Source organism: Vibrio sp. 1S139 (assembly GCF_041439475.1).
Classification (GTDB): domain Bacteria; phylum Pseudomonadota; class Gammaproteobacteria; order Enterobacterales; family Vibrionaceae; genus Vibrio; species Vibrio crassostreae_C.
The window spans coordinates 57672-110262 of the sequence record NZ_JBGOOD010000007.1 but is presented as its reverse complement, the minus strand read 5'-3'; the positions used below and the strand labels follow the sequence as shown (position 1 = coordinate 110262).

Sequence of the window (52591 nt, the reverse complement as noted above, 5' to 3'; positions counted from 1 at the left end):
AACATTACGTTAGACGGAATTTACGCTGAGCTTAGTGCTTAAGGTTCTGTCTATGTACCGCCCCAAAAACCTGTCCATGCCAATCCAGACAGAATAAACAACAACAGAACGAGCGATAACACACCTCCAATGTTCGCATGCAGATCACGCATTAAAATACGCGTTCCTGAACCAAATCGAAGCTTAAGAAAACCAGCGCGGCTCGCGTTATCTCTAGGTAACCATAAGTAAATACCACTGATGAGCAACAGAATAGACAAGCTTATTGCGACTTCAATTAGATAATCACCCCAATCACCAATCAACAAAGTGCCGTGAATGTCATTCGCGAGTTGGTACAGGCTGTCGCTACGCGGAATCTCTCCGACCACTTCGCCCGTATATTGATTTACCGTGGCGAAGACCGATGTGCCGTCTACAAGTGCTACCGAAAAGCGGTTAGCCAGATCAGGAGCTTTGCTCGGAACAAACTGGGTAACCGAACCTTGTGGGTATTGAAGTTGTACTGCAGCTAACTGTTGTGACACTTTAATCGGCTCGCCCGATGCAACAATCTCTAGGGCTTCGTGGTGGAAAGTCAATTCGATTTCATCATCAAACAGCATCACCAAACCTGTAATGCTCAGCATTAACATAAACGGGATAACAAATAGCCCAGCATAGAAGTGCCAGCGCCATGTGAGGAAATAGAGGGTTTTATTGCGGTCTTTGCTTTTTATATTGGTTTCCGAACCGGTTGTTGCACTGCTTTTAGACTGCGAAGTTGCTTGTGCTTTCGCAGGGGTTTGAGATTCATTTCTCAACATTATAATTTCCTTTGACACACGCAAACATACCTTCTGAAAAATCAGAAAGTAATCTGAGCATGTTTAACTTTACTTAATACTTTATTTTTTAATTATTTTAATGGGTTAGGTTTAAGCAATAACAAAGGGAGGGCCGCGCGGGGCTTGCCTCGTGTAGCGTTCGCTTAGAGCCAAAAAAGCGTAGCTGTCGGAGACAATAGAACTCAGTCGAGTTGTCAGTAGTGTAGTGGGAAGTTCATCTTGGTGAAACGTGGAAAAATGGCTAAACGGACACGGCTTTCCTTTATGAGTATTAGGTTCGCCTTCTTCGATTTGAACCAATTCAAAGCCATTGACCGTACATAACGACGCCCATACTCCCGCACTATTACCATGAGCATTGATAACAGGCATTAATGTCACTAGCGCCCAGCTTAATGCTGTTGCAAGTAACATGAAGAAGTTGAACGAGGTTCGGCGCATTATTCCAAGTCTTTATAAATTTCCCTTATTATGAGGGACTTGGAATATAGGTAAACGTAAAGATTAACAGCAAGTTAAAAAATTGAAGCTAACGCACACTCTTTTTCGTTAAATACTGGTTACAACACTAAAGCTAAGAAAGTAATACTCATCTCTTTGCAGCAGGCTTTCGATAAAAGAGACAATAAAAACGCCGCCTTACACCTTCCTCGAAAGAGGGTAATGTAAGGCGGCGTTTTAGAAATCGAATCTTGAGGTTTGCTCTTTGTTACCTATCTAGCAAACGTTCATGATTAACGAATTAACCGAAGATCTTGCTCCAGATGCTTGGGTTACGCTTCTCATGGTACTCTTCACGAAGGCAATCAATAGTACGAAGTTCTTGCTGTGTCGACGCTAAGTCACCTTGGTCTAGCTTCTGCTCAATGCTATCCAGTGATGCACTGATCTTTTTGAAGCCTTCCATGAAGTTGTCTTCTTTCTCGACTGGGTAAACACCCGTTTTCAGCTCTGCCACTAGCGTATCTAAACGAACGATAGGCTTTTGCATCTCTTCAATGCTTTGAGCTTCTGCCGCTTGTTTGAACGCAAGCTTCATTTCTTGCATGTTTTTCTTAAGGTCTACATTAGCAAATGCGTTGCCAGACAATACTGAAGCAGCGATTAAGCCAGATAAAAGGATTGAGCGAGTTTTCATTGTTTCTCCAAGTGAAGCGGTGTCTTTGAAGTTAGAGCCGTCATTACTGTGGCACTTCGACTTTATTATTTTCGGCTAGTGTATACAAAAATCTTTCAGGCACAAAAATTGATTGTGTCGAAATGCAAACCCGCCGACATTCTCTTAAACAAGATCTGAATATTCTGGGATTTCATTACGACCGCGCAAGGCCAAAAAGGCTAGGAACTGCTTTGGCGAATGGGTAATCACTTTACTCGAATCTACGCCCACTTCATCTAACAATGCGGCGACTAAGTCTAAGCCACCGACATCTAAACAGAAATGCGCATCGCTGCCTGTTGTAATAAATGCACCCTTCGCTTTCGCTATTCTTGCAATCTCATAGCAGCGGTCAACACTGCCAACTCGGCTATTGCCTTTGAGTGTGGTGTTGTTGATCTCAATCGCCACGTTGTTCTCAACCGCACATTGAATAACGGCTTCGAAATCGAAATCAAAATTAGGATTGCCTAAGTGACCAAGCGCATCAATTCGACCGCCCTTAATCACATTCAACAATGCTTCTGTATGGGTAGCGACATCCGATGGGCGAAATACTGGCTCATGAAAACTCGCGATCACCCAATCCAAGTTCTTATCCACACTCGGATGAATGTCGATTTCACCCTGTGTGTTCATGATGTTTGACTCAACACCTCGAATAATTGCGACATCTTCAATAAAACGAGGGAGCACACGCTGATTGCTGAAGAACCAATAGTGTGGCGCGCCCGGCATTGATTCTGAATGATCAGTAGTACAAAACATGGCTAAACCATTTTGCTTTGCCGACTTGGCGTTTTCGATCAATGTGCTGTAAGCATGACCACTTGCGTATGTGTGGGTGTGAGTATCTACTTTGAGTTCCATGAATCAATGCCCTCTTCGCTCGGTCAAAATACGTTTTTCAGAAAGTAACTCTGAATCTCTTTCAGGAAAAGAATACTTCAGAAAATGAATGCCTAATGGCAACAATTCGGCCAGTTTATCAGCTGAAAGTGACAATTAGCACCCTAACATAAAGGTTTATTACTGGTTCATTTACACGACACGGGAATACGTGGCTAACCAGAGCCAGCCAGCGCTTGGCCTTATCTAAGTCGAACCGCACACACTCGGTAATTGCGCCAATTTTTTGCAACCTACCCAAGTTCGTCAATACTTAAACCAGTCTACAAACCAGAGTGTTAGATGAGAAGAAGACGATATCCGCTGAGTATCCACATCACTAGCCTTTTCCTAATTTTGACAACACTTGTCGGTGCGGTATTGATTTCGATAAGTTATCGGCACTCCCAAGAGCTGCTGCTAGGCACAGTGCGCGAGATCAGTAATGAGCACCGCGACAAACTGGAATCAGTATTTAAACAAGCCATTGCCCCTGTTATCACAACCTTAAATGTGATGGCGGTGAGCCCGTTTGTTGCTCATCAAACTTCCGCTGTCGAAAAAGACTCTTGGCTTGCTTCGGTCGATATCATCTTCAAGCAAAACACCAATTTGGTCGCTCTATTTTATGGTTCTGAAGATGGTGACTTCAGAATCTTTCGTCCATTAAGCACCAATAAACAGAGAGCCGAAAACAGCGCGCCCGCTAAAGCGACCATGATGGTCAGCAGCACCAATCTAGACGGTGAAAACTTTATTACCTATCTTGATGGCGCACATCAAGTGATCAGTACTCGACAAGCAGAGAGTAAGTTCAACCCCACCACTCGTCCTTGGTTTCGTAACGCAAAGCCTGATGGCTCAATACAACTCTCTGAGCCCTATCTATTCTATTTCCTGCAAACCAATGGCATTACACTCTCTAGGCGTTCTGCCGATGGCAAGCATGTGGTTGGTGCCGACTTTACGTTGAGTTCCCTCTCTTCTCAGATCAGTGAATTAGCTTATTCTCCGCAAACCCGACTCGCCTTGTTCGATCAACATTTTAATCTTCTCGGTCAGCATCAACTTGAGCTATCAGTACCCAAGCCTGACTCCCAATCTGATGACACAAGTAAAACTGAGCAAACGAACAACCAAACGACGGGGAATCTCTCTGGCAGTGAGCAAGACCAAAGCTTCTTTAATGTGCCCAAACGTGAACAGATGGAAGCATTGAAAGCGTCCGTTATTGCGCCGCTTATCTCTGATGAAGAGAAGTTTAACCTCAATCTAAAAAACGTTGAGTACAACTTAAACACTTGGGCACTAACGCTAACGCCGGTTCAACTGACTCAAAATGTCACCTTATACTTGGCAGAAGCGACGCCACACAATGAGCTGCTCGCTGATCTTATCTCGATGCGAGACAAGCAAGTTGCGGTCGCGATTGGGATGTTGTTCATCTGCTTCGCTATCGTATGGTTTGTTGCTAATCGACTGTCTCAGCCGCTCAATACGCTGATGCAACTCACCGACAACATCGCTCGGTTCGACTTCAGGCGTACTCATTATCCCAAAAGCATGATTCAAGAAGTGGCTAACCTCGCCCACTCGATTGAGCTAATGGAACACACGCTTCATGATCTGATTACCCTACTTCGAGACACCGCCGGGAATCAGGAGTTTTCGATCTTAGCCAAGAACATTGCTCATCAAAGCTATTTAATTACCAAAGCAGAAACCATTGTCCTTTTCACTCAATCCAAAGAGAAAGACGTGTTTGATACGGCAGCCAACCTTGCCATTCTTCCTTTTAAGGCCGACATCAATGACTTCATCAAACACACGCCTTGGTTGCTGTGTCAGCTTAAATCTGGTGAGACGATCCATTTGAACAGAGAAGACAATGTTCTCAACTATTACCAAGATTCGATCTTCAATTCAGACCTGTACCTATTTCCACTATTAAACCGAGAGAAACTGTTGGTAGGGATTGTGGCAATTGGCTATGAGAGACCAATTACCGAGATGCAGGCAGACAAGCACGCCTTTTTAAGAGAGTTGCTCAGCTTTGCGGAAATAGCGAAAGACAACATCGACCAAATGCAGCAACAAAAAGACATGCTTAATGCCTTTATTGAGCTGATTGCATCGGCGATTGATACCAAGTCACCTTATACGGGCGGGCATTGCCAACGAGTGCCTGAGCTCACCAAATGGCTAACTCAAGCAACCATAGATGATGACCGCTATTACCCGCAATTCTCATTGGACAGTAAACAGTGGGAAGAGTTGATGCTCGCCGCTTGGCTTCATGACTGCGGCAAGGTGACCACGCCTGAATATGTGGTAGATAAGGCAACAAAACTGGAAACCATTTACGACCGAATCCACGAAGTGCGAATGCGTTTTGAGTTGTTGAAACAGCAAGCGGAAACCGATTACTGGAAAGCGATGGCGAACGGTGCACTACAAGAAGAACAACTCAAAATACTCGAACAAAGCCTGTCTGAACTGGATGAGGAGTTTGCCTTCGTTGCTGAGTGTAATCTTGGCGGCGAATCTATGACGGAAGAGCAGCTAGAACGCTTAGATCAAATAGCCAAACGCCAATGGAAACGTACACTGGATGATCAATTGGGTTTGTCTTGGTCTGAAAAAGAGAGATTTAATACCCAAAAAGAGTCGGTTGAGAAAGAGAGAACTGAGCCAACAAGTCAGGAAAAGGGTTTGCCTGTCATGGAGCCTCTGCTTGCAGACAAACCGGAGCATAAAATACCTTGGGACAATGGCTTTAACCCTGCCGATGTATGGCAAGAAGCGTTTGTACTTAAGCCCGGAGAAGTTAAATACAACCAAGGTGAACTGCACAATTTGAAAGTACGCCGTGGTACGCTAAACGATGAAGAACGTTTCATGATCAACGATCATATTATCCAAACCTTCACCATGCTCAACAAGTTGCCTTACCCGCCTTACCTTCAAAACATTCCGGATATCGCCAGCGGACACCACGAACGTATCGACGGTAAGGGATACCCAAGAGGCTTAAACGAAGACCAGTTACCTCTGCCGTCCAGAGCAATGGCAATTGCTGATGTCTTTGAAGCGCTCACCTCTAGTGATCGCCCTTATAAGAAAGGTAAACTCTTAAGCGAATCACTCAACATCATGACCGACATGGCCACCAGCGGTCATATCGATCCCAAGTTGTATTTACTGTTTTTGGAAAACAAAATCTACGATAAATACGCTGAGCGATTCCTAGAAATGAACCAACGCTGCGAGATTGACCCGCACGAACACATCGACCGAGTAAAAGAATACATACGCTCATTGTTCTAAGTTTTAAATTAACCATTCAGAGGATAAGCCATAACTCAATGGTTAGCTTTTAGCTGCCGACTCCAATACCGCAACGTCCACTACAGTCGCTACAGCCACTGTGGTGTGCGGTTTTTGTTTGGCTTTCGCCTTGCTGTGTCTTTTTACCAGCAATGTATTGGTGATGCTCGCCACGACAATCAGGTTAATGCCAATCATCTGCTGTGTAGAAAACACATCATCAAAGAACAAGCCCTGCCAAAGCGCGCTAAACAGCATGTTAGTAAAAATCAGAGGTGCCAACTGGGAGCCACTGTCTGCAAGCTTATACGCCTTGGAACGGAAGATTTGGGTATTGATGGTAAACAGTGCAAGACCAAGTGATCCGAGAACAATCCAGCGTAAATCGTCAAAAGACAGCAACGCCGACAAGGTTCCTTTCTCTGCACTTTCAAGTACATCAGGCACCGCAGAAACAGAAGTAAACACCACCATTGGTATCACAATAATTGCCGCAACTAAAAAGGTCCACGCGTTAAGCTCTGCCGGAGTCAGGCTGGTTTTAGACGCTCGGTACAAACTCACTTGCGAGCCAGAATTAAATACCCCCGCGAGAAGCCCAAGCAGAAGCGCAGGTCTAAAGAACTCCGAACCCAACTCAAACTGCGACCAATCCCCCGCCATCATCACTACGCCAACAAAGGTGACAGCTAAACACACTATCGTCGTTGTATGAATCTTGGTTCTAAATATTAACTTTTCTAACAATGGAATAAACAGAGGCCCCGTACTGAACAACACAACCCCTTCAACAAGCGTTAAGGTTTGCAGTGAAGTAAGGAAACACCACTGACACGCCACCATAAAGATCGCCCGCATCACCAAAGGTTTCCACATTTCTCGTGTCGGCTTGCTGATTTTGTAAAAGGTCAGGAAAAGAAATAAAAACAGACTGGGTAACAAAAAACGCACAAAACTGAGTAACGAAGTGGGCATCACTTCAGATAGATACTTGGCCATCAAGCCACTTAAAGACAAACTGAACGTCGACAACAACATGAAAGTCGTTGCCTTGGTAATATCAGACATAATTATCACCTCCTATGACATCTATTTTAGAGGCGTGACGTAATGAAAAATAGCGAGTAATATTAACTATAACTGTAAGGAAAACTTACCAATGAAAAAACTCGTTCCGCTTAAATCCGTTTATGCTTTCATTGCTGTTGCTGAGACTGGCAGCATGACCGACGCCGCGCGGGTATTGTACGTCAGTCACTCTGCGGTAAGCCAAGCTATCAAGTCACTGGAGCAACTGGTCAACAAACCGCTGTTTCAACGTGTAGGTCGCCGTGTTGTGCTAAATGCCGCAGGTAAGCGATATTACCGCAAAGTTGCTCCCGCACTTGAGCAAGTGATAGAGGCGACCGAAGAGCTTGCCAGAACGCCTAACGACCACCGCATTACCCTCAACATGGTCAATTCGCTAGCGATGCACTGGTGGATCCCACGAGTTCCCGACTTCCAAGCCTTCGCTCCCTCACTCGATATTCGTATTTCCACCTTAACTGGCCCTTTCGATATCGAGCAGGAAGGGGTCGATGTTGCGCTTGTACATGGCAAACCCAACGAGTGGGAACAATATTACAGCGAGAAACTGGGCGACGATGACCTAATCTTGGTGTGTAGCCCTACGATATTAAAAAACCAGACCGGATTGAGCGTCGAACAACTCGTCAAACAAAACCCGACCATTGGCGTTTTTAACCTCAGGCGACAACACGACTGGCAAGTGTGGTGCGACAATTACCAAATCCCAATGCCCACATTCCATAGCAACCTGACATTCGATGTCTCCATTCAAGCAGTACAAGCTGCGATTCGTTCACTAGGCGTATTGGTTACACATCGCTTGTTTGTGAAGGATGACATCAGCCACGGGATGCTTGTCGAACTGGGTAAACCGGTTGCTAACCCGCACCAAGATTTTTACTTTGTTTGCCCAAAAAACAAATTAAAACAAGAAAGTGTGCTAAAACTGAGAACATGGTTAAGACATGAATTCACACGCTCAGAGACAGCACTGAACGATGACATTCAAGACCAAGACCAAACTATCAACCAATAAGCGAGTAACAGCTCAGCAAGCTTACAAGAGGCCATTATGATTATTACCACCACACAATCAGTCGAAGGCAAACGCATTGTCGATTACAAAGGGGTTATTGCCGGAGAAGCCATTCTAGGGGTGAACGTTTTCAAAGATATGTTTTCAGGAATTCGTGACTTTGTGGGTGGGCGTTCTGGCACCTACGAGAAAGAACTGGAAAAAGCACGTAACTACGCGTTCAAAGAGTTAGAACAGAAAGCGATTGAAGCGGGTGCCAACGCGGTGGTAGGCGTAGATATTGATTACGAAGTATTGGGTACAGGCAATGGCATGCTGATGGTGTCTGCTAGTGGCACTGCGGTGGTGGTTGCTTAACTGAATCACTCGCTAAATCATGCGATTACCTAGAAAAACGCCCCTTAGCTAAATCGCTAACTAAGGGGCGTTATTGTATTCGCTGCCAAACTAGGCTTGAATATCTCTAACTCGCACGATCTGCGGGCTCAGAGAGCATGGCATCAAAAGAGGCAATTCGAGCCAAAAACTCTTTTCTATCTTTAGGCATAATTGAGCTTGCCATTGGTAAGTTCGCCTTCATCGCATCGACGGCGCGACCACGAACCAATACCTCAAAGTGCAAGTGCGGGCCAGTAATACGACCAGTAGCACCCGATAGCGCAATTTTCTGACCTCGCTTAATTTGCTGACCTTTCTTAACTAAGAAGCGGCTCAAGTGAAGATAACGCGTCGTATATACGCTGTTGTGTTCAATCACCAAATATTTACCAGCATACGGGTGGTCACGAAGTGCCACCACTCGACCATCACCAGTTGAGTAGATAGGTGAACCAACAGGTGTCGCAAAGTCGGTACCATTGTGCGGTGAGATTCGCCCAGTTACTGGGTGTCTTCGTGTCGGATTGAACGAAGAAGTGATTCTTCGGAATTTTCTGTCGACTGGGTATCTATCAAAGGCTTGCTCTAGACTATTTCCCTCTCTGTCATAAAAAAGACCATCTGGTGCTAGAAAAGCTGCGACTTCTCGGTTTCTTAATTGAATTGAGATACCTTGAATTTCTGTTTTACCCGTTAGGTGATCATCCGTGTACTGCTCTTTGACCAGTACATTAAAGCTGTCACCTGCTCTTAGTTCACGAGCGAAGTTAACTTTATCTTTCAACGTGCGGGTGATATTGGCTATCTGGTTAGTAGTTAACCCCGCTTTGTAGGCTGACGTTGAAAAGCTACCGTGAACACTACCCGCATAGAGTTTTTCTTTCCATTCGCCTGGGATCTCGTGGAATTTATAGGTGAAGCTACCATCATCGCTTCGAGTAAAGGCTGCTTGCTCAACCAAACTCTCGTGATAAATCAGCTCCACAAGCTGTTTTGAGTCACTATCCAAAAGCAACTCTAGATGGTCACCAGGTTTTATCGTATCGAGTTTCAAAGATTCAAGATCCGCTTCCATGATCTTATGAACCGTTTCATAAGGCAGATTCCATGACTCGAATATGTTACTGAGGGTATCGCCAACTTTCACAAAATAATGGACCTTAACCAAAGAGTTGGGAGTCGCTTGCGAGTCGATGACTTCCTTATCATTAGGTTGAGAACCTTGGTAAGGTGTTATTTTGATAGAGATTTCTGGTGCTGGTTTGGAGTGAAAAGAGAGCAAAGCAGCAAGGGAAAATGCGCTGATCGCAGTAACGATCAGACCAATACGGAGGAACTTCATAAAATACTTAGCGGTTATAACGAGGAACTTAGAAAGTGTTATAACATAACAATTAAATCAAAAAAATAAATGAAATGTAAGAAACCATAGCGCGATAGGTGTGAAAGTATGGTGAGCATGCAAAGCCCACCACCTTAGTTAACACGGATCTTTACCTCATATTACTCTTCACGAAGTACTTCGAAGCGTTCTAAGCCTCGCAGCATCTCAAAGTCCGGCTCTTCAGTTAGCAGCTCTCTCATGGACCCACTGGCTTCAATAGCGCGCTCTAAGTCATCGATAGCTTGACCTTCTGCCCCTAATCGAGCATAGGCGCAAGCACGTTGATACAGGGCATGAGCATTTTGGTCATCGACTTCTAATACACGGTTACAAAGACTCATTGCCCAGTGGTATTCCTGTATATCCATAGCAGCGTCAGCTTTGGCAGTAAGTGCTTCTAAATCTCCAGGACGAACCTTCAGTATTTCATCGTAGATTTCAATTTTTTGCTCTGCCGTTTGTGCGTTCTGTGCTCTCAACCATAGGTTATGAATCTCATTGATAATTTCAATTTCGCGGTTGTTGTCGGAAATGATTCTGGTCTTGCGCTTAAGATCCCGTTCAAGAACATTAAACTTCTTCTCATAGTCTTGAGCGATAGAATTAAGTCGCTTATCAGCCATGTCTTGAGTTGTGTGTTTAAGCTCTTTGATGGATTGCCAACCCACCAGCGCGATAAGAGAGGCCACACCAGCAATAATGTAGAAGAAGTAGGTTACGGTTACATTGGCGTAATTCAGAGACTTGTCTGCCACAGTCAGTTCCCGGTCAGTCATCTGAATGGTCAAGCGTCTTTCAAGATCCTGCTGTTCCATTCGAAGCTGCTTCAACTCATCCAAGATATAGCGTTCCATCAGCGGTCTATCCAAATACTCTTGTTCCGAGTACTTAACATCTTCGCTTGCAAAACTCATCGTGCTGAACACCGAGATAACTGCAACCAATAAGATTCGAAGCATTATACATTCCTTATATGTTTATATTTAGACTAACTGTATCTCGTAATAGGCATACAAGCTAGGAAGTCGACAAGTTTGCTATGTCCATATTGGAATTAACACTCTAAAACATCATTGATAATTATAAAACACCTGAAGCAACATCATTAATTTCTAAATTATAAAAATACCGCGTAATACTGTTCTATATGATTAATTCGCGATGCGAATATACCGAAAAATGGTTTATTGCATCGAGATGAATCTTATATTAATAACGATCAGAACGAGGTTAATTTGAATAATCCACGATACGATTTAGTAAGCCGTGTACTGCACTGGGTAATGGCTTATGTAATCATCTATGCAACGATCGCAGGGTATGTGATGCACTATGTCACCAGTCATCCAGAGCTGTTTTCTTTTCTGTCAGTGCTCAACATGTCATTGGCGACCGTTGCGACACCATTGCTTGTGGTTCGTTATATCTGGAGCCACTTTCGCTCGTCGCCAAGCATGCCAACCTCTGTGCCTGAAGGGCAAAAATGCGTTGCCAAGCTTGCACACTCTTTGATGTATCTTGTGATGTTTATGGTTTTCAGCACCGGCTACTTAATGCTAAAAGAACCGTACTCTTTATTTTGGTTAGTGAGCGTAAATAATCTAATTACCGACTCTGCAATCAACGGCTTCTTTTTCTATTTCCATCGTGCCAGTTGTATTGCCCTAGCCTGTTTAATTGTGCTGCATATCAGTGCCGCACTTAAACATCACTTTGTCTCTAGGAACTATGTATTGAAGATGATGCTCTAGATTCAAAGAATTCAAGACAATTTGCACAAACAACAAAAAAGCCATAGCATGTTCGCTATGGCTTTCTTATTTCTATTTGATTACTTGGTTTGAGTATCAAGCATCACTTGCCAGTATTCACACTTGGCCAAGAACTCTTTTAAATAAAGCTCTGGGTTAGCAAGCTTCTCACCGCCTTTAACATCAGCTCCAGTCACACGCCAAAAGCCACGAGTGACCAAGTTTCGATGATAAATAAAATCGTTGAGTTCATTAGCCTTCAAAGGAAGTTGTTCACCAAACGTATTTTCGTAGCGGCTCAGAGTCGAGGCTTGTTCACTTGGCTTCTCCCTTAAAAAGGTATCCAAATCCAAACCTAATGACTGTTGCTGCTCTTTTGATAGGGCTTTAGCTAATTTAGAGATCACACTGAACAGAGCCAACTCAACTTTTTGAGACGCTAATAACGATGCGCCTAAAAGCGCATGTTCGTTGGAAATATGTTGTTCTGTTGATGAAACGGTTGCTGTTGTCACTGTGTTAACCTCAAATAATCATAACGGGTGTTACTGAACTGGATAGAGTCTTTTCACTAAGCTGAATCTTATTCTTGTCATTAAGAAGAATCTTGCAGCTAAGCAGAGCCTTTCAACTAAGCAGAATCTTTTAGCAGAACGCGGTCAGTATCAATAATGGTGAAGCCCGATGCATCTTCATTCTTTTCGACTTGCACTAAACCTTTAAAACCAATCTGCGACAGCTTCTTCGCAAGTTGATCTGGTGCTGTTTCAAAAACAACATTCATAAAAGGTAAAGACTCAGTATCAACAAAACCATGCTCGTTAAACAGTTCCATTGCTTGAGATAAATGGTCTGAGTCGGTTAATTCAATAATTTCTACAACTTCTTCCAACAACATTTTCGATTCCATATTCGCCAGAAAGTGACTGACACAAGCCGGTTCTTTTTGCTTGCATACATCCCGATGCCCTAAGACACCCCTTTAGTAGTAGGGAGATCATAACATATTAATAATCGTAAAATATGTTTTATTTTTCCTAAGCTACTGGGAATACTAGAAAAGAATAGAAATTGGTGAAACATAAGCAACACCAATTCATAGTATCGATAACGGTAAACCTGATTTGAGGTGATCAAGCAACCGTTACTTGAGAATCGCCCGTTTCTACAATCGATTCTTGTAACAAGCCAGCATAAATACCATTGTGTGCCACCAACTGTTGATGATTACCTTGCTCAACAATTTCACCCTTTTCCAACACCAAAATCGTATCTGAGTGACGAACGGTACTCAAACGGTGTGCAATCGCAATCACAGTTTTTTCCTTGAAAAGGCGCTGCATTGCTTTTTGAATCAGGTCTTCGGTGATTGAATCTACCGAACTGGTCGCCTCGTCAAGCATCATCAATTGACCACCCTGTGCAACCGCTCTAGCGAACGAGATAAGCTGCGTTTGCCCTACAGACAAGTTGGAACCGTTCTTTTCCAAGTGGAAGTCATAACCTTGTGGCAATTGTTCAATAAACTTATCGGCATAAACATAGCGCGCCGCCTGTTCAACCTTAGTTCTAGATAGATGCGTTTTGCCCAGCGCGATATTGAATTGAATGGTCTCTTCAAATAAGTGCACGTCTTGCATCATCATTGAGAACAAATGAGCAGAGTCTTCACTTGAGATCTGTGACAGCTCTATTCCATTCAACAAAATGCTGCCTTCATAATCTTGGTAGGTTTTAGAGATCAGACGCAGAATCGTCGACTTGCCCGAACCCGTCGAACCCACAAGGGCGATTTGATGCCCTTTCTCCAATACAAACGAGACATTCTTTAGAACGTAGGGAGAGTCGTCTTTGTAGCGGAAGCTTACGTTCTTAAACTCTAGGCTCACAAACTGTTCAAGCTGTTTCTCAACCTTGTTAGATGGCAGCAGGTTACGCCCTTCCTCTTCAGTCGGCTCAACAAACAGTTCTTCGATATGGTCAAACGCTGCAAATGAACTCTGAATCGAAGCGATCTGCGAAGTAAAGTCTCGGATCGGAACAAACACTTTCTCTAAAGTATTGATGAACGCAATCAGCACACCCAAGGTGAGCGCTCCTTCTATCACTTGCTCAGAGCCATACCAGATCATAATCGCGATAGTGATTGAAGTGATGCCGGAGATAAACGAGAACAAAATCGCATCGTATTTATTGATCTTCTTCTGCGCTCTTAAAAACTCATCGGTATAGCCTTGGTAGCGTTGCTCGACTTGCTCTTCCGCTCGGTACATCTGAACGGTTTTCATGCCAAATAAGACTTCTTGTAAAAAGCCAATACCGCGAGCGAGAGAAGAACGAGTCACCTTATAGAGAGCACGAAGTCGGTTTCTCACATACACCGTCAAATACATCACTGGCGGCATAATGATCAATACAATCATCGTTAACTGCCAATCAATGAAGAACATCATCACCAACAGAGCAATGGTATTGATGCTGTCTTTAACTAGCCCTACAACCGACTGAACAAACGTCTCGCCGATGGTTTCCAAGTCACTGGTTAATCGTGAAAGCGTTACCCCAATCGGTGTGTTATCAAAATAGCTGCGCGGTAGTTTGAGCACGCGAGCAAACAATACTGAGCGCATGTCAGTTATCGTGTATTGACCAGTTTTACGCAGATTGTACGAATAGGTGGTATCCACCACATAACTCGCCACCAGCACGGCAACGAGATAGAAGACGTATTCGAGCAGACCATCCATATCCCCGTGACTCAGGTGAACATCGATCACTTGAATGATCAGCCAAGGGAACAACAAGCTCGTGATGACAGAAAGAGGAAGCATAGCGATGCCCAGAATCGCAGAGCCTTTGTATTTCTTAGCAAACTTAAAAAAGTGCTTGAGGTACTTGAGATCAACACGTTTTAACATGCTGCTGCCTCCGTTTCATTCTGCTGTAGTTGCCATGTATCGTAATAGTAATCACAGGTTTTCAATAACGTGGCGTGGTCGCCCTTCGCGATCACTTTACCTTCGTTCAACACGATGACTTCATCCATATATTCAAGGGCATTAACGCGGTGTGAAACCACAAGAACCGATTGATTTTCCAAACGTTTAAACAAACCTTCCAAGATCTTACGTTCTGTTTCATAGTCGACAGCCGATAGAACGTTATCCATGATGATCAGGTCGGTGGGTTGCAATAAAGCACGCGCAATACTTAAGCGCTGCTTCTGACCACCTGACAACATGATCCCTTTCTCACCGACTAAGGTTTGATCGCCGTGTTCAAAACGTGTCACATCACTAGCCAACTGGCTGAGCTCTAGCACTTCATCAACCTGACTCTTTGCCAAATCGGTATCTAGGCTACCAAAGCGGATATTGTCTTCGACGGTTGCTGAAAACAGGTAAGGGTCTTGAGTCACGGTTTTCACGTAACGGCGTAAGTCACTGCGTGAGAAGCTAGTGACATCTCTTTCACCAAGGAAAACAGAACCTTGTGGTACATCCAAGTGGTGGTTTAAGCAGTTCACTAATGTCGTTTTACCCGCTCCGATCCCGCCTAACACACCCACTTTCTTACCTGTTGGAATATCAAAGCTGATGTCATCGAGAATCACGCGTTCTTCACCTGAATAGCTGAAGCTGAGATTGCGAACGGAAAACGTTTTTCCCTTCAGCGATTCAACATCTAATTCAGTAAGCTTATCTTCATCTAGCTCTGGGACTTTGGCATTAAGAATGGTTTGTGCACTTTGGATACCGACCATGCCTCGCTGATAAATGGTCGCGATTCTGCCAAGTTGCATCAATGGCATAGCAAGCAAAACTGAGTAAGTCAGAAAGGCGGTAATCTCACCAAGTGTGAGTTCCTGTCTCATTAACATGTAGCCACCAAGCCCAAGAATGATGATTTTCATCAGGTCATTGGCGTAGTCGAGTACCGGCATAAAGAAGACTTGAATGCGTGTAATTTTAAGGCGGCATTCAAGCAATAACTGGTTCAGTTTTTCAGTTTCAGCTTTCACCCAAGGTGACATCTGCTGGCTCTTAATGAGATCAATCCCAGACAGGTAACTCATTAGCTGAGCAGACAGATTTTGTAGGCGCTTCATGTGCTCTAAATGCAGCGCTTTCATACGCTTGAAGCCCACACGGAAAATCACAAAAGCGATTGAGATAGGAATGATCGAATACAGTGTGAGTTCTGGCGATATGCGCCACATGTAAAGAGGCGTCAACGACAACGCAAGCAAGGCATTGAAGAACTGCAAGAAGCCGACACCAAACAGCAGTCGAATGCCACTAAGGTCATTGTTGATAATCGAGATCAGTCGACCCGAAGCAAAGCGTTCGTGAAAGCTGCTCGGTAAGCGATTCAACTTTTGTAGAAGTGTACTTTTAAGTGCGGCCTCTGTAATTCGCCCCGGATTAAGCGCATAGATACGAGACAGAATTCTCACCACCACCATGGCAACCGACATCCCGACCACAATCCAAACATAGGTTTGAAGCTGTTGGTGGCCAGTTGAAGAGGCATCATCAATCAAATCTATCGCCAATTGGATATAGCGAGGGATCTCTACTTGTAACCAGTTGACGAGAAAGATGAACACAATCGCCAATAAGTACGAGGTGCGATTCATGCGCAGATAATGGGCAATAAACTGTCTTTTATTCATAGTATTCTTTGTTTAGGGCAGGCTCACAGCGAGATTTAACGATATAACCGGGCAGTTAAGCTAGATAGGTTCATCGCTGAGGTAAAGATACATCAAAAACACTTAGTTGACAATATCAACCATATTCAATAATTAGTTTCGGGTATTAAGTTTTAGCATTGCTAGAAACAACTTTGCCGCCAAAAGTGGCGGCAAATAAATAGCTTAGCAGGCTAGTATTGATAACGGCTAAAGCATCTCTTTGGCAATCAAATGCAGCAAAAAGGTTTCACGTTCAATACTCATGCCCTTTTTAGGGCTCTCGGCCATAGTCTTCTCGTTATGAGCAATTGCGTCATGAATGTTAATCCACACCGGTTTCATCCCGTTTTTCACTTCATAATCTTCGTAAGCCGTTTCACCAAGCTCACGATCGATCTTGCATGAGTAGCAGTAAGAAATCATGTGCATCATGTCTGCATCATCTTTGTACCAAGGACGAAACTCTTCAAAAATGCCGAACGGCTTGATGCTATGGATATTCTTCGCGCCAGTCTCTTCTTCGAGTTCACGAACCATACCTGCGATCACATCTTCCCCTTCATCCAAACCACCACCAGGAATGGTGTAGTCGTGATAACGCTCTGTATACAGCATCAGAATGTCTTCACCATCTAACACAATGGCACGGGCAGCGTTGCGCTTATAGACCGTTTTATTGTCTAGATGGTCGATATCAGGATGGATGGTTGTTTTTAGGTGTCTCATGATTCTGACTGCTCTACTGAATTTGGCGGCATCATATCATAATCATCAATAGATTCGAGGTTCACAACCGCTAACCAGAACGGATCGGACGGGGATATTCCTACGGTAACTTGAATCCACTTAGCTTGATCTAACACTCAAAAAGTCGTTAAACATGAAGAAATATCAACCTATTTCAATATCTTGACCAAATTAGGACAACCTTTTCTGAAATCTAAAATATACTAATTTCATAGAGCTTCTCATTTGGTTCTGTAGAACTTAACGCATTCGATTATAGAGTTATCACGTAGGAGATAGACATGAAGAAAATTGGTTTGATGGCTGTATGTGCCGTTGTATTAGGCGGTTGTGCAAACGACTATGCAGAATATAGCGAGGGCCAACGTGTTTCAGTCGCTAACCCAGCAGCGGTTTATTGTGTTCAACAAGACGGTGAATTAGACACGGTTACTGAAAACAATCAGCGTACAACTTACTGTGTATTCGATGACGGTGAACGCATTGAGCAGTGGGAATACTACCGCAACCACCACGAGCAAGATTCAGAAACCCAAAGTTAATCACTGTAATACAACACATGAGCCTTTTGGCCAATGTGACGGGCGGTGATTACGTTCGCGTGAGCAGAAGAAGGCACAAAGCTTCGAGCTTACTGTCTGATTGCCTTTGCGAGTTTAAAGGCCGTTATTGGCATCACGAGAAAGAAATAATCACCTATCGCCACCAGCGATGTGTGAGATCCGATTCCGGATCTAAATAACGGTTCAATAAAGTCAGGTTAGTATCTAGCAGTGCTAGATATTCCCTGACTTTTTTTATGTCAGTATCGACAGGAGTTTGCTGGATACAGCGCTCCAATATTGGGAGTAAACTGTCCACAATTTCAAAGTGAGATGAACGCCCAACGAGTTCCTTTGCGGCTATCAGTGCTTCCAAGGACAACCTTTCAGGCTCACGCCTTACGGACTCCAAGTCTCTCTCAAATGCGCCCGCAGAGACACCTTCAAGATAGACTCGGTAGGTCGTCAGTACATCCATCAATAGAAACAATTGCCCTTGAGTACTTTGATGAGGATATGGCACCGCAACATGAGCCTCTAGCTGACGATCTATTTGCAGCTCTACCCCAAGTGCAGAACACTTCTCGACTAGAACCTTAAGCAAACCTTGCTCGTCCATCAACATCTGGATGTCAAAAATACGTTGCAAGTGATAGTCATTAGAAATGAATGTTACCCGTACACTCTGCCCACGAGTAAACAATCCACTGTCAATCATTTCCGAAGCTAGGTTTTGAATATTCTCTACTGTATTTGTCGAAAGCTGTTCTAGTAAAACTGCACTCAGCATAAACGGAACTTCACATTGACTTTCCAGATTTCGAAAATACGCGTGCATTGCATCAGCTTCGGAGATTGTCTGGCCCTTTGTCACTCCACCACAAAATGCAACCGCAGTTTGCTGATTCGACTCTTCTACCAAAAGCTCAGCAAGATATTCAACCAGAGCATCAACTCGACTGATTCCTTCATCAGTCAATTTATTCTCATTAAGTCGCTTACCCAGCACAATAAGGAGGTGATTAATGCTCATTTTATGTTCAAGTCTCGTTTTGGGGATTAGATGGAGTGAATTATGTATACAATACTTGTTAACAAAAGTATTTTGAAATTCTTATATGTTGCTCGCAATAATGCTCACTATTGATAGCGACATCTTAGGTAATACAAGAATAAACGTGTCGCTTTACAGCAAACATAGCACGCTCTTGTATTTCATCGCTCTATGCTTGTTAGCACTAGTCGATAAAAGAGCCCTTTCAATCAATGAATACGCTCTATCGCATAACTGTTTCACCCACAGAACAGGTTCACTCAAAGAAGTGCAACTAACCAAATACAAATTTTGCACAGAGTTCGTCCATCGAACCGTCTTCACAGGAAGTTACTATGCTGTCTATTTTTGATATCTACAAAATTGGGGTTGGACCATCCAGCTCCCACACAAATGGACCAATGATCGCTGGGTTTAACTTTACCCAAAAAATTGATGCTCAGCTTAAGCAAGTGAAGCGTATTCAAATCGACTTATACGGCTCGTTATCATTGACGGGTATTGGTCACCACACAGACAGAGCGACCTTGTTAGGTTTGCTAGGTAACCGCCCCGACACCATTAAAATCACCAGTGCTAACCAAGCAATGCGTAAGGCGATTGAAGATAAATCTCTATTGGTTAGCGGTAACCATGAAATTTATTTCGATGTAGAAAGCGATCTGCTCTTCCACAAGACCAACCTTCCGCTGCATGAAAATGGTATGACTATCTCTGCCTTTAACGAAAGCGGCAGCCTTCTGGATATGGAAACCTACTACTCGATTGGTGGTGGCTTTATCGCAACCGCTGATGAGCTACAAAACGGCAAACAGGAAGCAGAAACTCAAGTTGAGTTCCCTTTCTCTTCTGCTGATCAGTTGCTTGAACTATCCGAACAACAAGGACTGAGCCTTGGTGGCTTAATTCTACGTAACGAAGTTTCATTCCAAGGTATGGATGTGATTGACCAGAAAGCCGACCAAATTTGGAAGGTGATGTCTCTGTGTATGCAGCGTGGCTTTGACACGGAAGGCATCCTTGATGGCGGCCTAGAAGTCACTCGTCGAGCACCTGCTCTGCTTAAAAAGCTTGAAGCGAATGCCTCGATTGAAAACGATCCAATGGAGATCATGGATTGGATTAACCTATTTGCCTTTGCCGTGAGTGAAGAGAATGCAGCGGGCGGTCAGGTCGTGACATCACCGACCAACGGTGCGGCTGGGGTTATTCCTGCGGTATTGATGTACTACCATCGTTTCATCAAGGAGCTAGACACCAAGCAGCTTAAAGACTTCTTGGCAGTCTCTGGCGCAATCGGCATCTTATACAAAACCAACGCTTCGATTTCTGGCGCAGAGGTAGGTTGTCAGGGTGAAGTCGGCGTTTCTTCATCAATGGCCGCAGCAGGCCTAACTGCCCTACGTGGTGGTAGCAACGAACAGATTTGTATTGCCGCTGAGATCGCGATGGAACACTCACTGGGCATGACATGCGATCCGATCGGTGGCCTTGTTCAGGTGCCATGTATCGAACGTAACGCAATGGGTGCAATGAAAGCCATCAATGCATCGCGCATGGCGTTGAAACGTACCAGCAAGTGTCTTATCTCGTTAGACAAGGTTATCGAGACCATGTATCAAACAGGTAAAGACATGAACAAGAAGTACCGTGAAACTTCTCTAGGCGGCCTAGCCGTGATCCACATGGCACCACCTTGTGAATAAAAGACAGGAACACGAGTGGAGAAAGCCTCTATAGAGACAGCATTCTTGTAAACTTAGTTTTCAATATCTCAACAAAGCCAGCCACCAAGCTGGCTTTTTTATTGGCTAAAGCCCAACAGCTAATTGAAAGTGATACTCACTCAAAATAACTTACAGAATGACTACCTCTAACTTTCCCTTTATTAGTTCATTACTTAGCCACAAATGATGATGGCTAAATTTCATACCGCCATGCATCCACTTGCAAAATCTAACGTTGCAAATCTCATTCATGAGAAATATGAATGCACTCATAAGAAAAGATATATCGAGTAAAGTTCTGTTTGGGACAGATGTTTCAGTTTATGTATTACTGCTAATGATATTATATATCGGGTAATTACACTACATATTAATACAAACATGAGAATAAAATAATGTGGAATAGATTAAACAAATCAATGATGTTCTGCCAAATGATGTTCGGACTTTCGTTCTATGGCGTCATGGTGATCTTGACTCGTTTCTTCCTTGAAGATCTGAACTACAATGAAGCCGACACCATGATGGTTGTTGGTGCTTTCTCTGCAATCGGACCGCTATTTGCTATCGCAGGTGGCTTTATCGCCGACAAGTTTTTAGGCGCTTACCGATCTTTAACCATTGCCTTCCTAGGGTTCGCAAGTGGTTACGTTCTACTGGTACTTGGTGCAGCAGCAACCAATGTTCCGATGGCATTATGTGGTATTGCGTTAGCAAGTTATGCACGTGGTTTGATGTCCCCTTCTTACCCAAGTCTTTACAAACGCACGTTCAAAACTCAAGAAGATTTTGAGAACTGCTACCCAATCAACTACTCAGTAAACAATATTGGTGCTCTGTTAGGCCAATACCTGTTCCCAATGCTAGTGCTTGTTGTTGGTTTCCACGGTGGTTTCCTTCTTTCAGCGGTTCTAGCCGGTGCTGCGCTTCTGATGATGATCTTTGTTCGCAAAGGCCTTGTTGAAGCAAGTGCTGAAATCGACCAAAAACCAGTAAACACTAAAAACTGGGCAGCGTTCCTTGGTCTTTCTGCAGCAATGATCGGCTTGGTATTCTTCATGTTCTCTAACATGGATATTGGCCAAAACATCGTGTATGCAATCGGTGGTGCAGCGATCATCTACTTTGTCTCTTTGATGATGAAATCGAAGAAATCAGACATGCTGAAAATGGGCACTATTTTAATCATCACATTCCTGACGACATGTTTCTTCGTGTACTACGGTCAGATGATGACTTCGATGACAATGGTAGCGATCAACACAATGCGTGGCGATCTATTTGGTTTCATCCCTGTCGCACCTGAAGCTTCAATGGCAATGAACCCACTATGGTGTATGGTTGCTGGCCCTATCATCGCGGGTATCTTCTCTAACCTAGAAAAGAAAAACATTAACTTCTCAACTGCAACCAAAGTCGGTTTCTCTTTCATCCTTACGGCTATCGCTTTCGGTATCCTTACGATGGCAGTAACGACAGTTGGTGACGATGTTCTGATCCGCCCAGAAGTCTTCCTAGCGATTCACTTCTTCCTAGCATTCGGTGAAGTGATTGTAGGTTCAATGGTTGTAGCCTTCATCCTGTCTGTTGCACCTAAGCACATTGAAAACTTCTCAGTAAGCTTGTTCTCTGTTGCTATCGCACTATCAGGCATTGTTGGCGCGGTATTCTCAACGTCTATTGCACTAGAGAAAGGTCAAGAGATCACACAAGAGATCGTGCAAACGGTTTACGGTGATTACTTCCAAATGCTGACTGTTCTTGCCGTCGTGATGGTAGGTATCGCAATGGCAGCATCGTTCATTATTCGTAAGATGCTAGAAGCTGCGAAAGCCGCTGAAGAAACGATTGAACTAGAGCAAGCAAACAGCTAATTCTGTTCGCTGAGTCAAACCAATCCTAAGAGCCCTTTAGTTTTCTAAAGGGCTCTTTTTTGTAGGATCCGTTTCTCAATAGGATCTGTCGTATAAGTTAGGTAGTACATGTGTAAATAAAAGTAAATGATAACTATTAGTATTGAGTGTTTTTTAGTTCAGGATTATGATGTGGAAATCCAAATCTAAGAGAGCCTTATATGAGCAAGCCTAGCCCTATCACATTAACCGTTACTCAAACCTCAACAATTACTCCAAACATGCAGCGCATAACGCTTAGCGGTGAGGGATTAAGTAAATACCCAACAGAATGTGCCGGCGGCTACATCAAGCTTTTATTCTCGCCACTTGGCACGACTGATTTAAGCCAGCTAAACGAAGGTGAGCGCCCAACCATGCGTACCTACACCATTCGTCAGTACAATCCTGTAGAGCAATGGATTGAAGTCGATTTCGTTCGTCACATCACTAAAGATTTGCAGTGTGGCTTTGCTGCAAGGTGGGCAATGAACGCGAAAGTGGGTGACACTATTTCAGTGGCTGGTCCTGGTTTAATTCAGGGGCTTAACCTAGAGTCAGACTGGTTCTTCTTAGTTGCAGACATGACGTCCCTACCTGCGCTTTCTGCAAAAGTAAAAACGCTCCCAGAAACAGCAACTGGTCACGCTATCATTCAGATCAACTCAGCAGCAGATAAGCAGGTACTTGAGACTCCTCAAGGTATCAAAGTAACCTGGTTGATTGAAGATGAAACCTCAGAGTCACTTTCACAAACCGTGCGCAACACAGAATGGTTAGAAGGTCAGGTTTCAATATGGACAGCGTGTGAATTTGAAAGCATGCGTGAGCTAAGACAATACTTCCGCAACGAAAAAGAAGTCGCGAAAGAGAACATCTACATCAGCAGCTACTGGAAACGTGGTGTCACTGAAGATGGCCACAAAGTGTTGAAACAGCAAGATGCTCAAGATTTAGCGGGGTAAGTCTTTTACTACCTACAGCTTCTTACTAGATAAAGAGAAAACGCCCTTAACGAAGTTTGTTTCGCTAAGGGCGTTTTTTCATTTAACTTAATAGAGATACCTATTCACAAATCCCCAATCACTCAGGCGATCTTTTAAGTCAATGAGATAACTAAGCCAGCAATAATTAGAGATACGCCTACACCGCGAGTCGCGTGCCACTTTTCCTTTAAAAAGTAGATCCCCATCACTACGCCGAAAATGATACTCACTTGCCTAAGAGCAACAACCAAGCTGACATTTTCAGTCATGGTCATCGCAAACAGCACTAAGCCATAGGTCGAAGCCATCATAATGCCTGCAAGCGTGGCTTTCTTTCGCAGTATCCAAGCATTAGTAAACTCGATTCTTTGGTTGGTTACGAATAACCAAACACTCAACGGAATCACAATTGCCCAAAACTGAATGCCTAGGTAGAAAATCGCGGTGTGCTTGTTAGTTATAACTGGTGTGCTCAAAGGATCGAGTAACAGAAGCGCTTCTTTATCAATGATGGAATAGCCCGTGGTACCAATGGCCGCGATTAACGCCCACAGTACGCCAAGGTTGAGATACGCTTTTAACCTAAGATCTGAAAACTTCTTAAGTGGTACAAACAAACAACCCAAGGTAATCAAGGTGAAGCCAAACCATTGATTAGGTGACAGCTCATAGCCTATCAACACCGTGCCTAAACCCACCATCAACACGGGCAGTGCCCGTGCCATTGGGTAAATCACACCGATATCAGCTTGTTTATAGGCCGCGCCTAACCCAATCAAATAGATGATTTGACAGATCCCACTCAAGAAAACCAGTTGCCAAAATGGAAGTAAGATATTTGACAGTCCAACGCTGTGAACATACCAGATCAAGTAAGGCGTCAATATCGCTGCGGCGGCAAAGCCAGAGGCTAAGAAGAATGACGAGCCCGAGCCTTGATTAGATTTACCTAGAACGTTCCAACCCGCGTGAAGCAAAGCCGAAATGATCACGATTACAATCGCAGAGAATTCCATTTCATTCCTAAATTATTGATGAATTAGCACAACGGCTGACAACAGGTGATAAAAAGGCCTCCGAATAAGAGACCTTTGAGCGTTTCAATTGGGCAATCCTGCATAATTGCAGATATGCCAACGTTATAACGTATGACTAGCGCTCTAGCTGTGCGATCGACTCGATGCTGATCGCGTCATGACGCCAATATTCAATATCGCAATCAATCAAATCACCGTCTTGATTGTAATTAACACGCTCAACCACCATAGCAGGAGAACCAGAAGTCGCACGCAGAGCTTGCGCGGTTTCGCCAAGCAAAGACGTTGTGCTCACTCGATAACGGATCTTCTGATACACCACACCAAAGTGCTCACGGTAGATGTCCGTCAACGATTTAGACAAGTCATAATCAAGCAAATTAGGGAACAACTCTGGTCGAATGTAGTTGGTCACATACACAACGGGCCTGTCTTCAAGATAACGAACTCTGTCTACTCGATAAACGTCCGAAAAAGGTTGCAGCTCAAGAAGCCTAGTTGCTTCCTTGGTCGCTAAAATGCCTTTCGCCGCCACCAACTCTGTTTTCGGCTTACGATTCTGCGACAAAGCCATATTCGTGAAGTTCAGCGTTTGTGTTGGATCGTAGCGCAGTGGCGCTGGAGAGATAAACCAACCACGTCGGTCTTCTCGATAAATGCGCCCTTCCGCTTCAAGTGAAGACAAGGCTTCGCGTAAGGTAACTCGAGTCGTATCAAACGATTCAGCCAGCTTACGTTCCGCAGGCAGCTTCTGTCGTGGTGTTAACATCCCCGACTCTATCTGCTCTACGATGACATCTTTGATTTTTACGTACTGCACTTCATTTCCTTTCATTCTTGTTCTTGTCGTCAGCCACTCCTTGGCCAACTGCAATATAAGTGGTTCGCTAGCGTTTACGCCAAGCTTGGGTGCGCTTATCGAATAACTTGTTGATTAGCATATGAATCAACTTCGCACTCGCTGCAGATATCATGATCATCACCGCCATCGCTGCTGCTGCACCGGTTTGACCTGCATCGTCCATATTCAGTACTGATACTGACGCTGGAATCGTATTGGTAGAATACAAGAATACTACCGCAGATGTCGTGGTAAGTGCATTAATAAACAGGTATGTCGCAATATCTAAAATCGCCGGCAGACAAACAGGTACCGTCACCTTAAAGAACAGCTTGTATTGCGGTAAGTTTACCGAAGCCGCTGTTGCTTCAATTTCGGAAGGCAGTTGTTTCAATGCCGTTAACGCCGTCATGTGCCCTACCGTGTAGTAGTGAACCACGGTATTAATCACCAAGAACGCCATCGTGCCATACAAGAAGTTAAGTGGGTTACTCAAATCATTGAAGTAGAAGATATAACCCAAACCCAGCACCATACCCGGAACGGCCATCGGAACAACGCTGAGCATTTGCATCGCTTGACGAACAGGCCCGAATGCGCGGCCTTTCTCAATGCAGTATGCACCTAAGAAAATCAGAACAGTACCAATTATCGCAGTCCAAGCACCAAGCGTTAACGAGTTGAAGAATGGCGCCCAACCATAGGTACTCATTTCTGCAAAGTTATAGTTGTTTAGCGTCAGCGCTTTGTTCCAAGGCCAGAAGGTGACCATCGAACCGTATATCGCCATGCCCAACACGATAACCACAGCAGCAGAGATGATGGTGCAATAAAGGAAACATAAGCCATCACGCAGAGAGCTAGGTTCAGGTTGGTACGCGACAGAACGAGTATCAAACAAGCTCTTCTGTTTCTTTTGAACCCAGCTGTCAACGGTAAACGCAAGCAACGCAGGCAATAGCAGTAAGATACTGGTTACCGCACCCATAGAGAAGTTCTGTTGACCAACCACCTGCTTAAAGATGTCAGTCGATAACACGTTGTAGCTACCACCGATCACCTTTGGCACACCAAAGTCACAAACCACCAGCGTAAACACAACGATCAGGGTGCTGATCAAGCCGTATTTTGCCGCAGGTAACGTCACCATGAAAAAGGTTTTTAACGATGAAGTATTGAGTGCACGTGCTGCCTCATAAAGGCGAGCGTCAGAGGTTCTTAATGAGGTGGTCAGAATCATCAAGGCGTGTGGAAACGTCCAGAATATCAAGCCCAGTGAGATACCAATCAAGCCATAAACCGAGTTGCCACCTAAGACTTCTTTAGCGATACCTTGGTTACCAAATAGGAAGATAAGACTGATTGCAGGAAGCAGTGACGGAGCAAGAATAGGCGCAGAACCCAGCACTTGAAAAAGCCCCTTAAAAGGCATGCATGAACGAGTTAGCGCATAGGCATAACCAAACGCCAAGACGCCCACGACAACTGTCACTAGCAACCCAAGCGTGAAGGTATTGCCTACCGACTGCCATAAGCTTTGAGACGCAAAATACGTTGCGAAATTCTCTAAGCCTACAAATTCGCCATCTGCGTTCTGAACACTCTTTTTCAACATCGCCCACAGTGGCATCAGGATAAACAACGTCATGACCACAGACAAAAAGGCCAACAGCCCAAATAGAATTACGTTGTCTTTGCTTAACCGAGCCAGAAAAGGTTGTACTCGTCGTTGAATTAGCAGCTTAGATTGCATCATTTGAGTCGATTCCATGATTGATTACGCCGCCTCGTCTTTCATCACTTGCAGGCTTTTCGATGAGTAAGCTCTAAGGCCTTCTTGATCAAACGCCACGTAACGAATATCACTGCGACGCAGCTTCAATCGGTTAAACTCTTTGACGGGTACATCAACGATGATCTCTTTCGCCGTTGAGTCATGTTGCAATTGACACTCAACACGATAAAACGCCCCTAAGAATTCGCTTGATACGATTCTCACTGGCAAGGATTCACTAAAACGATCAACAAACTGGATTTGCTCTGGACGAACGGCAATATCAAAAACATCACCCAGATTTGGCGTGAGATTATCTAAGCCAGGTAACGGCAGCATTGACTCAGCAATACGCATCTTGCCTTGAGCCGCAACAGAAGCTTGAATAAAGTTCATGCTACCAACAAACTCAGCCACAAAACGACTGACAGGTTTTTGGTAGATCTCTTGAGGAGCACCGACCTGCTCGATAACACCATGATTCATCACGACAATACGGTCTGCCATCGTTAACGCTTCATCTTGGTCGTGCGTCACCATAATAGTGGTGATACCCAATTTGCGTTGCAGTTGGCAGATCTCATCACGTAGGTGTGTTCTTACCTTCGCATCCAACGCAGAAAGCGGTTCATCGAGTAGCAACAAGCCTGGAGATAACGCCAATGCGCGAGCCAGAGCAACACGCTGCTGCTGTCCACCAGATAGCTGATTTGGAAATTTCTGACCAGACGTTGGTAAGCCAATGGTCTCTAACCAAGACTCAACCGTCTCAAGGGCTTCTTTGGTCGACATGCCTTGGTTTTTCAGACCAATCGCAATGTTTTCTTCCACAGTGAGGTTTGGAAACAAAGCGTAAGACTGGAACACGATGCCAAAGTCGCGCTTTTCTGGTGGCAAGAAGGTTGTATCCTTACCGTTCTGCTCAATAGAACCTGACGTTGGTAAGTCTAAGCCTGCAATCGCACGTAATAAGGTGGTTTTTCCACAGCCAGATGGGCCAAGGAAGCAGACGAACTCGCCTTTATCTATCGATAGGGAGATGTCTTTTAACGCTGTAAACTGGCCAAATTGCTTTACAACGTTTTCAATATTCAAATAAGTTTGGTTGCTCATACTACAGCACTCTCTATATGGTATATACCAAATTTAAACTGAGAATATTGCAGTTGAGTGACAAATTTATAGAAGCTAAATGACAGTTATATTGCAGATATAATAAGCATTAAAGATTGCTATTTGTTCAGCATTAAAAGTTAGTTCAACGTTGAAAGCCCTCAGTGACTTACCCATAAATCACTGAGAGCCTCAATGTAAACTTCTAACTTAAACGCTAGATTAATCTATGATTCAACCTTGTCGGCTTTGCCCGCCGCACCTGCGAGTTTGGATAACTGTTTATCTAGCCACAATGGCGTGCTACCCGAATCTTCCGCGTTCTCTTTTCTTCGTACCGCATCACGAACCATCATCGCACCTACCCAACGGAATGGCTCTGGCGGGAAGAGTCCTAACGGGCCTTTAGTTAAACCGCTTCGTGTCCAAGCGTTGTCGATATCGAGCACCATTGCTGACAAAATCTTCCCGCCCATACGGGTTTGAGCAACGCCATTACCTGAATAGCCAAGCCCATAATAGATGTTGCTTTGGCCTTTTAGATTACCGAAAAATGGCAATCCGGTGACCGAACGATCTGAGCCGCCAGACCAGTTGTAATCGAATTCACTTTGTTCCAATTTAGGGAACAGTTTTTGGAAGGATTGATTGAGAATCGGCAGGTAGTTGGTCGTTTGGTTAAACATGCTTTCAACTTGATTGGCAAACGAGAACTTATTACCGCCTTTACCCAACATAAGTCGCCCGTCCTGGGTATCTCGGTAGTAGTGGACAAAGATACGCGAATCCACCACCGCCGCCCCTTTCTCTGGGCCAAATTGCTTGAGCTTTTCAGGAATGGGCTTGGTCACCACCATATCTGAAGAGACAACCACAATGCTGCGTTTGAACTCTTTAAAGTGATCGAGCATCCACGCATTGAGTGCCAAAATCACTTTATCTGCAAATACGGAACCGCCTTTGGTTTGAATTCGAGCTGGGGAGCCATAATCGAGTGATGTCATCTCTGTGTTTTCGTGAATTTCGACACCCAGTTCGAGCGCGACTCGGCGCAAACCTCTAGCCAATAACGCTGGCTGCACACTACCCGCAGCTTCTGAGTAGTAACCCTCAATATGGCGTTCAGATCCCGCTTTATCAGCCAAAGAATTGTCGCACTTCTTCCAGCTATTGATACCCTGCTTAACCAGCTCATTAACAACAGGCTCCATTCCACCCTTTTGGGCTTCATTAGTCGCCGTGTAGTAAGTACCGCTTCGATATAGATGCGCGTCAATCTTGTGTTCGTTACAGAAGGCTTCGATCTCGTATATAACCTTTTCCGACTCCTTAACCAACCATTTCGCTTGTTCTTTTCCATAGAGCTTTTTCAGCGTCGGATACTTAGTTGACCACGTCAGCATGCAACCGCCGTTCGCACTAGAAGCACCGCTACCACATAGGCCTTTTTCAATCACGACAACATGCTTTTCTGGTTGCTGTTGTTTGATTAAAATCGCCGTCCATAAACCCGTATAGCCACCGCCAACAATGGCGATATCACAGTTGACGTCTTTTTGGAGCGGCTTAGCCGAATCTAGCCCCGCATGGATGTTGCCAAACTCTTGTTCCAACGCTTGCTTGAACCAATATGAGTAGTGCTTTGTCATTTGTTGTACCTTACTTAAAACCTAAAGGCGTAAAACTAAAAAAGGAAGACCGAAGCCTTCCTTTACTGATTTCTAACTTCTAATGAACTAAACAGTTAAATAGCTAAATAGTTAATTAACTGAGTAGCTCGATAGATTAAGATTTTGGCTCTGATTTAGCGTCAAACTTCTCAGACCATGTTTTCAATACGTCTGCACGCTCGCTGCCCATACGTGCAAAGTCCATTTTTGCCATGTTCTTTTCGACGTTAGGGAAGTTTTCAATTGTTGCCGTCACATCTTGGTGACCAACAACTGGGTACATTTCGATGTAAAGCTCATTTGCCGCTTTAGAAATAGACCAATCGATAACACGTTGTGCTGCATCAGAAGGCTTAACAAGACCTACCGCTTCAGATTCCCAGCCGATACCTTCAGGCGTAATCACTGAAAGTGGCGCGCCTTGAGTTTTCAGCTTAGCGCCACGGCTCGCCATAGAAATACCGATAGCGACTTCACCCATGCCCGCTTGAACACATGGCTTAGAACCAGAGTGCGTGTAGTGAGCGATGTTTTGGTCTAGCTTCTGCATGTAGTTCCAACCTTGGTCTTCACCCATGTTTTGTAGCCAAGCAGACACTTGCATATAACCCGTACCAGAAGACGCTGGGTTTGGCATCGCAATATGACCTTTGTAGATAGGCTTGGTTAGGTCATCCCAAGATTTAGGTGCTGGTAGGTTAAGTTGTTTCGCTACCGCTTCGTTGAAACAAACCGCATTGAAGAATGCATCGTTGCCATACCAAGCTTGAGTAGATTGCGGATCGTTGAGGTTTGAGCGCAGCGCTTCTACACCTTGAGGCGTATAAGGTTTCAGGACGCCCTCTTCTTTAAGCAATGCCATTGAAGAACCCGCAAGGCCCCACACCACTTCTGCACGAGGGTTGTTTTTCTCAGCTAATAATTTTGCCGTCATGATCCCGGTTGAATCACGAACCCATTTGATGTTGATGTCTGGGTTTTCGCTTTCAAAAGCATTTTTGTACTTCGCTAAGATGTCAGTTTCAAAAGCGGTATAAACCGTCACTTCCTGTGCCGCATAAGCGTTACCAGCTAATAGTGTGACTAATGCTGCAAGTGATCCTTTCATAAAACGGTTTTTCATCATTTTCTCCAGTCAGGCCCTACTCTAAAGTGAGAAGCTGCCAAAATTAAAAATTGCCAAAGTTAAAGTTGTTAAAGCTAGAAGCCCTATCGAGAGGCACCTATATTCAAAAATTCATTCCAGTTGTTGGCACACACCCCGCATATTGGTATGTACCAGATCTCAATTATTAAGCTAACTGGCTTTTGTGACGATTAAATGAACGAAAAATGGCAATTTAAAGATCGAAAACTTTCTCAAGACAAGTGACCATTTTTAATATGAAGCTTTTGTGAAAATGATGTTTGGGCTATTTACGACCGTTTAAATTGGTTGTTAAAGTAGCTCTAAATATTGGTATAGTCCAAAATTAAAATCACGAGAGTTGAACATGAGAAACGAATACTTACTGCTGACACCGGGCCCTTTATCTACTTCTGAAACCGTTCGCCAAGCGATGTTAAAAGATTGGTGTACTTGGGATGATGAATACAACAAAGACGTTGTTGAAGTGATTCGTAGCAAGCTAGTGACTTTAGCGACTAAGCAAGCGGGATATACAAGCGTATTAATGCAAGGTAGCGGCACCGCTTCGGTAGAAGCAACAATCGGTAGCGTTATCTCTAAAAATGGAAAACTTCTTGTTGTTGATAACGGTGCGTACGGCGCTCGTATTGCTCAAATCGCAGAATACTTAAACATTCCATGCCATGTCGTTTCCCCAGGTGAAACATCACAGCCTGACTTGAACGAAATGGAAACGGCATTGGCCATGGATTCAGACATTACTCACGTTGCGATTGTGCATTGTGAAACCACGACAGGCATGCTGAATCCAATTGAAGACATTGCCAAATTGGCAAAACAGCACAACAAAACCGTCATTCTCGATGCAATGTCGAGCTTTGGTGGCATCCCTATGGATATCGCTGACTTAGGTATCGATTACATGATCAGCTCTGCAAACAAGTGCGTCCAAGGTGTACCGGGCTTCGGCTTTGTTATTGCTAAGCAATCGGAACTGGCAAAGTGCAAAGGCCAAGCTCGTTCATTAAGCCTTGATCTGTTTGACCAATGGCACTGCATGGAAAGCAACCATGGTAAATGGCGCTTCACCTCTCCGACTCACACAGTGCGTGCTTTTTACCAAGCCTTGCTTGAATTAGAACAAGAAGGAGGCATTGAAGCTCGTCATAATCGTTACCAAACCAATCAAACCGCATTGGTTGCAGGTATGCGCTCTCTTGGTTTTGAACCGTTACTCAATGATGATCTTCACTCGCCTATCATTACCTCTTTTTATTCTCCAACTCATAGCGATTACCAATTCAAGGAGTTCTATGACCGTTTGAAAGAGCAAGGGTTTGTGATTTATCCGGGCAAGGTTTCAAACGCAGACTGTTTCCGCATCGGTAACATCGGTGAGGTTTACCCTTCTGACATTGAAGCCCTAATTGGCGCAGTGAAAAACGCTATGTACTGGGACATCAAATAATGACGACGACCAATCAAGAGCCCGTTCTAAAGGCGACACACTTTCGAAGCGAAGGCGATGTGAACACCACAGCCGCACGTGAGAAATGGAACGAGTCACTAAACGATGATGCAACTCAAACGATGTTAAAGCGTGACTCTGACGTGTTTCTTCATCAAGCGATGTCAACGCCTTGCCTAGACACACTTGAAGCCGCAGAAGGCATCTACATTCAAGATACCACGGGCAAGAAGTACATGGACTTTCACGGTAACAATGTTCATCAGTTGGGTTATGGTCACCCACACATCATTAATAAAGTGACTCAGCAAATGGCGTCATTGCCGTTTTCACCGCGTCGCTTTACCAATGAAACCGCCGTTCAGTGCGCTGAGAAGCTCACGCAGATCTGCGGTGGCGATTTAAACCGTGTTTTATTTGCGCCAGGTGGTACATCGGTTATCGGTATGGCACTCAAACTGGCTCGACATGTCACCAACAACTTCAAAGTCGTTTCATTGTGGGATTCCTTCCATGGCGCGTCACTGGATGCGATCTCTGTCGGCGGCGAAGCTTGTTTTCGCGAAGGTATGGGGCCGTTAATGGCTGGCGTAGAACGTATCCCACCAGCCGTTTCTTATCGTGGCGCTTTCCCGTTTAACGAGAATAGCGCAGTCAATACAAACGAAACTGCATGCGACGTTCACTATGCCGACTATTTAGAGTATGTGATTGAAAAAGAAGGTGGCATTGGAGCCTTCATTGCCGAAGCAGTGCGTAACACAGACGTTCAGGTTCCAAGCAAAGCTTACTGGAAGCGCATCCGTGAGATCTGCGATAAGCATAACGTCATGTTGATCATCGACGACATTCCAAACGGTATGGGTCGTAGTGGCGAATGGTTCACTCACCAGGCCTTTGATATCGAACCTGACATTCTTTGTATCGGTAAAGGTTTTGGCGGGGGCTTGGTTCCAATTGCAGCCATGGTCACTAAAGACAAATACAACACGGCAGCGCAAGTATCACTTGGTCACTACACCCACGAGAAAAGTCCTATTGGCTGCGCGGCGGCACTGGCTACGATGGAAGTGATTGAGCAAGAAAATCTACTTGAAAAAGTACAAGCGGACAGCGCATTCGTGCGTGAACAACTGCTTCAAATGAAAGAGAAATACCCAGTCATTGGTGACGTTCGCGGCATCGGCCTGCTCTGGGGAGTGGAATTGGTCACTGACCATATCACCAAAAACCGAGCGTTCGATGAAGCAGAAGCAGTACTTTACCAATGTCTGAACGATGGCCTGAGCTTTAAGGTGTCACAAGGTAACGTGATTCAATTAAGCCCGCCATTGATCATCAGTCGCAGCGAGCTAGAAGTCGCTCTGTCTGTATTCGAAAAAGCGATAGCCAAAGTCTGCAAAGATTTTGAATACCTTTAATTCTCGAAATCAACATTTAAACCAATAACCTTAAACAACCATTTGTTTCCCAGAACTTTGAACTGGGAGTGACACAAAAATAGGACACTATTATGAACACGACATCACCTATCCAAGCGGTTATCTTTGACTGGGCCGGCACTATCGTTGATTTTGGGTCGTTTGCTCCAACTAGCATCTTCGTTGAAGCATTCAAACAAGGTTTCGACTTTGACATCGACTTAGCTGAAGCTCGTGAACCTATGGGTATCGGTAAATGGGATCACATCCAAGCGGTGGGTCGAATCCCTGCTGTTGATGCTCGTTGGAATGCCCAGTTCGGACGTTCGATGACCAGTGAAGACGTTGATGCGATCTACGCGGCATTCATGCCTCTTCAAAAAGCGAAAGTAGCCGACCACGCAGCGCCAATTTTAAACGCGATTGAAGTAGTAAATAACCTTAAAGAGAAGAACGTAAAAATTGGTTCTTGTTCAGGTTACCCACGAGAAGTGATGGACGTACTGATTCCAGCAGCCGCAGATTATGGTTATCTTCCTGACAACGTAGTAGCGACTGATGACTTACCGCAAGGCGGTCGCCCAGCTCCATTCATGGCACTTAAAAACGTCATTGACCTAGGCGTGACGAGCGTTGCAGCGTGTGTGAAAGTGGATGACGCAGCACCCGGCATTGATGAAGGTCACAACGCAGGCATGTGGACGGTAGGCCTTGTTCTATCAGGTAACGAAGCAGGCTTAACGTATCAAGAATACTTAGACGCAGACGAAGCAACTCTGGCAACGGCGCGTGAAAAAGCAAGCGTGAAGCTGAACAAATCAAACCCTCATTACCTGATCGATACCATTGCAGACTTACCTAGCGTAATTGCAGATATCGAGAAGCGTTTATTGGCGGGTGAGCGTCCGTAAACAAAGTCGAGCTATTACGTGATGTAAAACGTGAAAATACCGCTATAGCTTTAATTCAAATCCCTATCCAATCATGTACTCAACCGAGTTAGACATGGTGGGTGGGGATTTTTGTTTTATAAGCATGATAAAGCGCAAGTTTTTTACTTATTACCCGTAGCGCCACTGGTAAATAGACGAGGCTAGGCTAGGCTATAGCTTAAACATAAACATTCCAACAAATGATAAAATCAACAATAAAGGCATCTTAAATATATAATATTTAAAAATTTCATTGACTCCAATACGCAATCAGATTAACAATATAAGTACTGAGAAAGAAACAGGTTCACCTGAACCAACACCTTGATTTACTTATTATAAGCAGTGTCGTAACCCAATAAGTGATCGTTTTACTGGTAAGTTCAGATAAAAATAAGAGTTAATCCAAGGAAAAAATTATGAAAAAACTGTCAAAAATCATGTGTGCTGTTGTAGCCGCTTCAGGCCTAGCAGCAGCGCCTTCTATTGCTGCAACGACTTACGTGGGTGCAAAAGTTGGCATGGGTTGGCTAGATAGCGCTTGTGTCGACAACATTGATTGTGAAGATGATTCAGTGGCGGGCGGTATTTACGGTGGTTACAACTTTACCGATAACATTGCTCTAGAATTGAATGCAGATTACTTAGGTGATTATGACACCAGCTTTAACAACAACGGAGCGACTCAAAGATACAGCGATTCTATCGTAGCCATTTCTTTAAGCCCAATGTATCGACTAGCGATTAAACAAGAGTTTGATATCTTCTTTAAAGCAGGTCCTGCTTACATCATGCACGATGACGAAGACGACGTTGTTTTAGCCTTAGGTATCGGTGCCGAGAAACAGCTTTCAGACGATTGGGCGCTGAGAGTGGAATACCAATACTTCGATGATTTTGACGATAAGATCATCCAAGACCTAAACTCCAACCTTGTCACAGTAGGTCTTAGCTACAATTTCGGCACGGGTAATACAACCGCATCAGCGGCTGCAGCTTCTGCGGCGGCTGTAACTCAAGCACCTTCTGAACCAATCACAGAGCCAGAAGCTGTGGTCGTTGAAGAGGAAGCGGACAAAGCGCAAACTGAGAGTTTCTCTCAAGGTACATTTGCGACTAACAGCACAGAACTTTCAGACGAAGGTAAAGCCGCTATACAGCCAATTGTGGAAGTCTTACAAACATACCCTCAGTCTACCGTTAACATTGTTGGTCACACAGATTCAACAGGTGCAGCTGAGTACAACATGATGATCTCTAAGAAACGTGCGGCAGCAGTAGCAGCATACATCGAAGAGCAAGGTATTGAAGCTGATCGCATTACCGCTTCTGGTGAAGGGGAAGAAAACCCAATCGCATCAAACGATACGGCTGAAGGTCGTGCTCAAAACCGTCGTGTGGAAGCAACAATCCCAAGCTTCGAGTACCAAGAAGATGTTCAAGTTGAAGAAGTTATCATTGAAACAGTGGAATAATCGTATTCTAACGTAATAACGACTTCCTTAATAACAAGGGAGGAGCACTGCTAAGTGCTCCTCCCTTTCTTTATCTATGTTTGCTCATAAGCCGAAAAGTAACGACTCAAAGCCAAGCTATACAGCCAGAAGACTAGACGATTTCCCAGCTGTGCGTCATTTCTACGCCTGCACCTAGCATTAGGCACACTGAACAGTACTTTTCCAATGAATCAGCGCATACTTTTGCAACCAACTTAGGATCAAGGTTGTCACCTGAAACTTCAAAGTGAATGTTAATCGCAGTAAAGATTTTTGGCGCGGTTTCACGACGTGTAGTTTCAAGTTTCGCGTTACAGCCTGTAATGCTTTGACCAGCAGATTTCAATCCATCTACCACATCAACAGAGCTACAACCACCAGCGGCCATAAGAACCATTTCCATCGGGCTTGGCGCCGTTGCACCACCGCTGCCATCCATGACAATAGAGTGGCCTGATTGAGATTGACCCAAGAATTTAAAACCTTCGACCCATTTAACTTCTGCTTGCATGCTGTTCCTTAGATGTACGAAAACGTCATCATTATCTATTATTTTACATCAATGCCTACACCCTACTACTGGCGGCATTTATGAGCAAGATTTTCTCGATAACATATTTTTTTCATGAATGATGCAATTTTTTCCATCTAAAACCTGTCTCTATTCGTACATTCAAAATCGAATGAGAAGAACGTCAAGATGAGGTATCTATGAATAAATTATCTAAAATATTGGTATCACTCGTGGTTGCGCTACCACTGATTTCGCTGTTTGTAAGCCAGACTGGCACTGCCAATACAATGGATAAAACGGCTAATTCAGGTAAAAGTGAAATCGCGACACTGGCTGGTGGCTGTTTTTGGTGTACGGAGTCCGATCTAGAGAAGCTGACAGGCGTCACCGACGTTATCTCTGGATACTCTGGTGGTGAACTGGAAAACCCAACCTACAAACAGGTCTCTTCGGGTAAGTCAGGTCACATCGAAGTGATCAACGTGACCTATAACCCTGATGTGGTTAGCTACGAACAGGTTCTTGACCAATTCTTCCGACACATCGACCCAACCGATGACAAAGGTTCTTTTGTAGACCGAGGCCGTCATTATCGACCAGCTATTTTCTATCATAACCAAGCACAAAAAGATGTTGCTCAGAACTTCATGATGGAAATCGACAAAGCTAATATCTTTGGTGAACCACTAAAAACAGAACTGATTGAATTTGAAAAATTCTGGCCAGCGGAAGACTATCACCAAGACTATTACAAGAAGAGTAAAGTTCGTTATAACTACTACCGCTATGCTTCTGGCCGCGATCAGTACCTAGATAAAATCTTCGGTGATGATAGAAAGGACAACCCTAAAACACTACGTCAGATCATCGACAGTAAGAATGCGACAGCCAATGCTAAAACCTACGTTAAGCCGTCTGACGCGGAGATCAAAGCCAAGCTAACGGCACTTCAGTACGATGTAACGCAAGATGACGCGACAGAACGCCCGTTTGATAACAAATACTGGGATAACAAACAGGAAGGAATCTACGTCGACATCGTTACTGGTGAGCCGTTGTTCTCATCAAAAGACAAATACAAATCAGGTACGGGTTGGCCGAGCTTCACCCAACCAATCAGCGAAGCTTATGTCGTTACAACTACTGACTACAAGCTGCTTTACCCAAGAACAGAGGTTCGAAGTAAGTTTGGCGATTCCCACCTAGGGCATGTATTCAAAGATGGTCCAAAACCAACAGGGTTACGTTACTGCATGAACTCAGCCGCAATGCGCTTTATCCCTGCGGATAAATTAGCAGAAGAAGGCTATGAGGAATACGTTGAGATGTTTGAGGGATAGGCATTCAGCAATTAACGATCAGCCTATGACAACAAAGCCAGCATATCGCTGGCTTTGTTTTTATTTACAGAGCTTTATTTATCAGCCCATGGACCTAATTAACCCGTTAACACCGTGTCTTCAGGGTATTTCAACAAGGAAGGTTCTGGGCGAGCTAGCATATAAGCCAAGGTCAGGGGGCCGATACGTCCAATCACCATAACCACAATCATGATGTATTTACCTGGCTCAGTCAGGTTTGCGGTTAAGCCAGCTGTTAAACCAACCGTTGCAAAGGCAGAAATCACCTCAAACATGACTCGATCAAACGCTGCCTTTTCAGTAAGCATTAACAAAAACATCGCGGTGGTTAATAACGCCCCACTTACCACAATAATGGCCAATGACTTTGTTACCGCTTGCCAAGTTACGGTTCGCTTAAACATCACTACATGTTTCTTCTGGCGTAAAAACGTCCACGTCGCAACAAACGCGACGGCAAAGGTCGAAACCTTAATACCACCACCCGTTGAGGTAGAACCGGCACCAATCAACATCAGTACAATCATTACCAGCAATGCCGGCTGAGTGTATTGAGACAAATCCACACTATTAAAGCCAGCAGTACGAGCACTTGCCTACTGAAAAAATGCGGCTAGCCACTGTCCTTGAGTCGATAACCCTTCCATGGTTGCTGAGTTATTTCTTTCTAGCAGCCAGAACAATACCGTACCTACCAACAATAGAGTCGGAGTGGCGGTTAGCATAATCTTGGTGTGTAAATGAAGATGTCGAAAACCTTTACGCCAGTTACTCGATAGGTCGCCGACGACTGTGAAGCCTAGCCCACCGAAAATAAACAAGCCAGCTAAGGTGAAGATCACCAGCGGATCATCAACAAAACTCATCATACTGTCTGAAAACAGTGCAAAACCTGCGTTATTGAATGCAGATATCGCATGAAATAGAGCATAAAAACTGCCCGTTGACCATCCCATCTCAGGTACCCAGCGGAAGCAGAGCAATACAAAACCGATAAATTCAGCCACTAATGCAAAGATGATGATCTTCTTAACCAATTTACGAAGGTTAATCTTACGATCTTGGCCAAGCGCTTCTTTCGCGAGTGCTTGTTGTTTAAGGCTTAACCTAACACCGAACATGTAAAGCAGTACCGCAGATAGAGTCATCTGCCCTAACCCGCCGACTTGCATCAAGAACATCAGTAAGATTTTACCCGCCAAGGTGAAATGCTCACCGGTATCGACAACACCTAATCCTGTCACACTGATCGCCGAGGTTGCTGTAAACAGTACATCCGTAAAACTTAGGCCTGTCACAGAGAATACAGGCATCGTCAACAATATTGCAGAGGGGATAAGTACGCCTAAGAAGCTCGTAAGGATAATCTTAGGTTCAGAGCCTTTACGTGGCTTTTTATCACTCTTAAGCGTGTAGAAAGTACCTTTTCGTTTTAACGAATTCATACTGTTACCTTATTGCCAATTACCAATTACCAATTACCAATTGCGTAGCTTTCTAGATAAGGTCTCTTTCGGCCCAGCGATGATCACCACATCCCCAATTTCTAAACTCACATCCAGTTCTGGAGCTTTAGTTAGGTTCGGTCCTCGCTTGAAGCCAAGTACTTCAACACCATTTTCTTTACACAGCTTAAGGTCGCCAAGTTTCTTACCCAACAAATTAGAACCAATAACAATCTCCGTCATCGCTAAACCGCTGCCAAGATCGATAAACTCAAGAACGCGTCTATCCAACATTTTACGCGCAACACGAATGCCCATATCTCGTTCAGGCATGATGATATGGTCAGCACCAATCTTAGAGAGAATCTTGCCGTGAAACTTATCGTTCGCCTTTACCCAAACAGCTTTTGCGCCTGACTCTTTTACCACCAGAGTAGTCAGAATACTGGAATTAACATCAGAGCCAATCGACACCATCACCATGTCGTAATCGTCGAGTCTTAACTCTTTAACTGTCTCCTCGCTTGTACAGTTCGCAACAATCGCTTGTGAAACAAAAGCCGCCGCTTCTTTCACTCGCTCTTCATCAATATCGACGGCCAGTACCTGTGCCCCTGAACTTTGTAGCTCTTTGCAAACAGACAGACCAAATCGCCCTAAACCGATAACTGCATATTGTTTGTCGCTCATTTGAAATCCTGTTTAGAAATTTTAATTACACGGGATAGCCAAACCTACATTAGTTTCTATCTCAAAAAAAGTTAGTTCTGCAAGAATAAGGTTATACTATTGTCATAATCGCTTGATTTATAAAGGTAGAGAACAACTCGAGTTTCTGCTAATTTCCAATTCATAATTTCTGCGGCAGCACACACAATGAATGAATTCATAACCCAAGTACAAACCTACATCAACCAGAGCCATAGTGATTGGGCAAACAGCGTCCTATTCATCACTATTGCGAGTTTTCTCGCTTGGGTAGCTTGGCGAATTATCCATAATCGCTTAGAAATTCTGGTTCAGAAAACCCCATTCCACTGGGACGATCTACTGCTAGAAGCACTAAAAACCCCTGTCAGCACATTACTTTGGTGTTGGCCTGCTACAGTCTCTATCGGGCTAATACTTCAAGACCAGTTTGGCAATGAAATCAATTGGTTAAAAACGCTTAAACACATATTGATTATCTGTACATTCGTTTGGTTTACCTTACGAATGATCACTAACACTGAAGCCTATGTCTTAGAGCAAAAAACCAGAGACGAAACCACTGTACAAGCGATAGCGAAAGTCGCTCGCTTGTTCTTTATGGTGATGGGCGGCCTAACCATTATGCAGGCATTTGGGCTCAGTCTTTCCGGCTTACTCACCTTTGGTGGTGTTGGTGGCTTGATCGTCGGTTTAGCGGCTAAGGACTTACTGTCGAATTTCTTCGGTGGCATGATGATTTACTTCGACCGCCCTTTTAAAGTCGGTGATTGGATACGTTCTCCCGATCGTCAAATCGAAGGCACTGTCGAACGCATTGGTTGGCGCATGACGATCATCCGCACTTTTGATAAGCGTCCTTTGTACGTGCCAAATTCGGTGTTCAGTAGTATTGTGGTAGAGAATCCATCGAGAATGTTGAATCGTAGAATCAATGAAACCTTTGGTCTTCGTTATCAAGATGCAGACAAATTGGCGCTCATTGTTGATGATGTAAGAACCATGCTCGAGACCCACCCAGATATTGATGCCAAACAGACGTTGATCGTTAACTTTGACAAATTTGGGCCATCAACGCTCAACTTCTTTATCTATACCTTCACAAAAACAGTCAACTGGATCAGGTACCACAAAGTGAAGCAAGACGTTCTGTTACAGGTTCTGGCGATTATTCATAAACACAATGCAGACATCGCGTTCCCAACACAGACACTCAAGATTGACCCTCAAGACTTTTCTAATGTTCAAGATCATAACAGCGTTCAAAACCTAGGTGATAATCAGAATATTAGCGATCCCAAAGACATGTTGAACTCCCCTACGGAAGGTCATCGATAGTCATATCCTTCTTGGTTATCGATAAGTAATAAGCGTGAAGCGTGGTAATATGATGGCAGTATTCTAATGCACCTAATTACCACGCTATGATTTTACCTGTCATTCTAGCCGGCGGCTCCGGAAGTCGTCTCTGGCCACTGTCTCGCGAGCTTTACCCTAAGCAATTTCTCAATATTGCCGGCGACCAGTCAATGCTTCAGCACACACTTCAACGCCTGCAAGGCCTTGAAGAGCACTTGATGGATAGTAAATGCGATGCCCCATTCATTATCTGTAATGAAGAGCATCGCTTTATTGCCGCTGAACAAGCTCGATCAGCTAACATTCAACATAGTGGTATTCTGCTAGAGCCAGTCGGTAGAAATACAGCCCCAGCCATTGCGCTTGCCGCCCTAAAGGCTTTAAGTAAACCACCGCTTAATGAACAAAGCACATCCGACCCTATCTTGTTAGTGCTGGCTGCTGATCATCACATCGCGAAAACCTCTGAATTCCAACAAGCGATTAGTCGTGGTGTTGATTATGCAAAACAAGGCAAGCTGGTGACATTCGGTATAACACCTAGCTCCCCAGAGACTGGCTATGGCTATATCAAGCAGGGAGAGCCTCTTTCCTCCAGTGCTCAAACTGATACTAATGGAACAGAGCAGCCAATCAATCACGCCTTCGCCATAGAATGCTTTGTAGAAAAGCCGGACACAGCAACAGCAGAAGAGTACATCCGCTCAGGACAATACTTATGGAACAGTGGCATGTTCATGTTTAAGGCATCACGGTATGTTGAAGAACTCGCCGAACACCACCCTGAGATAGTAGCGGCTTGTAAACTCGCTCTTGCAACGCAAAATACCGACCTCGACTTTATCCGTATAGACGCTGAAGCATTCAAAAGCAGTCCAAGTGATTCAATCGATTACGCCGTGATGGAAAAGACCTCGCACGCCGCGGTGATCCCGATGGATGTCGGCTGGAACGATATTGGCTCATGGTCCGCGATCTGGGATGTAAGCGAAAAAGATCAGCACAATAACGTCATTGAAGGTGATGTGTTAACCGTCGACTCTCAACACAACTACATCCATGCTGAAAATAAGCTGGTTGCGACGGTAGGTGTCGACAACCTGATTATTGTCGAAACCAAAGACGCTATATTGGTTGCAAATAAAGACAAGGTTCAGGGTGTTAAATCGATTGTCAGTCAACTAAATCAAGCGGGTCGCACAGAACATGTGCATCATCGTGAGGTGTTTAGACCTTGGGGTAAATACGATGTTATCGACCTAGGCAAGCGCGACAAAGTTAAACGTATCACCGTTAAACCCGGTCACAAGTTGTCGTTACAAATGCACCACCATAGAGCGGAACATTGGGTAGTCGTGGCGGGTACTGCGAAAGTGACCAACAATGAGAAAACCTATCTGGTTGAAGAAGATCAATCCACTTACATCCCTTTAGGTCATATTCACAGCCTAGAGAACCCAGGGGATCTCCCACTCGAGATGATTGAAGTACAAACAGGCAGTCATTTAAGTGAAGGCGACATCATTCGATATCAAGACAGTTATAGGCGAGACGTGCGCAAGCAACAAGTCCACTCATCAAAGCACAACCAAACGAAATAAAGCAGCGACAAATCGATGAAACCAACATTAGACCTAAACTGCTTTAAGAACAACGATATCCGCGGCGTCATTGGTAAACAAATCAATGAGCCACTCGCCTACCTGCTCGGTAAGGCATTTGGCGAATACGTCCTATCCGCTAAGCCTGAAACCTCACTCGATGGTTTGGCGCAGGTAGTGATTGGTCGTGATAACCGCAAAACCTCCCTGTCATTACAAGAAGCCATGACCAAAGGCTTAATCGAGTCAGGGATTACCGTCATTGATCTAGGTATGACTGGCACTGAAGAGGTCTACTTTGCGACTCGTTACCTAAAAGCGATTGGCGGAATACAAATCACAGCCAGCCACAACCCAATCAATTACAACGGCATGAAAATGGTCGGTGTAGACGCTAGCCCTATCAGTAAAAACAGTGGTTTAGATGAAATCAAACGACGCATTGAAGAACTTAATCAAGAGCTGAACTGCAATTTACCGTTCGTTCATGCACAACCAAGTAACTCTAGTAGATCGAACAGTATTCTTGCTCCGTACGTCGAGCACCTACTCTCGTACATAACCCCATCAAAGCTGTCACCGATGAAGATTGTGGTTAATGCTGGGAACGGTGTTGCAGGACATATCATTGATGCTTTAGATAATAAATTTAACGAACTCGGTGTCCCTATCACCTTCATCAAAGTTCATCATAACCCTGATGGAAACTTCCCAAATGGTATTCCAAACCCTTTGATTAGAGAGAACCAAGCAGCCACTCGAGATGCCGTTTTAGAGCATTCTGCCAACCTTGGAATTGCTTGGGATGGAGACTTCGACCGATGCTTTTTCTTTGATGAGCAAGGCGATTACATCGAGGGTTATTACATTGTAGGGTTGCTTGCTGAAGCATTCTTGGTCAAACAGCCTAACACGACTGTATTGCACGATATGCGCATGACCTGGAACACAATTGAAATCGCAAAAACGCATGGTGGAAAAGCGATTGGAATTAAAGCAGGACACGCACTGATCAAAGAGAAGATGCGTGAAACGAATGCCGTCTATGGGGGCGAAATGAGCGCACACCATTATTTTCGTGATTTTGGATATTGCGATTCAGGCATGATTCCTTGGCTATTGGTTATCGAGCTGATGTCGAAAACTCAACAATCTCTTCACCAATTAACGAGTACTAGTATAGATAGATTCCCCTCTTCCGGGGAGATCAATCGAAGAGTCTCAGACCCAGAGCAGGTCATGGCTTGCGTGTTATCGCACTACCAAGATAATGCCGTTGAGATCGATCACACAGACGGAATCAGCATGAATATGGGCTCATGGCGCTTCAACTTAAGAAAGTCCAATACCGAGCCATTAATACGCCTTAACGTTGAAACCAAACAAGATAAAGCTTTACTGTCACTTAAAGTCGACGAGTTACTGTCTTTTCTCATTTAAGAATACAGACACTTCCAGTTTTCAACTAAGATCCACAAAAAAGCCCTTATTAGCTGTTGCTAACTAAGGGCTTTGAATTTTCAGTAGCTTAATCGCTGACTGTAATTAGTCTATTTGTTACGACGAGCTTCAACAGCGTCTGCCAGCTGGCGAAGTACTGTTTCAGTGTCTTCCCAACCAATACACGCATCAGTAACAGATTGGCCGTACGTTGCAGCTTTGCCCTCAACCAGGTCTTGGCGACCTTCAACAAGATGAGATTCAATCATCACACCAAAGATAGCTTTGTCGCCACCAGAAATTTGTGCGCTTACGTCATCAGATACGTTCATTTGACGCTTAAACTGCTTAGAGCTGTTTGCGTGGCTGAAATCGATCATCACTTTTTGTGGAAGACCAGAAGCTGCTAGCTCTTCTTTAATCTTACCAACGTGTTCTGCGCTGTAATTTGGCTCTTTGCCACCACGTAGGATGATATGACAATCAGGGTTACCTGCTGTTTCAACGATAGCTGAGTGACCGTACTTAGTTACTGATAAGAAGTGGTGAGAAGCGCTAGCAGAGCGAATAGCATCTGTTGCAATCTTGATGTTGCCATCAGTACCATTCTTAAATCCAACTGGGCAAGATAGGCCAGAAGCCAGTTCGCGGTGAACTTGAGATTCTGTAGTACGTGCGCCGATTGCACCCCAGCTGATTAGGTCAGCAACGTATTGAGGCGTGATCATGTCTAGGAATTCGCTTGCCGTTGGCATGCCCATGTCAGTTAGGTCCAGCAGTAGCTTACGTCCTAGACGAAGGCCATCATTTAGCTTGAACGTATCGTTCATGTACGGGTCATTTATTAGACCTTTCCAACCAACAGTTGTACGTGGTTTTTCAAAGTAAACACGCATTACGATTTCAAGGTTATCACCAAGTTCGTCGCGCAACACTTTCAAACGTTTACCGTACTCAAGAGCAGCTTCTGTGTCATGAATAGAACATGGGCCGACAATAACAAGCAAGCGATCATCGCTCTCTTCTAAAATATTGTGGATCGCTTTGCGGCTTTCAAAGGTTGTAGAAGAAGCAACTTCTGTCGCTGGAAACTTTTCTAAAACAGCAACAGGGGGTAATAACTCTTTTACTTTGTTAATTCTTACATCATCAGTCTGGAACATTGCTTACTTCTTCCTTTTTTCTATCCTTGAGCTGAATGTACGTTGTCTCACGTCACTTTCTATCAGCACTAATCTTCTTGTTCCCTGTAACTTAACTAGTAAAAACTCTAGTTTCAATCACTAATTAAAAATAAACGCAATTTTTTTTGTGTTTTATATTTAAAACACCCTGTATACCATTATTTACACGCTATCGATTGCGTATTTTATAGCAAGGTAAGAAGAGCCATTCTTCAAGCTACATCATGCATGTAAAATTGTGTCGAACTCAAAAACAAAAAAGCTCACGTGATCAGCGTGAGCTTTTATTTAATTACATTCTTTTCAATGGCTTGACGACACTATCAAGCCCTTCAATTTTCAGAGCAAGGCACAGTTTCAATAAATCGCCGAGTTCACCAGACGGGAATCCCTTTTTATCAAACCACAGCAAATATTCTTCAGGTAAGTCAATCAGTGTACGACCCGCGTACTTTCCAAATGGCATCTGCATTCGAGCCAACTTAATCAGGTTCTCTTTCTCTAGCATTATTCGGTCTTTACTATGTGTCATCTATGTTGTGTAGAGTATCACCTAAACGTTCAACCCAATAGTTGATCGCGTCTTTGGCATCATCCAGCGAATCAATCATGGTTGAAAAATCTTTGTTACCCGCTTCACGGTCGATGGCTGCAAACAGTGGTGTGCCCTCTTGAGCATCACTGACCAATAACTCTACACTCGCACTCCCAACATTGGTGTGCTCACCAGTCGTGACCTTAGATATGGTTGACATCGCAAGGCCAAACGGCAGAACGCTGCTCGTTACAGCTAAGAGCGGATTGGGCGTTTCAACGTTACTCAGAGCGATACTCAAGCGGAGCGTTTTTCCTGTCGGTTCATCGACAATCGTTTTATGAGGCGATATTTTATCTTCCAAGCGCGCAACCATGTGCTCAGTGAGTTCCTGAATCTCTTCCTGATCCAACGAACCTTCTTCTGCTAAAACAAAAATTTGGTCGATCACTACAGAATCGTAGTCATCTAACTTGGATTTCAAACGCTGCGCGTCACGTAGCCCAACCCTTGCCCAAACCAAGTCGACGCCTCCGTCAGGCCCAGCCTGAAAATCTTCGTAGCTGGTAAATTTAGTAGCGGTTCTAATTGGGCCGCCTGCACAACCAAACAAGAAAATGCTGGTTGCAACAAGCAAAAGGACTTTTAAAGAGTTCATACCGCACTTAGCTAAAATTAAGGAATCTAACTAAGTATGACATACCCTATGTGAAAAGGTTGTAGAAAAAGAGGGGTAAAAATCAGAGCTAACTCTAAAATTAATCATGTTGAACAGTGTGTGCGTACTCTACAATTACCTGATTTCCTTCGATATAAGCATTTTGGATCTCACCATCAACACTCATTCTACTTTTCAGGTAGACCACTTTAGGCCCAGACTCATTGCCCTCTTTCAGCGAGGGGAATACATTCCTTGGTTCCAAATGAAGTAAACGACAAAAGTGACTAATGAAAGACATCGTTAATGGCGTCTCCCCTCTTAGCACTCTTGAGAAATCAAGCTGGTTCATGCCTAGCTTTTTTGAAAACTCCATCTGCGTAATTCGCATTCTCGATTTTTGTGACATCCACGTTTGATACAACGCGTCTCTGTCTAGTTCTGTGAACTCCATACCGGCTCCTTTATATAATTCATACCAATCAATTGTCCGGTTTTTCATACATGGCGTATCAGGGTTCGGTTAGTGGAAACCAAAGGTTTGGTTTTGATATGCGCACAATTGTTGTACAGAGCGAAGCGAAACAACCCAAATTCATTCACTAAAACGATTAGAGCAAATTCTTTCTTTATTTATATCAATAATTTATACGTTAACGAACTAAACATATAGCAAGTTAATTTGTATCAAGAATTAAAAGTTCGAGATTGGCATTCCACATTTCAATCGATTGATTCGCATTTATAAAACTGGTTGGCTACATTTCGATTGCTCAAACGCACTTCTGGCAAACTATTTGAAAGAATAGGACGCAAAGCCACCGGTCTGTCGACAAATATTCTGTCTATGATAGCGGGGCCGCCACTTAATAGAATTTAAGTGTAAATGCATGCCGGTGTGTTCTCTTTTTTGTCGGCCAAATACAGTAAGGACAAATAATGAAACAACTCCAAAAAAAATCACTCATCGCGCTATCGCTTCTTAGCGTAAGCGGTGCAAGCTTCGGTCACGGTTATGTCTCGGCATACAACAATGGCGTAGCTGAGAGCCGTGTTGCCCTATGTAAGTTCCCTGCGAGTGATACGCAAGAGAAAAACACCAACTGTGGTGGTATCCAATACGAACCACAAAGTGTAGAAGGCCCTGAAGGCTTCCCAGAAGTTGGCCCTGCTGATGGGAAAATCGCCAGTGCGCAATCTTCTTTAGCAGCAGCACTAGACGAACAAAAGGCAGACCGCTGGGTTAAACGCCCTATCAAGTCTGGTTCTCAATACTTCGAGTGGACATTCACAGCTAACCACAAGGCTCGCGATTGGAAATATTACATTACTCAACCCGACTGGAATCCAAACCAGCCGTTGGCTCGCAGCTCTTTTGACTTAACGCCATTCTGTGTTGTTGAAGGCAATATGGAACAGCCACCGATGCAAGTCAGTCACTTGTGTAATGTGCCAGAGCGTGAAGGTTATCAAGTGATCCTTGCCGTATGGGATGTAGGTGACACTGCAGCGGCTTTCTACAACGTTATCGACGTGAAATTTGATGGTGACGGCCCTATCATTCCTGATTGGGATCAAGGTGGTCAAATCAACCCGACACAAGACCTGAATGTTGGTGACGCTGTTTATACGCGTGTATTCGACCAGTCTGGTGAGAACGCTTCATACAGCACTGAGCTTGTGATTGAAACTTCTGAACAAGGCAAAGCCAATAACTGGTCTTACGCGCTTGCTTCTAAGATCAACCAAGAGCAGACGCAAATCAAAGCAGGTCAATTGAATGACCAAGGCGATTTCGCACCCGTTTACGGCACGAATCCTGTTTATCTAAAAGCAGGCTCTGGCTTTAACAGTGTCGAAATCGGCTACAAGATTGATACTCCAGAACCCGAGCATGATCTTGAAGTCTCGGGCTTAGAATCAGAGTACATTATCGATGAGAGCCAACCTACTCAGCTTGATCTTACGTTAGCGGCAACAGGCGATATCCAAGCTGAGCTTACCGTGTACAACCATCACCGTGAAGCACTTGCATCTCAGAAATCGGATCTAACAGACGGACAAGTTGAAGATGTTCAACTGACTCTTTCTAAGTCTGAAGCTGGCCACCACATGCTTGTGGTTGTGACGAAAGATGACCAAGGTAACTTAGTGGATCAGAACACGCTTGATTTTCATCTAATGGACGAGCAAACGCCGCCACCAGCGGGCGATTACGACTTTGTGTTCCCAGAAAGCATTGAATCTTACACTGCAGGAACAAAGGTTCTGAGCAGCGATGGTGGTGTTTATCAGTGTAAAGAGTTCCCATACTCAGGTTACTGTGTTCAATGGGCTCCAACAGCAACTCAGTACGAACCAGGTGTAGGTTCACACTGGCAAGATGCTTGGAACAAAGTGGACTAATTGTTAGCGAGTTACTTATTTTCAAGTATGTGAGCTTGTGTAATTAGCCAAACAAAAGCGGATGCCCAGAGCATCCGTTTTCTTATTCAGCAACAGCAGAAATGCGGTTATCAAAGTAGATAGTGGTCTGCCAACAGAGCCACAAACAAGATCATGAGATGATAGATGGAGAACTTAAAGGTCTTCATGGCCATATTGGGTTCATCACGATATTTCAGTACCCAAGCGTGATAAACAAACCCGCCGTTGAGCACCAATGAAGCGCTCAGATATATCCAGCTGCTCATGCCAACCAATACAGGCAATATACATACGATGCTTAGCAGCAAGGTATAGAGCAAAATAGAAGTCTTGGTGTATTCGATTCCGTGGGTCACAGGCAGCATGGGGATATTCACTTTGGCATACTCATCACGACGATGAATTGCCAACGCCCAGAAATGAGGAGGTGTCCAAATAAAGATGATCATCACCAACAACCAAGCATTTGAATGCAGTTCATTGGTAACCGCCGTCCAGCCCAGTAACGGAGGCATTGCACCAGCGATCCCTGCTATCACAATGTTTTGCGGCGTTGCTCGCTTCAAGTACATGGTATAGATGACCGCATAGCCCAATAAACTTGCAAAGGTTAGCCAAGCCGTGAGTTGATTGACCCACACCACTAACGTAGCGAACCCAAATAAGCCGATACCTGCTGCAAAGCTAAACACACGCACACTACTCAGCTCACCGGATGGTAAAGGGCGTCGATTTGTTCGAGTCATCTGGCCGTCGATCTTTTTATCGATCAAATGGTTAAACGCAGCCGCTGAACCTGCCATTAACCCTATCCCAATCATTCCGAACAAAGTTTGTTGCAAAGGCAATCCATTCGGCACGGCCAAACACATCCCAACCAATGCTGTCAGCAACATCAAAGCCACCACTTTAGGCTTAGTCAGCGTTAAATAAACTTTCCAAGTGGCTTTGTTTTTTTCAGCCTTTTCGTTACTTAAAGTTATGTCATTATTGGCTGTTATCTTATGAGTTAAGGCTGCGTCTTGAGCCACCACTTCATACTGTGTTGACGTTCTACTGACCATGATTACCTCCTTGTAATACACTGTTCTTCACCAAGCTCTCACTCGGTTTGCGTTGCCACACCACAAAATTGGTTACAACCATGCTGATGAGCAACATTGCTGCGACTAGGTTATGCAAAACCGCAACTGAGATTGGCAGGTGAAACCATACATTACTGATCCCAAGGCTGATTTGAGTAAACAACACTATTGCGACAATCATGCTCAGCTTTTGGTGAGGCACTTGGCCAAACTTCCATAACTGGTACACGACCATCAGCACCGTTAATGTCGCCACAATAGCCCCGAACCTGTGCATGACATGTATGGTAAGCCTCGCGGGATACTCCAACACACCAAACTCATAGTTATCGTGTCCGTGTTGAGCAAAATCGAACGCATTTTTGAAATCGAGGTAGCTCATCCAGTTACCTTCACAAATAGGCAATTGGGTACACACCAAAGCGGCATAGTTTGACGATGTCCAACCACCAAGCAGTATCTGCCCAACCACAATGAGTAACCCAAACAACGCCCAAAATTTAAGTGTTGGAGAATAAGAAGCCTCGCCAAAACGGCTTTGGAATTGAGACAAACGGCAGTAGAGCAGACACAACAGTGACAGCAACGTGAAGCCCCCCATCAAATGCGCCATAACCACAACGGGCATCAACTTAAGAGTCACCGTCCACATTCCAAGCAAAGCCTGAAAAATCACAGTGGCAGAGATAAGTAATGGAAGACCAACTGGTGTGATGTTCTTTTTAATACACCAAGCTACAACGACAAAGATAAGCAACCCTAATGTTCCTGCAAAGTAGCGATGGATCATCTCTATCCACGCTTTGTCTGCTTCAAGAGCTCGCTCTGGAAATTGCAGATTGGCTTGACTCACCGCTTGGGCATCAGACGGAACGGTGATCTTACCGTAACAACCCGGCCAGTCAGGACAGCCAAGGCCAGCATCAGACAGGCGTGTATAAGCTCCGAGAACAATCACGGTAAGGGTTAACAAGATAGTTAATCTCATCACAAGCATCAGTAAATCAGGGGCTTTATTCTGCATCACTTATCTCCCTATACTTATTCCCTTTCGCTGCTTAAGCTCAAGCATTTGCGCCATCAACTACCCAACTCGTGACAGCTTAAGTAGCTTTCTTAAATCATGAATCATACCTTTGGATTGCCCGACTAACTGCGACGGTTCCGACACGCTTTTGTACTCCATAACCAACTGTCCTAGCGGGTCAATAATGACAATGGAAGCCGGCGAAAACTCGGTGCTTAACTGATCACCACCAGCTAACAAAGATAAATCAGGCTTGTTGAGCGAACCCGACAACGAGTTACCTTCTGAGACGAAAACAACGGCGGTCACTCGCTCTTTGTTTTTCCCTAACGCTAAGTAGCTTTGATTCAAATAATGAAGCTGTTGTTCACACAAGCTTTCGCACTCCATCGGTGCGATATACCCCACCAACCACCCTTCTCCTTCCACCGGCGCCGTCAGCCCAAAATCTTGTAGAGTCACTCTTGGCTCAACTAACTCCCCACTGTTTGTCACACCAGATGTGTACCAATTCTGCTCTAATACAGTTTTAGCGATAATGGCAGGTAAGGCGAAGACCAAAATCAATCCGATGAGTACAAGTCGACCACGTGAGCGGCGCTGTTTAAACGCAGCAAGATTAGCATCGATACTTTCCTTTTTAGTTTGTGTTTGAGGCTTATCCATTTTGATTCCCTGTATTAGTCGCTGCCGATCGCTAACCGCGTTTATGTCGTTGCAAGCATTTACTTCTTATTCCTGTGACTATGTTTCTTCAAGTATCTAAACCCAATCAAAAGCATCAGCGAAAGCAATACCGCAGCCATCACAAACCATTGAAATGAGTAACCAAAGTGCTTCTCAGACTTCATCGCCGTCGGACGCCATAACATTTCATAAGGCCATGAATCCAAGCTCTGAG

45 protein-coding genes, 2 pseudogenes and 1 riboswitch (1 of these 48 running past the window's edge) are annotated in these 52591 nt (G+C 44.3%); of the genes and pseudogenes, 17 read left to right on the top strand and 30 right to left on the bottom strand.

The genetic code is table 11. The annotated features are described in order from the left end of the window. Positions 1-56: 56 nt before the first annotated feature. From ACED46_RS04500 to ACED46_RS04485, 4 genes and pseudogenes are all read right to left on the bottom strand, one after another. A pseudogene (locus ACED46_RS04500) lies at positions 57-806 on the bottom strand (PepSY-associated TM helix domain-containing protein); the annotation flags it as partial. A gap of 111 nt (positions 807-917) precedes the next feature. Then, positions 918-1268 carry a hypothetical protein gene (locus ACED46_RS04495; RefSeq protein WP_017064798.1) on the bottom strand — a complete coding sequence of 117 codons (351 nt, stop codon included), beginning with the start codon at positions 1266-1268 and terminating at the stop codon, positions 918-920. Positions 1269-1569: 301 nt separating this feature from the next. Further along, positions 1570-1965, bottom strand: coding sequence for a cytochrome b562 (locus ACED46_RS04490; RefSeq protein ID WP_371720978.1), 396 nt, complete (start codon positions 1963-1965; stop codon positions 1570-1572). A 144-nt stretch (positions 1966-2109) separates the two neighbouring features. Then, positions 2110-2856 carry a phosphatase gene (locus tag ACED46_RS04485; RefSeq protein ID WP_017059533.1) on the bottom strand — a complete coding sequence of 249 codons (747 nt, stop codon included), beginning with the start codon at positions 2854-2856 and terminating at the stop codon, positions 2110-2112. Positions 2857-3177: 321 nt separating this feature from the next. Here ACED46_RS04485 and ACED46_RS04480 point away from each other — a divergent pair, with 321 nt between their 5' ends. Next, positions 3178-6201: an HD domain-containing phosphohydrolase gene (locus ACED46_RS04480; RefSeq protein ID WP_371720977.1), complete on the top strand. Its 3024-nt coding sequence runs from the start codon at positions 3178-3180 to the stop codon at positions 6199-6201. Positions 6202-6243: 42 nt separating this feature from the next. Here the strand turns inward: ACED46_RS04480 and ACED46_RS04475 are convergent, their stop codons facing one another. Then, positions 6244-7269: a DMT family transporter gene (locus ACED46_RS04475; RefSeq protein ID WP_371720976.1), complete on the bottom strand. Its 1026-nt coding sequence runs from the start codon at positions 7267-7269 to the stop codon at positions 6244-6246. A 91-nt stretch (positions 7270-7360) separates the two neighbouring features. On the opposite strand from ACED46_RS04475, the gene ACED46_RS04470 reads away from it, so the two are divergent. Further along, on the top strand, positions 7361-8308 hold the full coding sequence (locus ACED46_RS04470; protein WP_371720975.1) for a LysR substrate-binding domain-containing protein: 948 nt from the start codon (positions 7361-7363) through the stop codon (positions 8306-8308). Between the two features lie 36 nt (positions 8309-8344). Continuing rightward, positions 8345-8665, top strand: coding sequence for a heavy metal-binding domain-containing protein (locus tag ACED46_RS04465; RefSeq protein WP_004730185.1), 321 nt, complete (start codon positions 8345-8347; stop codon positions 8663-8665). Between the two features lie 106 nt (positions 8666-8771). Here the strand turns inward: ACED46_RS04465 and ACED46_RS04460 are convergent, their stop codons facing one another. Together ACED46_RS04460 and ACED46_RS04455 are read right to left on the bottom strand one after the other, a co-directional pair. Next, positions 8772-10028, bottom strand: coding sequence for a peptidoglycan DD-metalloendopeptidase family protein (locus ACED46_RS04460; protein ID WP_371720974.1), 1257 nt, complete (start codon positions 10026-10028; stop codon positions 8772-8774). Positions 10029-10189: 161 nt separating this feature from the next. Then, on the bottom strand, positions 10190-11029 hold the full coding sequence (locus tag ACED46_RS04455; protein WP_017067625.1) for a tetratricopeptide repeat protein: 840 nt from the start codon (positions 11027-11029) through the stop codon (positions 10190-10192). 276 nt (positions 11030-11305) lie between these two features. On the opposite strand from ACED46_RS04455, the gene ACED46_RS04450 reads away from it, so the two are divergent. Further along, positions 11306-11821 carry a cytochrome b gene (locus tag ACED46_RS04450; protein ID WP_371720973.1) on the top strand — a complete coding sequence of 172 codons (516 nt, stop codon included), beginning with the start codon at positions 11306-11308 and terminating at the stop codon, positions 11819-11821. Positions 11822-11901: 80 nt separating this feature from the next. On the opposite strand, the gene ACED46_RS04445 is transcribed toward ACED46_RS04450, so the two are convergent. The 5 genes from ACED46_RS04445 to ACED46_RS04425 form a co-directional block, all read right to left on the bottom strand. After that, a complete protein-coding gene (locus ACED46_RS04445; protein ID WP_048616918.1) occupies positions 11902-12336 on the bottom strand; it encodes a hypothetical protein in 435 nt (144 codons plus the stop codon). A gap of 116 nt (positions 12337-12452) precedes the next feature. After that, a complete protein-coding gene (locus ACED46_RS04440) occupies positions 12453-12719 on the bottom strand; it encodes a hypothetical protein (protein WP_371720972.1) in 267 nt (88 codons plus the stop codon). A gap of 235 nt (positions 12720-12954) precedes the next feature. After that, positions 12955-14739 (bottom strand): ABC transporter ATP-binding protein, encoded by a 1785-nt coding sequence (locus ACED46_RS04435; RefSeq protein WP_371720971.1) that lies wholly within the window; start codon positions 14737-14739, stop codon positions 12955-12957. After that, entirely contained in the window at positions 14733-16496 is a 1764-nt protein-coding gene (locus ACED46_RS04430; RefSeq protein WP_371720970.1) for an ABC transporter ATP-binding protein, read from the bottom strand. The genes ACED46_RS04435 and ACED46_RS04430 overlap by 7 nt, the downstream gene beginning before the upstream one ends. 228 nt (positions 16497-16724) lie before the next feature. After that, on the bottom strand, positions 16725-17243 hold the full coding sequence (locus ACED46_RS04425; RefSeq protein ID WP_102332037.1) for an NUDIX hydrolase: 519 nt from the start codon (positions 17241-17243) through the stop codon (positions 16725-16727). Positions 17244-17545: 302 nt separating this feature from the next. Between ACED46_RS04425 and ACED46_RS04420 the strand changes: the two genes are divergently transcribed. Beyond that, positions 17546-17806, top strand: coding sequence for a DUF333 domain-containing protein (locus ACED46_RS04420; RefSeq protein ID WP_102332036.1), 261 nt, complete (start codon positions 17546-17548; stop codon positions 17804-17806). 154 nt (positions 17807-17960) lie between these two features. Here ACED46_RS04420 and ACED46_RS04415 read toward each other — a convergent pair whose 3' ends face one another. After that, positions 17961-18839, bottom strand: a complete 879-nt coding sequence (locus ACED46_RS04415; RefSeq protein ID WP_102428804.1) for a YdcF family protein — start codon at positions 18837-18839, stop codon at positions 17961-17963. 356 nt (positions 18840-19195) lie between these two features. Here ACED46_RS04415 and ACED46_RS04410 point away from each other — a divergent pair, with 356 nt between their 5' ends. From ACED46_RS04410 to ACED46_RS04400, 3 genes are all read left to right on the top strand, one after another. Further along, positions 19196-20566: an L-serine ammonia-lyase gene (locus ACED46_RS04410; RefSeq protein WP_017059518.1), complete on the top strand. Its 1371-nt coding sequence runs from the start codon at positions 19196-19198 to the stop codon at positions 20564-20566. Positions 20567-20982: 416 nt separating this feature from the next. Continuing rightward, positions 20983-22461 (top strand): peptide MFS transporter, encoded by a 1479-nt coding sequence (locus ACED46_RS04405; RefSeq protein WP_371720969.1) that lies wholly within the window; start codon positions 20983-20985, stop codon positions 22459-22461. A gap of 200 nt (positions 22462-22661) precedes the next feature. Beyond that, positions 22662-23444: a siderophore-interacting protein gene (locus tag ACED46_RS04400; protein ID WP_102332033.1), complete on the top strand. Its 783-nt coding sequence runs from the start codon at positions 22662-22664 to the stop codon at positions 23442-23444. 134 nt (positions 23445-23578) lie between these two features. Here ACED46_RS04400 and ACED46_RS04395 read toward each other — a convergent pair whose 3' ends face one another. From ACED46_RS04395 to ACED46_RS04370, 6 genes are all read right to left on the bottom strand, one after another. Beyond that, positions 23579-24481: a multidrug transporter gene (locus ACED46_RS04395; protein ID WP_017064814.1), complete on the bottom strand. Its 903-nt coding sequence runs from the start codon at positions 24479-24481 to the stop codon at positions 23579-23581. Between the two features lie 136 nt (positions 24482-24617). Beyond that, a complete protein-coding gene (gene phnR, locus ACED46_RS04390; RefSeq protein WP_017064815.1) occupies positions 24618-25322 on the bottom strand; it encodes a phosphonate utilization transcriptional regulator PhnR in 705 nt (234 codons plus the stop codon). 67 nt (positions 25323-25389) lie between these two features. Then, entirely contained in the window at positions 25390-27099 is a 1710-nt protein-coding gene (locus tag ACED46_RS04385) for a putative 2-aminoethylphosphonate ABC transporter permease subunit (RefSeq protein WP_371720968.1), read from the bottom strand. Between the two features lie 21 nt (positions 27100-27120). Further along, positions 27121-28230, bottom strand: a complete 1110-nt coding sequence (locus ACED46_RS04380) for a putative 2-aminoethylphosphonate ABC transporter ATP-binding protein (RefSeq protein WP_136978012.1) — start codon at positions 28228-28230, stop codon at positions 27121-27123. Positions 28231-28457: 227 nt separating this feature from the next. Next, positions 28458-29879: an FAD-dependent oxidoreductase gene (locus tag ACED46_RS04375; protein WP_371720967.1), complete on the bottom strand. Its 1422-nt coding sequence runs from the start codon at positions 29877-29879 to the stop codon at positions 28458-28460. A gap of 136 nt (positions 29880-30015) precedes the next feature. After that, on the bottom strand, positions 30016-31026 hold the full coding sequence (locus ACED46_RS04370; protein WP_371720966.1) for a putative 2-aminoethylphosphonate ABC transporter substrate-binding protein: 1011 nt from the start codon (positions 31024-31026) through the stop codon (positions 30016-30018). A 367-nt stretch (positions 31027-31393) separates the two neighbouring features. Between ACED46_RS04370 and phnW the strand changes: the two genes are divergently transcribed. The 4 genes from phnW (at position 31394) to ACED46_RS04350 (ending at position 36325) form a co-directional block, all read left to right on the top strand. Beyond that, positions 31394-32497 (top strand): 2-aminoethylphosphonate--pyruvate transaminase, encoded by a 1104-nt coding sequence (gene phnW / locus ACED46_RS04365; RefSeq protein WP_371720965.1) that lies wholly within the window; start codon positions 31394-31396, stop codon positions 32495-32497. Then, positions 32497-33918: an aspartate aminotransferase family protein gene (locus ACED46_RS04360; RefSeq protein WP_371720964.1), complete on the top strand. Its 1422-nt coding sequence runs from the start codon at positions 32497-32499 to the stop codon at positions 33916-33918. The genes phnW and ACED46_RS04360 overlap by 1 nt, the downstream gene beginning before the upstream one ends. 92 nt (positions 33919-34010) lie before the next feature. After that, the gene (phnX, locus tag ACED46_RS04355) at positions 34011-34829 is read left to right on the top strand and encodes a phosphonoacetaldehyde hydrolase (protein WP_136973801.1); all 819 of its coding nucleotides are present in this window, start codon (positions 34011-34013) and stop codon (positions 34827-34829) included. A gap of 440 nt (positions 34830-35269) precedes the next feature. Then, entirely contained in the window at positions 35270-36325 is a 1056-nt protein-coding gene (locus ACED46_RS04350) for an OmpA family protein (RefSeq protein WP_371720963.1), read from the top strand. 133 nt (positions 36326-36458) lie between these two features. Here the strand turns inward: ACED46_RS04350 and ACED46_RS04345 are convergent, their stop codons facing one another. Continuing rightward, entirely contained in the window at positions 36459-36857 is a 399-nt protein-coding gene (locus ACED46_RS04345; RefSeq protein ID WP_371720962.1) for an OsmC family protein, read from the bottom strand. A gap of 200 nt (positions 36858-37057) precedes the next feature. On the opposite strand from ACED46_RS04345, the gene msrB reads away from it, so the two are divergent. Next, positions 37058-38200: a peptide-methionine (R)-S-oxide reductase MsrB gene (gene msrB / locus ACED46_RS04340; protein ID WP_136973803.1), complete on the top strand. Its 1143-nt coding sequence runs from the start codon at positions 37058-37060 to the stop codon at positions 38198-38200. Between the two features lie 98 nt (positions 38201-38298). On the opposite strand, the pseudogene ACED46_RS04335 reads toward msrB, so the two are convergent. Together ACED46_RS04335 and ACED46_RS04330 are read right to left on the bottom strand one after the other, a co-directional pair. Continuing rightward, positions 38299-39666, bottom strand: a pseudogene (locus ACED46_RS04335) (TrkH family potassium uptake protein). Positions 39667-39699: 33 nt separating this feature from the next. After that, entirely contained in the window at positions 39700-40356 is a 657-nt protein-coding gene (locus ACED46_RS04330) for a TrkA family potassium uptake protein (RefSeq protein WP_017065605.1), read from the bottom strand. Between the two features lie 186 nt (positions 40357-40542). On the opposite strand from ACED46_RS04330, the gene ACED46_RS04325 reads away from it, so the two are divergent. From ACED46_RS04325 to ACED46_RS04315, 3 genes are all read left to right on the top strand, one after another. After that, a complete protein-coding gene (locus tag ACED46_RS04325) occupies positions 40543-41712 on the top strand; it encodes a mechanosensitive ion channel family protein (RefSeq protein WP_371720961.1) in 1170 nt (389 codons plus the stop codon). Between the two features lie 86 nt (positions 41713-41798). Next, positions 41799-43334 (top strand): mannose-1-phosphate guanylyltransferase/mannose-6-phosphate isomerase, encoded by a 1536-nt coding sequence (locus ACED46_RS04320; protein ID WP_371720960.1) that lies wholly within the window; start codon positions 41799-41801, stop codon positions 43332-43334. A gap of 15 nt (positions 43335-43349) precedes the next feature. Further along, complete coding sequence (locus tag ACED46_RS04315; RefSeq protein ID WP_017061745.1) at positions 43350-44774, top strand: phosphomannomutase/phosphoglucomutase; 1425 nt, start codon at positions 43350-43352, stop codon at positions 44772-44774. Between the two features lie 110 nt (positions 44775-44884). Here the strand turns inward: ACED46_RS04315 and aroG are convergent, their stop codons facing one another. The 4 genes from aroG to ACED46_RS04295 all read right to left on the bottom strand — a co-directional run bounded on the left by aroG (position 44885) and on the right by ACED46_RS04295 (position 47605). Next, positions 44885-45937, bottom strand: a complete 1053-nt coding sequence (aroG, locus tag ACED46_RS04310) for a 3-deoxy-7-phosphoheptulonate synthase AroG (RefSeq protein WP_017061746.1) — start codon at positions 45935-45937, stop codon at positions 44885-44887. A 313-nt stretch (positions 45938-46250) separates the two neighbouring features. Then, the gene (locus ACED46_RS04305; RefSeq protein WP_004730103.1) at positions 46251-46466 is read right to left on the bottom strand and encodes a DUF3820 family protein; all 216 of its coding nucleotides are present in this window, start codon (positions 46464-46466) and stop codon (positions 46251-46253) included. A gap of 13 nt (positions 46467-46479) precedes the next feature. Then, the gene (locus tag ACED46_RS04300; RefSeq protein ID WP_371720959.1) at positions 46480-47151 is read right to left on the bottom strand and encodes a DUF3313 domain-containing protein; all 672 of its coding nucleotides are present in this window, start codon (positions 47149-47151) and stop codon (positions 46480-46482) included. Positions 47152-47251: 100 nt separating this feature from the next. Then, the gene (locus ACED46_RS04295) at positions 47252-47605 is read right to left on the bottom strand and encodes a hypothetical protein (RefSeq protein WP_017061749.1); all 354 of its coding nucleotides are present in this window, start codon (positions 47603-47605) and stop codon (positions 47252-47254) included. A 323-nt stretch (positions 47606-47928) separates the two neighbouring features. Beyond that, a riboswitch (cyclic di-GMP riboswitch) is annotated at positions 47929-48018 on the top strand. Between the two features lie 72 nt (positions 48019-48090). On the opposite strand from ACED46_RS04295, the gene gbpA reads away from it, so the two are divergent. Continuing rightward, entirely contained in the window at positions 48091-49557 is a 1467-nt protein-coding gene (gene gbpA, locus ACED46_RS04290) for an N-acetylglucosamine-binding protein GbpA (RefSeq protein ID WP_371720958.1), read from the top strand. Positions 49558-49667: 110 nt separating this feature from the next. On the opposite strand, the gene cyoE is transcribed toward gbpA, so the two are convergent. The 4 genes in view from cyoE to ACED46_RS04270 are tightly spaced (at most 60 nt apart) and all read right to left on the bottom strand, a layout consistent with a single transcriptional unit that may run on beyond the window. Then, on the bottom strand, positions 49668-50642 hold the full coding sequence (gene cyoE, locus ACED46_RS04285; protein WP_017064833.1) for a heme o synthase: 975 nt from the start codon (positions 50640-50642) through the stop codon (positions 49668-49670). Beyond that, positions 50632-51687 carry a heme A synthase gene (locus ACED46_RS04280; protein WP_136973807.1) on the bottom strand — a complete coding sequence of 352 codons (1056 nt, stop codon included), beginning with the start codon at positions 51685-51687 and terminating at the stop codon, positions 50632-50634. The genes cyoE and ACED46_RS04280 overlap by 11 nt, the downstream gene beginning before the upstream one ends. Before the next feature lie 60 nt (positions 51688-51747). Next, complete coding sequence (locus ACED46_RS04275; protein ID WP_371720957.1) at positions 51748-52356, bottom strand: hypothetical protein; 609 nt, start codon at positions 52354-52356, stop codon at positions 51748-51750. Positions 52357-52415: 59 nt separating this feature from the next. After that, on the bottom strand, positions 52416-52591 hold the final stretch of the coding sequence (locus ACED46_RS04270; RefSeq protein WP_371720956.1) for an SURF1 family protein. Its footprint extends 724 nt past the window's final position; the window shows 176 of its 900 coding nt (coding positions 725-900); its start codon lies off the right edge, out of view; the stop codon is at positions 52416-52418.

What these genes read in the sequence shown, in the direction of transcription:
- ACED46_RS04495 (WP_017064798.1), bottom strand. Translation starts at nt 1,268, where the DNA reads ATGCGCCGAACCTCGTTCAACTTCTTCATGTTACTTGCAACAGCATTA.
- ACED46_RS04490 (WP_371720978.1), bottom strand. Translation starts at nt 1,965, where the DNA reads ATGAAAACTCGCTCAATCCTTTTATCTGGCTTAATCGCTGCTTCAGTA.
- ACED46_RS04485 (WP_017059533.1), bottom strand. Translation starts at nt 2,856, where the DNA reads ATGGAACTCAAAGTAGATACTCACACCCACACATACGCAAGTGGTCAT.
- ACED46_RS04480 (WP_371720977.1), top strand. Translation starts at nt 3,178, where the DNA reads ATGAGAAGAAGACGATATCCGCTGAGTATCCACATCACTAGCCTTTTC.
- ACED46_RS04475 (WP_371720976.1), bottom strand. Translation starts at nt 7,269, where the DNA reads ATGTCTGATATTACCAAGGCAACGACTTTCATGTTGTTGTCGACGTTC.
- ACED46_RS04470 (WP_371720975.1), top strand. Translation starts at nt 7,361, where the DNA reads ATGAAAAAACTCGTTCCGCTTAAATCCGTTTATGCTTTCATTGCTGTT.
- ACED46_RS04465 (WP_004730185.1), top strand. Translation starts at nt 8,345, where the DNA reads ATGATTATTACCACCACACAATCAGTCGAAGGCAAACGCATTGTCGAT.
- ACED46_RS04460 (WP_371720974.1), bottom strand. Translation starts at nt 10,028, where the DNA reads ATGAAGTTCCTCCGTATTGGTCTGATCGTTACTGCGATCAGCGCATTT.
- ACED46_RS04455 (WP_017067625.1), bottom strand. Translation starts at nt 11,029, where the DNA reads ATGCTTCGAATCTTATTGGTTGCAGTTATCTCGGTGTTCAGCACGATG.
- ACED46_RS04440 (WP_371720972.1), bottom strand. Translation starts at nt 12,719, where the DNA reads ATGTTGTTGGAAGAAGTTGTAGAAATTATTGAATTAACCGACTCAGAC.
- ACED46_RS04435 (WP_371720971.1), bottom strand. Translation starts at nt 14,739, where the DNA reads ATGTTAAAACGTGTTGATCTCAAGTACCTCAAGCACTTTTTTAAGTTT.
- ACED46_RS04430 (WP_371720970.1), bottom strand. Translation starts at nt 16,496, where the DNA reads ATGAATAAAAGACAGTTTATTGCCCATTATCTGCGCATGAATCGCACC.
- ACED46_RS04425 (WP_102332037.1), bottom strand. Translation starts at nt 17,243, where the DNA reads ATGAGACACCTAAAAACAACCATCCATCCTGATATCGACCATCTAGAC.
- ACED46_RS04420 (WP_102332036.1), top strand. Translation starts at nt 17,546, where the DNA reads ATGAAGAAAATTGGTTTGATGGCTGTATGTGCCGTTGTATTAGGCGGT.
- ACED46_RS04415 (WP_102428804.1), bottom strand. Translation starts at nt 18,839, where the DNA reads ATGAGCATTAATCACCTCCTTATTGTGCTGGGTAAGCGACTTAATGAG.
- ACED46_RS04410 (WP_017059518.1), top strand. Translation starts at nt 19,196, where the DNA reads ATGCTGTCTATTTTTGATATCTACAAAATTGGGGTTGGACCATCCAGC.
- ACED46_RS04405 (WP_371720969.1), top strand. Translation starts at nt 20,983, where the DNA reads ATGTGGAATAGATTAAACAAATCAATGATGTTCTGCCAAATGATGTTC.
- ACED46_RS04400 (WP_102332033.1), top strand. Translation starts at nt 22,662, where the DNA reads ATGAGCAAGCCTAGCCCTATCACATTAACCGTTACTCAAACCTCAACA.
- ACED46_RS04395 (WP_017064814.1), bottom strand. Translation starts at nt 24,481, where the DNA reads ATGGAATTCTCTGCGATTGTAATCGTGATCATTTCGGCTTTGCTTCAC.
- ACED46_RS04385 (WP_371720968.1), bottom strand. Translation starts at nt 27,099, where the DNA reads ATGATGCAATCTAAGCTGCTAATTCAACGACGAGTACAACCTTTTCTG.
- ACED46_RS04380 (WP_136978012.1), bottom strand. Translation starts at nt 28,230, where the DNA reads ATGAGCAACCAAACTTATTTGAATATTGAAAACGTTGTAAAGCAATTT.
- ACED46_RS04375 (WP_371720967.1), bottom strand. Translation starts at nt 29,879, where the DNA reads ATGACAAAGCACTACTCATATTGGTTCAAGCAAGCGTTGGAACAAGAG.
- ACED46_RS04370 (WP_371720966.1), bottom strand. Translation starts at nt 31,026, where the DNA reads ATGATGAAAAACCGTTTTATGAAAGGATCACTTGCAGCATTAGTCACA.
- phnW (WP_371720965.1), top strand. Translation starts at nt 31,394, where the DNA reads ATGAGAAACGAATACTTACTGCTGACACCGGGCCCTTTATCTACTTCT.
- ACED46_RS04360 (WP_371720964.1), top strand. Translation starts at nt 32,497, where the DNA reads ATGACGACGACCAATCAAGAGCCCGTTCTAAAGGCGACACACTTTCGA.
- phnX (WP_136973801.1), top strand. Translation starts at nt 34,011, where the DNA reads ATGAACACGACATCACCTATCCAAGCGGTTATCTTTGACTGGGCCGGC.
- ACED46_RS04350 (WP_371720963.1), top strand. Translation starts at nt 35,270, where the DNA reads ATGAAAAAACTGTCAAAAATCATGTGTGCTGTTGTAGCCGCTTCAGGC.
- ACED46_RS04345 (WP_371720962.1), bottom strand. Translation starts at nt 36,857, where the DNA reads ATGCAAGCAGAAGTTAAATGGGTCGAAGGTTTTAAATTCTTGGGTCAA.
- msrB (WP_136973803.1), top strand. Translation starts at nt 37,058, where the DNA reads ATGAATAAATTATCTAAAATATTGGTATCACTCGTGGTTGCGCTACCA.
- ACED46_RS04330 (WP_017065605.1), bottom strand. Translation starts at nt 40,356, where the DNA reads ATGAGCGACAAACAATATGCAGTTATCGGTTTAGGGCGATTTGGTCTG.
- ACED46_RS04325 (WP_371720961.1), top strand. Translation starts at nt 40,543, where the DNA reads ATGAATGAATTCATAACCCAAGTACAAACCTACATCAACCAGAGCCAT.
- ACED46_RS04320 (WP_371720960.1), top strand. Translation starts at nt 41,799, where the DNA reads ATGATTTTACCTGTCATTCTAGCCGGCGGCTCCGGAAGTCGTCTCTGG.
- ACED46_RS04315 (WP_017061745.1), top strand. Translation starts at nt 43,350, where the DNA reads ATGAAACCAACATTAGACCTAAACTGCTTTAAGAACAACGATATCCGC.
- aroG (WP_017061746.1), bottom strand. Translation starts at nt 45,937, where the DNA reads ATGTTCCAGACTGATGATGTAAGAATTAACAAAGTAAAAGAGTTATTA.
- ACED46_RS04305 (WP_004730103.1), bottom strand. Translation starts at nt 46,466, where the DNA reads ATGCTAGAGAAAGAGAACCTGATTAAGTTGGCTCGAATGCAGATGCCA.
- ACED46_RS04300 (WP_371720959.1), bottom strand. Translation starts at nt 47,151, where the DNA reads ATGAACTCTTTAAAAGTCCTTTTGCTTGTTGCAACCAGCATTTTCTTG.
- ACED46_RS04295 (WP_017061749.1), bottom strand. Translation starts at nt 47,605, where the DNA reads ATGGAGTTCACAGAACTAGACAGAGACGCGTTGTATCAAACGTGGATG.
- gbpA (WP_371720958.1), top strand. Translation starts at nt 48,091, where the DNA reads ATGAAACAACTCCAAAAAAAATCACTCATCGCGCTATCGCTTCTTAGC.
- cyoE (WP_017064833.1), bottom strand. Translation starts at nt 50,642, where the DNA reads ATGGTCAGTAGAACGTCAACACAGTATGAAGTGGTGGCTCAAGACGCA.
- ACED46_RS04280 (WP_136973807.1), bottom strand. Translation starts at nt 51,687, where the DNA reads ATGCAGAATAAAGCCCCTGATTTACTGATGCTTGTGATGAGATTAACT.
- ACED46_RS04275 (WP_371720957.1), bottom strand. Translation starts at nt 52,356, where the DNA reads ATGGATAAGCCTCAAACACAAACTAAAAAGGAAAGTATCGATGCTAAT.